The sequence below is a fragment of the Bacteroides cellulolyticus genome, assembly GCF_025567135.1.
Lineage (GTDB): Bacteria > Bacteroidota > Bacteroidia > Bacteroidales > Bacteroidaceae > Phocaeicola > Phocaeicola cellulolyticus.
In genome coordinates, this window is the sequence record NZ_JAOQJJ010000020.1 from 1 (window position 1) to 41,891 (window position 41,891).

29 protein-coding genes are annotated in these 41,891 nt (G+C 39.6%); 16 read left to right on the forward strand and 13 right to left on the reverse strand.

What is annotated here, in order from left to right; all coding sequences use genetic code 11:
* The first annotated feature begins 239 nt into the window (after positions 1-239).
* From OCV82_RS13250 to OCV82_RS13275, 6 genes are all read left to right on the forward strand, one after another.
* Complete coding sequence (locus tag OCV82_RS13250) at positions 240-851, forward strand: TetR/AcrR family transcriptional regulator (protein ID WP_025277673.1); 612 nt, start codon at positions 240-242, stop codon at positions 849-851.
* A 130-nt stretch (positions 852-981) separates the two neighbouring features.
* Entirely contained in the window at positions 982-1,803 is an 822-nt protein-coding gene (locus tag OCV82_RS13255; protein WP_154044841.1) for a class I SAM-dependent methyltransferase, read from the forward strand.
* Positions 1,804-1,813: 10 nt separating this feature from the next.
* Positions 1,814-3,616 (forward strand): ABC transporter ATP-binding protein, encoded by a 1,803-nt coding sequence (locus tag OCV82_RS13260; RefSeq protein ID WP_154044842.1) that lies wholly within the window; start codon positions 1,814-1,816, stop codon positions 3,614-3,616.
* A 7-nt stretch (positions 3,617-3,623) separates the two neighbouring features.
* Positions 3,624-4,244: a class I SAM-dependent methyltransferase gene (locus tag OCV82_RS13265; RefSeq protein ID WP_122120994.1), complete on the forward strand. Its 621-nt coding sequence runs from the start codon at positions 3,624-3,626 to the stop codon at positions 4,242-4,244.
* Positions 4,245-4,252: 8 nt separating this feature from the next.
* On the forward strand, positions 4,253-5,983 hold the full coding sequence (locus tag OCV82_RS13270) for an ABC transporter ATP-binding protein (RefSeq protein ID WP_154044843.1): 1,731 nt from the start codon (positions 4,253-4,255) through the stop codon (positions 5,981-5,983).
* A 456-nt stretch (positions 5,984-6,439) separates the two neighbouring features.
* Positions 6,440-7,930, forward strand: coding sequence for a S41 family peptidase (locus OCV82_RS13275; RefSeq protein WP_154044844.1), 1,491 nt, complete (start codon positions 6,440-6,442; stop codon positions 7,928-7,930).
* Here the strand turns inward: OCV82_RS13275 and OCV82_RS13280 are convergent.
* Positions 7,893-9,071, reverse strand: coding sequence for a hypothetical protein (locus tag OCV82_RS13280; RefSeq protein WP_154044845.1), 1,179 nt, complete (start codon positions 9,069-9,071; stop codon positions 7,893-7,895). The two genes, OCV82_RS13275 and OCV82_RS13280, sit on opposite strands and share 38 nt — an antisense overlap.
* Positions 9,072-9,186: 115 nt before the next feature.
* Between OCV82_RS13280 and OCV82_RS13285 the strand changes: the two genes are divergently transcribed.
* Positions 9,187-10,365 (forward strand): ATP-binding protein, encoded by a 1,179-nt coding sequence (locus OCV82_RS13285; protein WP_154044866.1) that lies wholly within the window; start codon positions 9,187-9,189, stop codon positions 10,363-10,365.
* 48 nt (positions 10,366-10,413) lie between these two features.
* Complete coding sequence (gene nifJ / locus OCV82_RS13290; RefSeq protein WP_154044846.1) at positions 10,414-13,965, forward strand: pyruvate:ferredoxin (flavodoxin) oxidoreductase; 3,552 nt, start codon at positions 10,414-10,416, stop codon at positions 13,963-13,965.
* An 81-nt stretch (positions 13,966-14,046) separates the two neighbouring features.
* Here the strand turns inward: nifJ and OCV82_RS13295 are convergent, their stop codons facing one another.
* Together OCV82_RS13295 and OCV82_RS13300 are read right to left on the reverse strand one after the other, a co-directional pair.
* Positions 14,047-14,808: a LytR/AlgR family response regulator transcription factor gene (locus OCV82_RS13295; RefSeq protein WP_154044847.1), complete on the reverse strand. Its 762-nt coding sequence runs from the start codon at positions 14,806-14,808 to the stop codon at positions 14,047-14,049.
* Positions 14,809-14,810: 2 nt separating this feature from the next.
* Entirely contained in the window at positions 14,811-16,829 is a 2,019-nt protein-coding gene (locus tag OCV82_RS13300; RefSeq protein WP_154044848.1) for a tetratricopeptide repeat-containing sensor histidine kinase, read from the reverse strand.
* A 211-nt stretch (positions 16,830-17,040) separates the two neighbouring features.
* Here OCV82_RS13300 and OCV82_RS13305 point away from each other — a divergent pair, with 211 nt between their 5' ends.
* The 8 genes from OCV82_RS13305 to OCV82_RS13340 all read left to right on the forward strand — a co-directional run bounded on the left by OCV82_RS13305 (position 17,041) and on the right by OCV82_RS13340 (position 25,760).
* The gene (locus OCV82_RS13305; RefSeq protein WP_154044867.1) at positions 17,041-18,336 is read left to right on the forward strand and encodes a bifunctional folylpolyglutamate synthase/dihydrofolate synthase; all 1,296 of its coding nucleotides are present in this window, start codon (positions 17,041-17,043) and stop codon (positions 18,334-18,336) included.
* A gap of 127 nt (positions 18,337-18,463) precedes the next feature.
* A complete protein-coding gene (locus OCV82_RS13310) occupies positions 18,464-19,558 on the forward strand; it encodes an aldose epimerase family protein (protein ID WP_154044849.1) in 1,095 nt (364 codons plus the stop codon).
* Positions 19,559-19,598: 40 nt separating this feature from the next.
* Positions 19,599-20,909 carry an MFS transporter gene (locus OCV82_RS13315; protein ID WP_154044850.1) on the forward strand — a complete coding sequence of 437 codons (1,311 nt, stop codon included), beginning with the start codon at positions 19,599-19,601 and terminating at the stop codon, positions 20,907-20,909.
* Positions 20,910-20,987: 78 nt separating this feature from the next.
* Complete coding sequence (gene galK / locus OCV82_RS13320; RefSeq protein ID WP_154044851.1) at positions 20,988-22,142, forward strand: galactokinase; 1,155 nt, start codon at positions 20,988-20,990, stop codon at positions 22,140-22,142.
* 192 nt (positions 22,143-22,334) lie between these two features.
* Positions 22,335-22,985 (forward strand): hypothetical protein, encoded by a 651-nt coding sequence (locus OCV82_RS13325; protein WP_154044852.1) that lies wholly within the window; start codon positions 22,335-22,337, stop codon positions 22,983-22,985.
* 76 nt (positions 22,986-23,061) lie between these two features.
* Entirely contained in the window at positions 23,062-24,414 is a 1,353-nt protein-coding gene (locus OCV82_RS13330; protein WP_154044853.1) for an MATE family efflux transporter, read from the forward strand.
* Positions 24,415-24,489: 75 nt separating this feature from the next.
* Positions 24,490-25,119: a cytidylate kinase-like family protein gene (locus tag OCV82_RS13335; protein ID WP_154044854.1), complete on the forward strand. Its 630-nt coding sequence runs from the start codon at positions 24,490-24,492 to the stop codon at positions 25,117-25,119.
* A 227-nt stretch (positions 25,120-25,346) separates the two neighbouring features.
* Complete coding sequence (locus tag OCV82_RS13340; protein ID WP_154044855.1) at positions 25,347-25,760, forward strand: hypothetical protein; 414 nt, start codon at positions 25,347-25,349, stop codon at positions 25,758-25,760.
* A gap of 120 nt (positions 25,761-25,880) precedes the next feature.
* Here the strand turns inward: OCV82_RS13340 and OCV82_RS13345 are convergent, their stop codons facing one another.
* The 10 genes from OCV82_RS13345 to OCV82_RS13390 form a co-directional block, all read right to left on the reverse strand.
* Complete coding sequence (locus OCV82_RS13345; protein WP_154044856.1) at positions 25,881-26,669, reverse strand: DUF1961 family protein; 789 nt, start codon at positions 26,667-26,669, stop codon at positions 25,881-25,883.
* A gap of 22 nt (positions 26,670-26,691) precedes the next feature.
* The gene (locus tag OCV82_RS13350; RefSeq protein WP_154044857.1) at positions 26,692-28,044 is read right to left on the reverse strand and encodes a sulfatase family protein; all 1,353 of its coding nucleotides are present in this window, start codon (positions 28,042-28,044) and stop codon (positions 26,692-26,694) included.
* Positions 28,045-28,159: 115 nt separating this feature from the next.
* Positions 28,160-29,029 carry a hypothetical protein gene (locus OCV82_RS13355; protein WP_154044858.1) on the reverse strand — a complete coding sequence of 290 codons (870 nt, stop codon included), beginning with the start codon at positions 29,027-29,029 and terminating at the stop codon, positions 28,160-28,162.
* Positions 29,030-29,141: 112 nt separating this feature from the next.
* On the reverse strand, positions 29,142-30,443 hold the full coding sequence (gene thrC, locus OCV82_RS13360; RefSeq protein WP_154044859.1) for a threonine synthase: 1,302 nt from the start codon (positions 30,441-30,443) through the stop codon (positions 29,142-29,144).
* Between the two features lie 111 nt (positions 30,444-30,554).
* Positions 30,555-31,763 carry a cofactor-independent phosphoglycerate mutase gene (locus OCV82_RS13365; RefSeq protein ID WP_154044860.1) on the reverse strand — a complete coding sequence of 403 codons (1,209 nt, stop codon included), beginning with the start codon at positions 31,761-31,763 and terminating at the stop codon, positions 30,555-30,557.
* Between the two features lie 15 nt (positions 31,764-31,778).
* On the reverse strand, positions 31,779-34,211 hold the full coding sequence (gene thrA / locus OCV82_RS13370; RefSeq protein WP_154044861.1) for a bifunctional aspartate kinase/homoserine dehydrogenase I: 2,433 nt from the start codon (positions 34,209-34,211) through the stop codon (positions 31,779-31,781).
* 431 nt (positions 34,212-34,642) lie between these two features.
* Positions 34,643-34,942 carry a hypothetical protein gene (locus OCV82_RS13375; protein ID WP_154044862.1) on the reverse strand — a complete coding sequence of 100 codons (300 nt, stop codon included), beginning with the start codon at positions 34,940-34,942 and terminating at the stop codon, positions 34,643-34,645.
* Between the two features lie 3 nt (positions 34,943-34,945).
* Complete coding sequence (locus OCV82_RS13380) at positions 34,946-35,758, reverse strand: MBL fold metallo-hydrolase (RefSeq protein WP_154044863.1); 813 nt, start codon at positions 35,756-35,758, stop codon at positions 34,946-34,948.
* A 187-nt stretch (positions 35,759-35,945) separates the two neighbouring features.
* The gene (locus OCV82_RS13385; RefSeq protein ID WP_154044864.1) at positions 35,946-37,715 is read right to left on the reverse strand and encodes a SusD/RagB family nutrient-binding outer membrane lipoprotein; all 1,770 of its coding nucleotides are present in this window, start codon (positions 37,713-37,715) and stop codon (positions 35,946-35,948) included.
* A 12-nt stretch (positions 37,716-37,727) separates the two neighbouring features.
* Positions 37,728-40,778, reverse strand: coding sequence for a SusC/RagA family TonB-linked outer membrane protein (locus OCV82_RS13390; RefSeq protein ID WP_154044865.1), 3,051 nt, complete (start codon positions 40,776-40,778; stop codon positions 37,728-37,730).
* Between the last annotated feature and the right edge of the window lie 1,113 nt (positions 40,779-41,891).

A 41,891-nucleotide genomic window follows, 5' to 3' on the forward strand; every position in this document is an offset into this window, starting at 1 on the left:
TAAGGACTCGCTTTTCTATTGTACAAACAGGGCACTGGCATCTGTAGGTACGAACTTATTTGTGAATTACTCATATGTATAAAATTAATTTTGAATAGTTACTTTCTTATTTACGCTTACATAAAATAAAGTCCAAAGTATATATTGGATATTGTAAAATCCCTAAAAATAGGTATTGCCGGATAAATTTAAGCCCCGTACATTTGCAGAAACAAAATCAGAAACATTGTTCATTATAAATGCAAGTGCTGAAAGAGGACATACGGGGTCGGATATTGACGATTGCCAGGCAGCAATTCGAGAAGAAAGGCTATTCCAAAACTTCCATGCGCGAAATAGCGGAGTTAGCTGGGGTTGGTGTCGGGAATATCTATAACTACTTCACAAGCAAAGATGAATTATTCCATGAAGTGGTCCGTCCTGTTTTGTGCGCTTTGGAAGCCATGCTGCAAGAACACCACGGCATACGGGGCGAAGATATTATGATGATGCGGTCGGAAAAATACCTGAAATCCTGCATTGACGAATATGTTTCGCTTATAGACAAACACCGTTCGCTAATGGAAATACTGTTGTTCCGTGCGCAAGGTTCTTCATTGGAACGCTTCCGTGAGAATTATACCGACCGTTCCACGGAATTGGTTAAGGCGTGGTTCGCGTCCATGCAGCGGAAACATCCCGAAATCAATACGGCTGTGTCCGATTTTATCATTCATTTGCATACGGTATGGATGTTCACGATGTTCGAGGAGCTATTGATGCATTCCGTACCCAGGCAAGAGATGGAGGCTATTTTGCACGATTATATTCTGTTTGAAATCCAAGGTTGGAGGGCTATTATCAAGATATGAGATACAGACAACGTACATACGAACATTCAACCGCATCAGAACGGTTGGTAAGGAGGAAATCTTCACGGAGGTTTCCTCCTTTTTTTATGAACAATTCTGAATATCGTTCACTATTAAACACTCCAAAAATATGAGACAGAAATACAAGTTTAAGAGTATTGTAGCGGAAACATTGCTTATTCCGCTATACATGAGAGCCAAAGAAAGTCGCCGGAATAATCCCATTCTATATGACAAGGCTGCGGAATGGCTGGCGGACAGTTTGGAATACGATTATTCCCAGTTCGACGGGGCAAAGTTGAGCGAAGTGGGATGCGTGGTGCGTGGATGGTATTTTGACTGCGCTGTGCGCCGATTTATTAAAGCACATTCGCATCCGGTCGTGGTCAATGTGGGATGTGGACTGGATACCCGTTTCCAGCGTATCGGAAGTCAGAAAGCAGTCTTTTATGATTTGGATTTGCCTGAGGTCATTGCTCTACGCCGGGAATTGATACCCGAACAGCCGGACAATGTCTATATTGAAGCGTCTTTGTTGGAGACCGACTGGATGGATGACCTGCGCCGGAAGCACCCCGAAGCAGAATTTATCTTCATCGTGGAGGGGGTACTGATGTACTTCTACGAGAAGCAAGTAAAATCCTTCCTGCATCACGTGGCAAACCGTTTCGGGGGAGGTGAATTGTGGTTTGACGTGTGCGGCACGATAATGAGCCGACATGGTGTGAAGCCCGATTCGCTCCGCAAACACGAGGCTCAAATCCGTTCCGGCATAAGCAACGGGTATGTGGTGGAACAATGGGAACCGTCTTTAAAGCTCATTGAACAGGCTAACTATATGAAGTTCTTCCGTTCACGCTGGGGATTCTTCTTCGGGCAGATATTGGGGCGCATCCCTTGGCTCTGCTACAAATTCAGTTCATTGCTCGGATATAAAATCACATCAAAATAGCGTAATAACAATGGAAAAATCAAAAAAGAAAAAAGGTTTGTCCCGTCTGTTCGAGATAGCGGGACAAAGGAAAGGTCTGCTTATATTAGCAGGTCTGCTGTCGGCTGGCAGCGCGGTGTGTATGCTTGTGCCTTATTGGGCAGTTTATGAAATTTTGAAAGAGTTGCTGTCGAATGGCTCCAATCTTTCCGCTTTGGACGGAACGGACATGATGCGTTGGGGATGGATTGCATTTGGAGGGCTTGTTAGCGGATTGATATTGCTCTATGCCGCCCTGATGTCCTCACATGTGGCTGCATTCCGTATCTTGTATGGGTTGCGTGTCCGTCTGTCTGAACATATCGGCAAACTGCCTTTGGGATATTTGAACAATACCTCTACGGGAGCCATCAAGAAAACAATGGACCAGAATATCGAGAAAATAGAGGGCTTCATCGCCCATACCATTCCGGATTTGGTCAATGTAATGGCAACGGTAGTGGTAATGCTGGTCATCTTTTTCTCGCTGGATGTGTGGCTGACAGTCGTGTGCCTGGCCGTTGTGGTGCTTAGCTTATTCCTGCAATTTTCCAATTTCATGGGAAAAAGGGCAAGGGAGTTCATGGCCATCTATTACGATGCGCAGGAAAAGATGAGCGCGTCCGCCGTGCAGTATGTACGGGGAATGCCCGTCGTCAAGATATTCGGGCAAAGCGTCCGTTCGTTCCGTCAGTTCAATGCCGAGATTCAGGCATACAAGACATTCGCCTTGAAATGCTGTGACACCTACCAGAACGGGATGATTGCCTTTACCGTCTTGCTCAATTCGATGGTAACGTTTATTCTTCCTATGGGCATCTTGCTGATGCAAGCCAGTCCGCAATCCTTGTCATTGGCGGTAGTATGGCTGTTCTTCATTATCATGGGACCGGGTATGGCTTCCCCCGTTTATAAACTGACATTCTTGGGAGGTAATACGCGCGACATCGATGAAGGTGTAAACCGTATCGACCGCATACTTGAAAAGAAACCTGTGCCGGAGCCGGTACATCCGCAAGTGCCTGCCGCTTACGATGTGGAATTTCGCCATGTGTCATTCTCCTACGAGAACACAGAACAGGGAACACGGACGGAAGCCCTGCGTGATGTCAGCTTCATTGCACCACAAGGAAAGATAACCGCCCTTGTCGGTCCGTCAGGAAGCGGCAAATCAACGGTTGCCAACCTGATACCTCGGTTCTGGGATGTGGAGCAAGGGAAAATATGTATAGGCGGTGCAGATATACGCCAAATACCTACCGCAAAACTGATGGATATGGTTTCATTCGTCTTTCAAGACACTTTCCTTTTTTACGACACTCTTTATGAGAACATCGCCGTAGGCTCTCCTGATGCCACGAAAGAAAAGGTGATAGCCGCTGCGAAAGCTGCCCAATGCCACGATTTCATAGAGCGTTTGCCGCAAGGCTACGAAACAAGGATAGGCGATAAAGGTGTATTCCTGTCCGGCGGTGAAGCCCAACGGATATGTGTGGCTCGTGCCATATTGAAGAATGCTCCGATACTGGTGTTGGACGAAGCGACTGCTTTCGCTGACCCTGAAAACGAGCATAAAATGCAGATGGCTTTGCAGTCACTGATAAAGGACAAGACGGTCATTGTGATTGCCCATCGCCTTTCTTCCATTATTTCTGCGCATCAGATTGTCGTCATGAAAGAAGGAAGCATTGTGCAATGCGGAAGGCATGAACAATTGTCTGTGACGGAGGGTGTATATAAAAACATGTGGGATGCCTATACGAGCGCATACCATTGGACGTTGAACAAAAACTAAAAGCAATATGAGAAAGAAGAATTTCTTAAACAAGGTCTTGCAAAACACAAGTTGTCCGCAAGGATTTTGGGGACGGATGATTTTGCGAGGAATGAATTGTTTTCATGCATCTTTAGCTAATCGTGGCATGAAGCAAGTGGAATGGCAGCCGAATTGGAATGTTCTTGATATAGGCTGTGGCGGTGGTGCGAATTTGAAACGTTTATTGAATTTATGTCCAAAAGGAAATATCTATGGCATAGACCTGTCAGAAGAAAGTGTTTCATTCGCCCAAAAGTATAACGAAAAAGACTTGAATAAAAGATGTTTCATACAACAAGGGAATGTTTGTTCATTACCTTATGAGGATGGATTCTTTAATGCTATCACGGCTTTTGAAACGGTCTATTTTTGGTCGCCTGTAAACATAGCGTTGTCTGAAGTGGCGCGTGTTCTCCGAGAAGGAGGTTGTTTCCTTATTAGTCTGGAAGCGAGCGACCCCGAACTTGGAAAAATGTGGACGGAACGGATAGACGGTATGGTTGTCTATACTCCGGCAGAATTGGAAGAGCGGTTGCATGAAGTCGGATTTTCATCCATCAGAACAATCCGTAAAAAGGAAGAAATACATATTATAGCATATAAATAAAATAAGATATGAATGCAATAAAGAATATTACAATAGGTCACACGGAAAGACTTTACAAGCCGGTGGGTTACACCATGCTTGCCAACTTAGTGAATATAGTACCGTTTTGTCTTTCTATAGAAGCGATACGTATCATTTTCAGTGCATTTGACGGGAGCGGACAGCCGCTTGACACGACCCGCCTGTGGTGGATATTCGGCATTATGGCTGTTTATATGCTGGTCATGGCTTTGGCAGAACGGGCATCCTACCGAGCCAATTTTAGAGGAGCATACGAAATGAGTGCTTCCGGGCGTTTGTCGCTGGCGGAGCACTTGCGGAAACTATCGTTGGGCTTTTTGTCGAAACGTGATCCGGGTGATTTGTCGTCTATGCTTGTTACGGACTTCATGATGGCAGAAACCGGAATTTCGCACCACCTGCCCCAACTTATGGGTGCCATAGTCATGCCCGTACTGGCTTTTGCTTCGCTTGTATGGATAGATTGGAGGATGGCGGTCAGTATGTTTGCCGCCTTGCCGCTTGCCTTGCTCGTCCTGTGGGCAAGCACAAAGGCACAGCGGAAGTTAAGCGGCAGGCAAATTCAAGCAAAAATAAATGCTGGAAATCGGTTGGAAGAATACTTACAGGGTATTCGTGTAATGAAAGCGTACAATCTGATAGGTGACCGCTTTGTTAGGTTGCGCGATGCTTTTGCGGAACTTCGCCGTGCTTGCATCCGTCAGGAGGCCTTGTTAGGCCCATTCGTCTTGTTGAGCATCACTTTAGTACGTGCCGGGCTGACAATGATGGTGCTATGTGGAACTTACCTTCTGTTGGGAGGGCAACTTTCAATCCTTGTATTCGTGCTATTCCTTGTGGTCGGTTCTCGTGTGTTCGACCCGCTGACTTCCGCCCTGACAAACTTTACCGAGTTCCGCTATTTTTCCATTGCCGGTGGACGCATCCTTTCCTTGATGAACGAGCCGGAGATGAAAGGAGAACGGCAATCCCCGGCAGCGGGCGACATCCGGTTTGAACACGTATCGTTTGCCTATCAAGACAAGGAAGTGTTGCATGATATAAACATTACGCTCCCGAAAAACTCCTTGACGGCTCTTGTCGGACCTTCGGGAAGCGGGAAAAGTACGGTGATGAAGCTTTGCGCCCGTTTCTACGACCCACAGAAAGGATGTATCTTTTTCAATGGTGTTCCGATGAATGAGATAAATCCAGAAAGTCTGATGAGCCACATCTCTATGGTATTTCAGGATGTCTATCTGTTTCAGGACACCATACGCAATAATATCCGCTTTGGTAAAACTGACGCGACGGAAGAAGAAATTATAGCCGCAGCTAAAAAAGCCTGTTGCCATGATTTCATCATGCGGTTGCCCAAAGGATATGACACCTTGGTAGGCGAAGGGGGGTGTACCCTTTCGGGCGGAGAAAAGCAACGCATATCCATAGCCCGTGCCATGCTGAAAGACGCACAAATCATCCTGCTTGATGAAGCGACCGCCTCACTTGACCCCGAAAATGAAGTGGAAGTACAGAAAGCAATCGATTCGTTAATCAAGGGACGTACCGTTATCGCCATTGCCCACAGGCTTAAAGCTATCAAGGATGCTGACCAGATTATTGTCTTGGACAACGGACGGATAAAGGAAGAAGGCACACATGATGACCTTGTCCGAAATGAAGGGCTGTACGCTCATTTATGGAATATTCAAGAAAGCATTTCCGGCTGGAAACTGTAATTGTAAAATGGACTGAAAATGGAATTAATGTTTTAATACTTCCTTTTCAGTCCATCTTATATGTGAATGATTTACTTTTTTAATTGTTCTAATAAGAATTTTTCCAAACTTGTTTTATCTGGCAACTGAAGCATGTAAGTAGAAACAAACAGTTGGTTACTCATTCCGGCTATGGCAAACACTACCTGTTTATATGAAATAATAGATACATTGTTGACATATTGGATTTCTATTCGATTTTATATTCCCTAAAAAACGTGCGCATGTTTTACCTTAAACGTGCGCACGTTTTAAATCGAATGAACGTACGTTTTAAGTTAAATGTGCGCACGTTTAAAAATAGATTTGGAATACTAGAAAATAAACAGTTTTTTTACTGTATAAATTGCACAAAAAACAGTTTTTTTATTTAGATTTGTAATCTATGTAAACTAATAATCTTAAAAAAGAGAAACTATGGACTTAAACAGACTTAAACTCACATTGTCCTGCTTAATAATTTCAGGATATGTTATCACAGGATGTACAAAAGAAGAAGGAAACAGTGACAATTCGGGTGATAAATCAAAAATCACAGAAGAAACCAGGTATGCAAACAGATTCGCAAGAGAAGCATTGGAAATATATTATTACTGGAACGAGGAGATTTCAAAAGATCTTAACCAGCTTGATCCGGAAAAGAATAGTGACCCAATAGCAACTGTAGAAAAAATACGATATCACGACGGAACTGACGAGATTGACAAATGGACTATGCTGACTGACAACATGGACGAGTTTACAAGCAGTGTAGAAGGGGTTACTACTACATACGGATATACTCCCAAAGTTTATTTGTTGAGTGAAAACTCCAACGAAGTTATAGCTGCTGTAGCATTTGTATCGGAAAACAGTCCTGCTGAAAAAGCAGGAATTAAAAGAGGGGATTTGATATATAAAATAGATGGTAAAACACTTACTACAGAAAATTACCTTGATTTGTTTTACTCTTCTCAAATAAAACTTTCAATGGCAAAACTGGTTGGCAATACTATAACACCAACTACCGAATTGTCATTGGAAGCGGTAAAGACGTACGAAAACCCCATTTTGTGCGACTCAGTATATAATTTAGATGGTAAGAAAGTGGGATATCTGGCATACAGCAGCTTTGACTTGAAATCCATCCCTGAACTTATAAACATATGCAAGGAATTCAAGAACGAGGGTATAAAAGAACTGATTCTGGACCTCAGATATAATGGAGGTGGATATGTAATTACCGAAAATGTTTTGGCATCAATGTTCGCCCCACAGGTTAATGTAACAAATAAAGATGTTTTCGAAAAAGAAGATTATAATGAATTCTTTACAAAGTACTATGAACAGGAAGGTATTTCTACCATCACAAGATTCCAAACAGAATATAATTATGAAGATATGGACTTGAATGTAAGCACAAAAGATGCAAACATCGGTCTGGAAAAAATCTATGGTATCATAACAGGCAACAGTGCGTCAGCTTCGGAAGCTCTTCTGTCAGGATTAATGCCATATATGGATATTGAACTTATAGGTGAGCAGTCGCACGGTAAATATTGCACTGGATGGATGCTTGCCGCAGAAGACGCATACGATAAAGTTCCACAGGTTATAAAAGACTGGGGTATTTATGTTATGGTTAGCATATATAAAAATGTAAATGACGAAACACCTTGTATGCCAAACGGGCTTAAACCTAATGTAGAAGCAGAAGTAAAAGACAACCCTTTGGAAACATATCAACTTGGTGACGAAAACGAAGCTATGCTAAGAGTAGCACTTGAAAAAGCCGGAAAAGTATATCCGGCATCAAGAACGCAAGAAACACATACTGCTGATCTGAAGGCAATAGAAACTCCTAAAAAGGCAAACTTCGGAAGAAGAATCATCATTCCTTCACAATCACGTATGCCTGGTATCGAGTAGAAGACAGAACAGGAGTAAGAGTGAGATATCCGCTTTTGATACGACCATCGGAATCGAGAACCAAATGTTGCTCGGACAACATTTTCCGATGAGACTGCAGAGCTTCACCATCTGAATTATAATGTTCTGTAACAAAATAGCCATGTGAGGATGAAGATAGGTATCTGTCATAAATGATGCGTGACACGACACCCATATTCATCCTCATATTTATTTCTACGCATGGATGCAACAACATCTCTTCATCTTGAAAACACAACATCATATCCACTCCAAAATAACCGGTATAAGCCCCTGCTATCATATTATTGAATATATCAATCAGTCGCCTGCGCACTTCACGCAGTGTGTCAAACGAAATATTGTAAGAAAGCAAACGTGTTTCTATCTCATCATCAGACAATAATAAATTCTGCTTATAATTGCCAAACGCATCAGTCTCAAACAATGAATAGCCGGCAAAAGACACACTACCCTCGGGAGAAGAATAGAATTCCATTGCAAAATCGCACACCTTATTATATATAGGTTCTGCCATCACACATCCTTGGGTGCGAAGAATACGTGAAATCCACCCTTCAATATTTTTACTCCATACATCTGGAGATACACGACAAAGACCTCTGCCACTACCCGACCATGGAGATTTAAGTATAAGTTTGCCGTATATCTGAAGATAGTTTTTCACATCTTCCATGCTGTAACAGCAAAAGGCCTTTCCACATGTAGATTCAACAACGGAAAGTTCTGACAATACATCTACACACCTCTGCCTGCCTGACAGGAAACGTATTTTATCCAGCGTCTCATGAGTTGGCAAAAAACAGCTGTCAACCCCGTCTTTAACAAGCGTATGTACTAAAGAAGGACTCCATCCCCAAGGCACAATATCGCATGCAAAACCATTTTCAACAAATCTTGACTTCTCAAATCTTCCGAACTCAGATACTTGGGAAATAAAAGTTTCAGCCGTATCGGTATCGTAAATTCTAATATATGCATCATCAGGAGCATACCATACAGGAAGGAAACACAAATCGCAACTCATGCGAAGTATTTCCGATGATACTTTAAAATATGGAGTGAAATTAGCCAAGGCCATGTCGTGCCAAGGATTGAATATGTACAACTGCTTTTCCATCGTATCTTCACAGAAATTTATCTACAAAGATATACTAAAAAAATAATTTTTGCTATGTCTAGTTTGCAATATTATGAACTATTCGTATATTTGCACCAAAGTAAAGAATATATTCATGGAGGCTTTTTATAGAACACATTCTTATTTGGTTGAGCATACCAATGCTCCCGTACGCAGAGATCTTATGGACGAAATAGACTGGAGCGCACGCTTGATTGGTATCAAAGGTACTAGAGGAGTAGGAAAAACTACTTTCCTTCTGCAATATGCAAAAGAAAAGTTTGGTTTGGACCGTTCTTGCCTTTATGTAAACATGAATAACTTTTACTTCTCGCAGACCAGTCTGGTTGACTTTGCAGCCGATTTCATAAAACGTGGTGGAAAAGTACTTCTCATAGACCAGGTATTCAAATTGCCCGATTGGAGTGTCGCCCTGCGTACATGTTATGAAAAGTTTCCGAACTTGAAAATCGTATTTACTGGTTCGTCGGTAATGAGACTTAAGGAAGAAAATCCAGAACTTAACGGTATAGTGAAATCGTATAACCTCAGAGGATTTTCATTCCGTGAATTCCTAAATCTACAGACTGGCAACAATTTCTCCAAATATACTTTGGAAGAAATACTGAACAACCACGAGCATATAGCAAAAACCATACTTCCGCATGTCAATCCTACACAATATCTGCAGGACTACATACATCATGGATTCTATCCGTTCTTCCTTGAAAAAAGGAATTTCTCAGAAAATCTGCTGAAAACAATGAACATGATGGTGGAAGTGGATATATTATTAATAAAACAAATTGAGCTGAAATATCTCTCGAAAATAAAAAAATTACTATATTTACTGGCGGTTGACGGACCGGGGGCACCCAACGTAAGCCAACTGGCAGAAGAGATACAGACTTCACGCGCAACGGTAATGAACTATATCAAATATCTGGCTGATGCAAGACTGATAAACATGGTTTACCCTAAAGGAGAATCATTCCCGAAGAAACCTGCAAAAATCATGATGCACAACACCAGTCTGATGTATAGCATTTATCCAGTGAAAGTGGAAGAGCAGGATGTATTGGAAACATTCTTTGTTAACTCTCTGTGGAAAGATCACAAGATAAACAAGGGAGACAAGGGAACATCTTTCCTTGTTGACAACGACCTGCATTTCAGAATATGCGCCGAAGGAAGTAAGTTCAAAACTAACCCGAACGTATATTACGCAATGCACAAACTGGAACTGGGACATGGTAACCAGATTCCGTTATGGATGTTCGGATTCTTATATTAAACGAGAATACAAGTTCTTATTAACTAATTATTATAATTTAGTAATTGTATGACTAAACAAAAAAAATTCATCACTTGTGATGGTAACCAGGCTGCAGCACATATCTCGTATATGTTCTCAGAAGTAGCAGCTATCTACCCTATCACTCCATCTTCTACAATGGCTGAATATGTAGATGAATGGGCTGCCGCAGGACGTAAAAACATCTTCGGCGAAACAGTTCTTGTTCAGGAAATGCAGTCAGAAGGCGGTGCAGCAGGTGCTGTACACGGATCTCTTCAGGCTGGTGCCTTGACTACTACTTACACTGCATCTCAGGGTCTTCTTCTTATGATCCCTAACATGTATAAGATTGCAGGTGAATTCCTTCCATGTGTATTCCACGTATCAGCTCGTACACTTGCTTCTCACGCATTGTGTATCTTCGGTGACCATCAGGACGTTATGTCTTGCCGTCAGACTGGTTTCGCTATGCTTTGCGAAGGTTCTGTACAGGAAGTTATGGATTTGGCCGGTGTTGCTCACTTGTCAACTATCAAATCACGCGTTCCATTCTTGAACTTCTTCGATGGTTTCCGTACTTCACACGAAATACAGAAAATCGAAATGTTGGAAAACGAAGACCTCGCTCCACTTATCGACCAGAAAGCTTTGGCTGAATTCCGTGAACGTGCACTAAGCCCTAATAAGCCAGTTGCACGCGGTATGGCTGAAAACCCAGACCACTTCTTCCAGCACAGAGAATCATGCAACCCATTCTATGACGCAGTTCCTGCTATCGTAGAAGAATATATGAACGAAATCAGCAAGATTACAGGACGTAACTACGGCTTGTTCAACTACTATGGTGCTGAAGACGCTGAACGCGTAATCATCGCTATGGGTTCTGTAACAGAAGCTGCTCGCGAAGCTATCGACCACTTGATGGCTAACGGCGAAAAAGTTGGTTTGGTTTCTGTACACTTGTATCGTCCGTTCTCAGCTAAACATTTCTTGGCTGCTGTACCTAAGACTGCTAAACGTATCGCAGTTCTTGACCGTACAAAAGAACCTGGAGCTAACGGCGAACCTCTTTACCTTGACGTTAAAGACTGCTTCTACGGACAGGAAAATGCTCCTGTTATCGTTGGCGGACGCTACGGTCTTGGTTCTAAGGATACAACTCCAGCTCAGATTCTTTCTGTTTACGAAAACTTGGCTTTGCCTACTCCAAAAGACCACTTCACAATCGGTATAGTTGACGACGTTACATTCACTTCTCTTCCTAAGAAAGAAGAAATCGCTCTTGGCGGTGAAGGTATGTTCGAAGCTAAATTCTACGGACTTGGTGCTGATGGTACTGTAGGTGCTAACAAGAACTCTGTAAAAATCATTGGTGACAACACTAACAAATATTGCCAGGCATACTTCTCATACGACTCTAAGAAGTCTGGTGGTTTCACTTGCTCTCACTTGCGTTTCGGTGACCACCCAATCCGCTCTACTTACTTGGTAACTACTCCTAACTTCGTAGCTTGCCACGTACAGGCTTACTTGCACATGTACGATGTAACTCGCGGTTTGCGTAAGAACGGTACTTTCCTTCTTAACACTATCTGGGAAGGTGAAGAACTTGCTAAGAACTTGCCTAACAAGGTTAAGAAATATTTCGCAGAAAATAATATCACTGTTTACTACATCAATGCAACTAAGATTGCTCAGGAAATCGGTCTTGGTAACCGTACTAACACAATCCTTCAGTCTGCATTCTTCCGTATCACAGGCGTTATCCCTGTAGAACTTGCTGTAGAACAGATGAAGAAATTCATCGTTAAGTCTTACGGTAAGAAGGGTGAAGACGTTGTAAACAAGAACTATGCTGCTGTTGACCGCGGTGGTGAATACAAACAGCTTACTGTAGATCCAGCGTGGGCTAGCCTCGAAGTTGAAGGTGCTGCTGCTAACAACGATCCAGCATTCATCAACGAAGTAGTTCGTCCTATCAACGCTCAGGATGGTGACTTGCTTCCAGTTTCTGCATTCAAGGGTATCGAAGACGGTACTTGGCATCAGGGAACAGCTAAATACGAAAAACGTGGTGTAGCTGCTTTCGTTCCAGAATGGAATGCTGAAAACTGTATCCAGTGTAACAAGTGTGCTTACGTTTGTCCTCACGCTGCTATCCGTCCATTCGTTCTTGACGCTAACGAACAGGCTGGTGCTAACTTCACTACATTGAAGGCTGTAGGTAAACAGTTCGACGGTATGACATTCCGTATGCAGGTTGACGTAATGGACTGCTTAGGTTGCGGTAACTGTGCTGACGTATGTCCGGGTAATCCTAAGAAGGGTGGTAAGGCTCTTACTATGAAACCTCTTGAAACTCAGCTTGCTGAAGCTGCTAACTGGACTTACTGCGCTGAAAACGTTAAGAGCAAACAGCACTTGGTTGACATCAAGGCTAACGTTAAGAACTCTCAGTTCGCTACTCCATTGTTCGAGTTCTCTGGAGCTTGCTCTGGTTGTGGTGAAACTCCATACGTTAAATTGATTTCTCAGTTGTTCGGTGACCGTGAAATGGTAGCTAATGCAACAGGATGTTCTTCTATCTATTCTGGTTCAGTTCCTTCAACTCCATATACAACAAACGAAAAGGGTCAGGGTCCAGCATGGGCTAACTCCTTGTTCGAAGACTTCTGCGAATTCGGTCTTGGTATGGAATTGGCTAACAAGAAACTCCGCAACCGTCTGGAAGAAGCAATGAAGGCTGCTATCGCTGCTGAAGGTACTCCAGCTGAATACAAGGAAGCATTCCAGGAATGGATTGACGGCCGCAACGATGCTGACAAGAGCAAAGCTGCTGCTGAAAAGATCATCCCTATGGTAGAAGCTGCTAAAGACAAGTGCTCTTACTGCGCTACTATCGCTGAATTCAAAGACTACCTGGTAAAACGCTCACAGTGGATTATCGGTGGTGACGGTGCTTCTTACGATATAGGTTACGGTGGTCTTGACCACGTTATCGCTTCCGGCGAAGATGTAAACATCCTTGTACTTGATACAGAAGTTTACTCTAACACTGGTGGTCAGTCATCTAAGGCTACTCCTCTTGGTGCTATCGCTAAGTTCGCTGCATCTGGTAAGAGAGTACGTAAGAAAGACCTTGGTATGATAGCTACAACTTACGGATATGTTTACGTTGCACAGATTGCAATGGGTGCTGACCAGGCTCAGACATTGAAGGCTATCCGCGAAGCTGAAGCTTATCCAGGTCCATCATTGGTTATCGCTTACGCTCCATGTATCAACCACGGTTTGAAAGCCGGTATGGGTAAATCTCAGGCTGAAGAGGCTAAGGCTGTAGAATGTGGTTACTGGCACTTGTGGCGCTTCAACCCAGCATTGGAAGAAGAAGGTAAGAACCCATTCTCACTTGACTCTAAAGAACCAAACTGGGAAGGATTCCAGGATTACTTGAAGGGCGAAGTTCGTTTCGCTTCTGTAATGAAACAGTATCCTACTGAAGCTGCTGACTTGTTCGCTGCTTGCGAAGACATGGCTAAGAAACGTTATGCTTCTTACAAGCGTATGGCTGCAATGGACTGGAGCGAAGAAAAATAATCTAGTCACAGATTAATATAACAGAAGACGGCTGAATACTATAAAAAGTTTTCAGCCGTCTTATTTTTTGTTTATAATAAATCAAAAGATACAGAATTGCTCCATCAAACCCTTTTTATATTTTCTGGAAACAACCACTTCGGTGCAATCCTCAAAAGGCGGACATAACACACAATTACTATCGTGTATCATGACCAGGAAATCCATATTCACAATATATGACTTATGAACTTGTATAAACTTCTTGTCAAACGCACACAAAAACTCTGCCGACACATTTCTTCTCAAAGAAACATTCTCCCCTGTGGTAAGAACAGCCTCCCATATCTTTCTATCGGAAGCATATCTGAAGAAACCTACATCAGCAGTCTTTATCATTCTCATTTCACCGGTTGGCAATAATACCATAAATGATGAGTCTTTATGTATATTTACAATATCTTCTCTTTCAAAAAGAGCTGGTTTGGTTTCATAATCTACAAGAAATCTTGATATAACTATCTCAAATTCTTTTCTGTCAATCGGCTTTAATAGAAAATCAAAAGCACTGTTCCTCAATGCGTTGATCATATATTTGTCGTGAGCTGTATAGAATACTACACGCATATTCCATTTTATGTCGTTCTTGATCTCTCCCAAAAGTTCCATTCCATACATTTCGGGCAACTCAACATCCAAGAAAAGCAAGTCAGGCTGAACACGTTTTATCATACTGATTCCTGATGTTGCATCGTGAGCTACACCATCTACATGAAATCTTGGAAAAGTCTTCAACTGCTCGATTAAAGCTCTTGCCGATTCCGGTTCGTCGTCTATTATCGCTACTTTAAAAAATGCAGACATAATTATTTTCTGATTTTATAAGAGTAACCCATTGGCAGTGAATATCTGATTTGACAACCTGTTTCCGAGTTCTCTAATTGTACATTTATAATTCTCATAGTAATTGGTTCCTTATTATACATATTAAGCAACTGGATGCTCTGTGTAACGACTTTAAGCCCTGTACCTGTTCCACGGTTACTACTGTCAGGCTTAAAGCCACCACCATTATCAGTAATGCTTATATTAATATTGTTATTCTCCTTCTCGACTTTTATCCAGAGATTCTTCACTCCTTCCTTGGTTTTCAAAGCATGTTTCAAGGCGTTCTCAACAGGAATCTGAATTAACATTGAAGGAATTTGTATTTCTTTAAGAGGAACGTCATCGCCTACGTTTATATAATAATGAAAATCATTACCCATAGCCTGTTTCTGTAATGAAATATATGTCTTCACAAAATCAAGCTCGTCATTCAGACTTATACATAGATTACCTGTCAGTTCAAGATTTTTTCGTATCAATTTTGAAAGATTTACCAGGCTGTTTTTGTCCTCTTCGTTATTAAATTTCACTACTTCCCTGTTCAATACATTAAAAATAAAGTGAGGTGATATCCTGTTTCTTATATTTTCAAGCCTTAATGAACTTATATCTTTTTGCATATTCCAAATTCTTTTGTCAGTTCTACGCTTTCTATGTATAATAAATATACCGGACAATGAAACAATGAGAAGAGAGCCCAACACCAGAACGTAAATCCATTGGTGTAACATAGTAACCTGACTTTCTTTTTCCTTGATGAAAAACTCTTTCTTCATCAATGTACTGTCCTGTTTATATTTCAAGCTAATTTCAGCGGAACGCATTTTAATTCTTTCATTTCTGATAGAATCATCCATATGAGTATTATTCATCTGATATTTGTAAGCATTCTTATAGTCCCCTTTCTTCTCATAATAATGTTGAAGATACTTATTACGTATAAGCAGCATATTAGGTTCTATAAAATCAGGCTGTACAGCACCAGATATAATTTTAGAAGCCAAATCTACCTTTCCTTTCTTTAATGCCAATTCTATCAACTGAGTCTCAATATAATATAAGGCAGATACATGATTTATTGATTTGAAAAAAGAATAACAGTCTTCAAGATATAGTGTAGCAGAATCTGTCTGATTCATAAACATAAACACTTCACCCATGTTCACTTTAGTGAAATTACGCTCGAACTCCATGCCCGGATAAGAATTTGCCAAAGCCAGAGACTTACGGAAATATTCCATAGACTTTTCATAGTCTCCACGATAATAATATGAATTTCCCCTATTGTTCAGATATATGTGTTTCTCATAGGGCAACATAATATCGTAATACTTTCCAGCCTTATCATAATAATAATCGCACTGGCTATAATCACGCAAATCCATATAAACCTGAGCAAGTCCATAATATGAAGGGAACCTATTATTTTCAGGAATCTGAAGAGAATCAGAAAGCAATAATGACTTACGGTACCAATATGCACCTAAATCAAATTTACCACAACGTACGTATGAGTCTGCCAGATTTATTGAAATATCAATCAAATCATGAGATAATCCCAATCTTGATGAATTCTTATATGCTTTATCAAAATAAATAACTGCCGAATCCATTACAGTCCTTCTGGCATATAAATTACCGCGCATGTTGTTTACATTCGACAGAATCTTATACATTTTCTTCTCATCACGGTATCTTGCATAATAGTCTGATATGCTATCCAATAATATTTGGACAGAATCATATTCGGACATGAACAGTTTGGCTTTCGATTTTAATAATAACAGAGAATAACGCTCTTCATTAAAACGGGAAACAGCAATTGCACTATCCAATTTTTTGACTACAATATCCGGATAGGTTCCCAATAAGGTATCACATTGAAGAATGAAATCATCATTATTAGTATCAATCCCCTTTTCTTGTCCTGAGGTACAGGCTGTATATAATGTAAATGAAGTTGCCAGACAAAATATGATTATAAAAATTCTACTCATAATTTAATATTTGTTTTACTTACAAAGAAATAAAAAAACATATTAGAAAACAAAAGTTATAATTGATTATTTATGTTTACAAGTAAACAAATTTTTAATTTTTGTATAATCATAAAAAAGCAATGATTTCATGGGTAAAAAAATAGAAGTTTCGATTACAATCAAACCAAAAAAATTGATGATATTTGCAGTGAAAATAAGCAACAAAGACATGAACTATAAAGAAACAATTGAATATTTATATAACGTTACGCCTTTATTCCAGAATATAGGCAAAGACGCGTACAAGGAAGGTCTGGACAATACTATCAAACTGGACAATTATTTTAATCATCCGCACAAGAATTTCAAGACAATACATATTGCCGGTACCAACGGCAAAGGCTCATGCTCGCATACTATAGCAGCCATACTGCAATCTGCCGGATATAAGACTGGATTATATACTTCACCACATCTGGTTGATTTCAGCGAGCGCATAAGAGTAAACGGTGAACCTATCGAGGAAGAATTTGTGATAAATTTTGTAAAAGACCACAAGAGTTTCTTCGAGCCATTGCATCCTTCTTTTTTTGAATTGACAACTGCAATGGCCTTTCTATATTTTTCGCAAAAGAAAGTAGATGTAGCCGTTATAGAAGTCGGTTTAGGCGGACGCCTCGACTGTACAAACATCATTACTCCGGATCTGAGTATAATTACAAACATTAGTCTGGATCACACACAGTTTTTAGGTAACACACTCGAGAAAATAGCCGGAGAAAAAGCCGGTATCATAAAGCACAATATTCCGGTAATTATAGGAGAATATACCCCTGAAACTAAAGAAGTTTTTTCTAACAAAGCAAAAACTGTAGGTACGGAAATCACGTTTGCACAAGATAACAAACTTATTAAAAGCACATCTACAGACGATAATGGACATTTTATCTATCATACAAATGAGATAGAAAACCTTTATGGAGAACTGAACGGCTATTGCCAATTAAAAAACACCAATACTATCCTTAACGCAATAAATAAACTAAAAGAAATAGGATATAACATCAACGTAAAGGACATCGAGAACGGATTTAAGAATGTATGCAAACTTACCGGTCTCATGGGAAGATGGCAAAAGCTTGAAGAAAAACCGACCTTAATATGTGACACCGGACATAACACAGGTGGAATGCAGTATATTGTGGATCAGTTATCATACATGAAGTATGAACACTTACATTTCATAATAGGGATGGTAAATGATAAAGATATAAACGGAGTCATTTCAATGTTGCCTAAAAACGCTATATATTATTTCACACAGGCATCTGTAAAAAGAGCTTTACCAGCAAACGAAATAAAAGCCATAGGTAACAGACATGGATTGCATGGAAATGCATACAATAGCGTAAAAGAAGCACTCGAAGCTGCCCAAAAGAACGCAAGTGAAAATGACATGATATTTGTTGGTGGAAGCACTTTTATTGTATCTGACCTTATGGTATTATACAAAAATCATAATTAAACAAAATAACAACATTTATAAAGATAAATACGACTTCTTTTAGCAAAAATGTTTGGGTATTTTAAATAAAATCTTTTTATTTGCACAACAAAATAAATTATGTGTAAATAGAAAGATTTTTTAATATATGGACAACACATTTTACCATGAAAACAATTTAAGCGGTCTTAAAAGAGAAGACTTCCAAAAAACAATTGATGGAAAACATACAGACCTCTTTATTTTATCAAATGAAAAAGGTGCAGAAATTGCAGTAACAAACTATGGAGGTGCCATACTGACAATTATGGTACCAGACAAAAACGGTAAAATAGAAAATGTTATACAAGGACACGACAGTATAGATGGCGTAATAAACAGTCCGGAACCTTTTTTAAGTACCCTTATCGGAAGATACGGAAACAGAATAGCGAAAGGTAAATTCAAATTAGACGGAAAAGAATATAATCTTACTATAAATAACGGTCCTAATTCATTACATGGAGGTCCAACTGGATATCATGCCCGCGTATGGGATGCTGAACAAACAAGCAAACAGAGCGTAACATTACATTATTTATCCAAAGACGGAGAAGAGGGATTCCCTGGTAATTTGGATATAACTGTTATATATACCCTATCTGACAATAACGAACTAATCATAACATATACAGCCATTACAGATAAAAAGACTTTGATAAACCTAACACATCATGCTTTCTTTAGTCTTTCAGGAGTTAAAAATCCTACTCCATCTGTAGAGAACAATATTCTTACTATTAACGCCGACTTCTATACTCCGATAGACGAGGTTTCAATACCTACCGGAGAAATCAGCAAAGTAGAAGGAACACCAATGGACTTCAGAACTCCACAAACTGTTGGTAGCAGAATTAATGACAAATTCCAACAGCTGATATACGGTGCAGGATACGACCACTGCTATGTTCTGAATAAAGAAGAACAAGGAGCCTTGACATTTGCAGCAAAATGTGTTGAACCGATAAGCGGAAGAAGTATGGAGGTTTATACTACTGAGCCTGGAGTACAACTATATACAGCCAACTGGCATAGTGGTTTCAGCGGTTATCATGGTGCAACATTCCCTGCCAGAAGTGCAATATGTTTCGAAGCACAACGTTTCCCTGACACACCCAATAAAGGTCACTTCCCATCGGCAGTACTAACACCGGGAGAAACTTATCATCAAGTAACTATATACAAATTCGGAATAGAAAAATAAATAAACCTAATAATTAATCATTTTATCTTTTAAACAAATTATGAACCAACAAAAACAAAATGGCAATTTCATTGCAATCATTACCATGATTTTCCTTTTCGGTATGATTGCTTTCGTAACCAACCTTGCCGCCCCTATGGGTATCGTATTGAAAAACCAGTTCTCGGTATCAAATGCCCTCGGAATGTTAGGCAACCTTGGTAACTTTATCGCTTATGCCGTAATGGGTATCCCAAGCGGAATATTATTAACAAAAGTAGGATATAAAAAGACTGCACTTATAGCTGTTGCTGTAGGTTTTATAGGTGTTGGAGTTCAATATCTTTCAGGACATGCATCGCCATCGTCTGCATTTGCCGTTTACTTGGTAGGAGCTTTCATTTCAGGTTTCTCTATGTGTCTGCTCAACACTGTTGTAAACCCTATGCTTAATAAACTTGGAGGTGAAGGCAACAAAGGAAATCAGCTTATCCAGATTGGAGGATCATTCAACTCTGTTATGGCTACCATTACACCGATGTTTGTTGGTATCCTTATAGCTGGTTCTGTAGAGAAAGCTACTATTTCACAGATCTTCCCTGTTATGTACACTGCAATGGCAGTATTTGCACTGGCATTCATAGTATTGCTCTTTGTTAATATACCTGAACCTGCTGCTGCTAAAACAAGCGAACCGATTGGTAGCTTGATGAAAGGCGTACTTCGTTTCCGCCATTTCGTATTGGGAGCAATTGCAATATTCGTATATGTTGGTATTGAAGTAGGTGTTCCTGGAACTTTAAATCTATTCCTTACAGAAGAAACTGCTAAAGGTGGAGCGGGAATAAACACTACAATAGCCGGTTTCGTTGTAGGTACATATTGGTTACTGATGCTTTTAGGACGTTTGGCTGGTGCATCATTAGGAGCAAAAGTTTCAAGCCGTGCAATGATGATATTCACATCAGGTCTTGGATTAATCCTGGTATTGCTTGCAATCTTCTCTTCTACACAGACAATGGTTGACCTTCCTGTTCTTCAACAAAGCGCTACAGGCAGCTTGTCTTTCGGACTGGCTAAAGTTCCTGTAAATGCTATGTATCTAGTTCTAGTTGGTATATGTACTTCTATCATGTGGGGTAGTATCTTTAACCTTGCAGTAGAAGGTTTAGGAAAATATATAGCTGCTGCTTCCGGCTTATTTATGGTACTTGTTTGCGGTGGGGGTATTCTCCCTCTTATCCAAGGTTGGGTAGCAGATGTTGCCGGATTTATGAACAGCTATTGGGTAATCGTACTTGCTCTTGCTTACCTTCTCTTCTACGGTCTCGTAGGTTGCAAGAATGTAAACAAAGATATTCCTGTTGAATAACTAACGAAAATCATGGTAGTATTATTATAAATAGTACTATCATGATTTTATTATATTAACCTTTTAATATTTATAATCATGGACATAGAATTTGTAAGAAGCCGCTTTATCAAGCATTTTGACGGTACTACTGGCTCAATATATGCCTCACCAGGACGTATCAACCTTATCGGTGAACATACAGACTATAATGGTGGATTCGTTTTCCCTGGTGCAGTTGACAAAGGTATGATGGCAGAAATCAAACCTAACGGAACAGACAAAGTTTGTGCCTACTCAATCGACCTTAAAGATTATGTAGAATTCGGATTGAATGAAGAAGATGCTCCATCAGCAAGCTGGGCCAGATATATATTCGGTGTATGCCGTGAAATGATCAAACGCGGTGTTGATGTAAAAGGATTCAATACAGCTTTTGCAGGTGATGTTCCTCTGGGTGCTGGTATGTCTTCATCAGCAGCATTGGAATCAACATATGCCTTTGCTTTGAACGACTTGTTTGGCGAAAATAAAATAGACAAATTCGAATTGGCAAAAGTTGGTCAGGCTACAGAACACAACTACTGTGGTGTGAAATGTGGTATCATGGACCAGTTCGCTTCTGTATTCGGTAAAGAAGGAAGCCTTATCCGTTTGGATTGCCGTTCTCTGGAATATCAATACTTCCCATTCAAACCGGAAGGCTACAGACTGGTGCTTGTTGATTCAGTAGTTAAACACGAATTGGCTTCATCAGCATACAATAAACGTCGTCAAAGCTGTGAAAACGTTGTTGCAGCGATAAAGAAAACACATCCTAATGTAGAATTCCTTCGCGACTGTACAATGGATATGCTGAATGCTGTAAAGAACGAAGTAACTGAAGAAGATTACAAACGTGCAGAATATGTTATTGAAGAAATACAGAGAGTTCTTGACGTTTGCGATGCTCTTGAGAAAGGCGATTATGAAACTGTAGGACAAAAAATGTATGAAACTCATCATGGTATGAGCAAACTGTACGAAGTAAGCTGCGAAGAACTTGATTTCCTGAACGATATTGCATTCGACTGCGGAGTTACAGGTTCACGAGTTATGGGTGGAGGCTTCGGCGGTTGTACAATCAACCTTGTTAAGAATGAATTGTACGAAACATTCATAACTACAGCCAAAGAACGTTTCAAAGAAAAATTCGGTCGTAGCCCTAAAGTTTACGACGTAGTTATTGGAGATGGTTCACGTAAAATATGCTAAGCCATAAAAATTAAATAACTGTCTAAAAGAAGAGTCTGCAAAAACAGGCTCTTCTTTTTTTACCAACAGATATATATTTAAAATCATTTTAAAGTCTAAAAAAGCACTTTATTTTTCATAAAAAACTTACTGGGTTACAACATAGTGAACATATATTTTCTATCTTTGGAAATAACAATAAATTCCATCAAAATGAATCGTGTATATTACATAATATTATTCGCTTTGTTTCCCATATATGTTCTGTCGCAAAATACAGAGAATATATCAGTTAAAGACTCCGTAGTCAATGCAGACAACATAATAAATTCTGAGTTCCCAAAAGATTCACTTGACACAAAGCTCTTTGCTCCTATCACCCCGGTTGGCATGTCCACGCCGTTCGGTATGTACGGAATTACTCCATTCTCGTATAATTACGCAAATTGGGAACTCCATAAAGGATTTAACGCTTCCTTAGGTATGCATGTCACATTCAGCCCATCCAAATACGCACCTTCAGGAGTAGGATTCGGACAGGACGCGGCTTTCATGTATGCTGTTCCCATCAATAACAGATTAAGTGTTGCCGGTGGACTATATGCCACAAACATGGATTGGGGATTTATCAATTACAAAAACGTAGGAATAGCAGGCGTGGCAGCTTTCAAACTTAACGACAAGATTACACTATATGGGTATGGAAACAAATCATTGATGCCTCAACGTTCTCCTTTATATTACCCTCTTCCTAATTTTTCACCCGATAAGCTAGGTGGAATGATAAACTTCAAAATAGGCGAAAGTTCTTCTATCAGCTTCGGTGTAGAAGGAATAAAAGGTTACGGACCATATTACTGGTAATCAAATAGACTACATTCAGATACATTATAGGATAAAAAATCCTAACTTTGCAAGCTGAAAGAAATATCGTAAATATATGTCACAAAAAGTAACTGCAACTGAACTTGGAACCGAACCTATAGGAAAACTTCTTATGCAATATGCTGTTCCGGCAATCATTGCCATGACAGCATCGTCACTTTACAACATGGTGGACAGTATATTCATCGGTCATGGAGTCGGTCCGATGGCTATATCCGGACTTGCCATAACATTCCCACTGATGAATCTGGCAGCTGCGTTTGGCTCGCTTGTAGGTGTCGGAGCCTCAACACTTGTTTCCGTAAAGCTGGGACAAAAAGATTATTCTTCGGCACAACACATTCTAGGTAATGTAGTCTCGCTAAATGTAATTATGGGTATATTGTTTACAATAATCACACTCATATTCCTCGACCCGATACTATATTTCTTCGGAGCAAGTGAAGCTACCATTCCTTATGCGCGAGATTATATGGTTATCATATTGTTGGGAAATGCCATAACACATTTATATCTTGGTCTGAACTCAGTTCTACGCTCTGCCGGACATCCACAGAAAGCTATGGTAGCTACAATACTGACAGTGGTAATAAATACCATACTTGACCCTCTTTTTATCTACGGTTTCCATATGGGAATAAAAGGAGCTGCCGTTGCGACCATACTGGCACAGATTATATCACTCATATGGTTAATAAAAATATTCTGCAATAAAAATGAACTGCTGCATTTCAGAAGAGGCATATACAGACTTCACGGCAATCTGGTATCAAACATTATAGGCATAGGTATGGCGCCATTCCTCATGAATCTGGCATCATGCTTTATAGTCATTCTCATAAACAAAGGATTAAAATTATATGACGGTGACCTTGCTATAGGTGCATTCGGAATAGTAAACAGGATTGTCTTCCTGTTTGTCATGATAGTAATGGGCCTGAACCAAGGTATGCAGCCTATAGCAGGATATAATTTCGGGGCAAAGCAATACCATCGTGTTAACCATGTTATGAAACTTACTGTTATAGCAGCCACGATAATAACCACTTCAGGATTTATAGTAGGTGAATTCATTCCAAGACTTGCAGTATCTGCATTTACCACAGACGAGACACTTGTAAATCTATCTGCCAATGGCCTTAGAATTGTAGTAATGTTCTTCCCTATAATAGGTTTCCAGATGGTTACGTCTAACTTCTTCCAGAGTATCGGTATGGCACGTAAGGCAATCATACTGTCCCTAAGCCGTCAGGTACTTATACTGATACCATGTCTTTTCATACTGCCACTGTTCTTCGGATCGCACGGAGTATGGATAAGTATGCCTATATCCGACCTTGCAGCAAGCGTACTGGCAGCAATTATGTTATACAGACAGTTCGACAAGTTCAGGAAGCATAGTGCTTAAGTTCTCACATATACATTTTGATTTTTAATTCATAAGAATTATATTTGTAGAAAGACATATTAAAAACTTACAACCATGAAAGATAATTTTGTAATAAACCTCGGACGTCAGCTCGGTAGTGGCGGAAGAGAAATAGGCGAAAAACTTGCAAAAGAACTAAATATAGCTTTCTACGATAAGGAACTTATAAACCTGGCATCAAAAGAAAGCGGACTCTGCCGCGAATTCTTTGAACAGGCAGACGAGAAAGCATCAAAAACCATCCTTGGAGGGTTATTCGGTTCAAGATTTCCTTTCCTTACTGAAGGAGCCTATCCTTATAATTCATATCTCAGCAATGATTCTCTATTCAAGATACAGAGCGATGTAATCAGAGAACTAGCTGAAAAGCAATCATGTCTTTTCGTAGGAAGATGTGCAGACTATATACTTCGCGACCATCCAAGATGCGCCAATGTATTTATATCATCATCTCCCGAAGCACGAATAGAACGCCTTATGGCTACACTGGAAATATCTGCTGAAGAAGCTGAGGAACTTATGGAAAAAGCAGACAAGAAACGTTCTTCATATTATAACTACTATAGTTACAAAACCTGGGGGGCAGCAGCTACATATCACCTTTGCGTTGACTCTTCAGTACTTGGTATAGACGGAACTGTAGAGTTCGTAAAAGAATTCGTCACAAAAAAGTTAGATCTTTAATATAAACTCAGGAACAATACACGGATAATTTTTAAATATACATTCACTGTCAGCCATAAAGCGTATTTATTGCTCTATGGCTGATTTTTTATTGTCCGTTACTCCTTTCTCATACAGACTTGGCGAAGTTCCGGTAATTTGCTTAAATACTCGGTTGAAATTATTAGGCGTACTGAACCCTGTCTCATAGGGCAGGAAGTATTTCATGCTTACAGGCTCAGACACGGATGCTGACACTGGACGAAGTCTTCAGGCTGGCAGATGAAAACAGTAAAAGTATCAACATCCATTCATTGATGACAGACGAGGCGGAAAAAGCCATAGAGATAGCTAAGAACGACCTTCTGCCATCTGTAGGAGCAAAAGCTACAGCACAGTATATCAGCGATTGCGTTACGTTCGACCGTGATTTCGGAAACTGGGAAAGTGGAGAGATGATAGTTGAAAAGGAATATGCCGAAGAAGAGTTGCAGAACTCAGTACATGAGGCATGTATAGGACTTGATCCAATATGGAGAGGATATGATGTTTTAATGATGGTATATCCGGCATCTTGGATACTTACCGGGATATTAGTATGCACTGCATATTATATAACTTTCCGCACTGAAAAGTTTATTACAGACAAATCAAAGAAATAAAATTTAAGGACACTATATCACGTATCTGACAAGCAAATCAAGTATTACCAAAAACGCCCTGCTATTCCGATTGAAATGGCAAGGCGTTTTGAGATACAAGTAAAAAAATCTTTTCTCTCTTTATTTTATACTGTACACTTTGAAATTGGCATATCTCGAATTACGGGTAAACATCTGTCTGAGCCCTATTCTACCTTTCGTTATAGCCGGAGCTGAGGAACCGTCAAAATAGAAAGTCTCATTCTTTCCGTCACCAGTGACATTCATATACAGCTGATCGCCATATTTTATCACCTTGATATGATAAGTCACTCCTATCTTGAACAAACCTGTATTGTAATATTCCAGTTTCAGATCCGTACCGTTAAGATTATTTCCAGGCATATATCTGCGTCCTCTGATATACTCGTCTTTATTCTCCGATGGTACACCGGTCACGGCATAACTGATGTGATAGGTATTCATATTCCTGAAATATGTGCTCATGGCCGGAACTTTTCTCAAATTGTTCCATTTCGAAATATCCTCGGCATACTCACCTTCACCGGAACCTGTTGCCTGAATATAAAGGATATTAACAAAATAATACTTTGATGAATCCAATCTTGTAAAATCGTATTCTATCATAATATTACCTTCAAACTCTTTCTTTGTCCACAAAACAGTGTGATGCGCATCATTATAAGCCTCATCACCGGCATAGACTTCAAGTCCACCGTTGCGGTGTACCACTTTGGCTATATCACCGTCCTTAAACCATTGCTTCTGCCAATCCTTTTTGAAAGAGTCTTCAAATACCAACTTCATATCTTTAGAAGCCAGTTTCTGAAATTCACCATAATATTTTTCAGACTGGGCAAAAGTTCCTATCTGAAGAAGTAATCCTATCAATAAAAAAAATACTCTCATATAAATTACACTTAGTTGTTAATTAAAATCCAGGAATAATATTCAAGCCGGCACGTATCTGCTTCGTTTTATGCAGCTTCATCCATTCATCAAGCAAAGCCCTGTGCCGCTTAAGCTCTGTTTCATATCTTTTCTCTATAGCAAGATTTCTCATTTCACCACGGTCTGTATTCATATCAAACAACTGTTCGCGATAATGTCCTTTATCATAAATCACATATTTGAAATCTTTTGTTCTCAAAGCCCAACCACGGGTGTTCCCACCTTTATCAAACATAGTTTCGGTAACTACGAAATCCTGATGTCCGGCATTTATATCACAATTTTCAACCAGTTTCCTATAAGAACGTCCAGGCAATCCTTCAGGCATTTTCACTTCAGCCCAGTCGCATACTGACGCAAAGAAATCCACACCATTGTTTACCAATTGAGGCAATTCCTTTCCGGCATTCTTTTTTCCAGGAAGAACTACTATCATAGGAACATTGATCACCTCTTCATAAAGAGCAGACTTCTGATTCCACTGATGTGCCCCCATTCCGTCGCCATGATCGCTGGTAAAAATAATAACCGTATTTTGCCATAATCCGTTACGGTCTATGGCATCAACCAGCTTGCCAATCTCCGCATCCACATGCTCCACAAGTCTGAAATACGCATTTCTGTATCTACGCCAATCGTCAGGAGTATAGTTTGAAGTGGGATAAGCACTATAATTCAAGCTCTTCTCATACCTTATCACATCGGCATCATACGGATTACGTTCATAATTCAACGGCAATCCAGGACACTCGGCAATGTCAGCCTGAGGAGTATCCGCATAAGGAAGATTTTGCTGACGTGCAAATTCGCATATGTTATGAGGATTATCAAACGAAGCTACAAGGAAAAAAGGTGATTTATGCTTTGAGTCAAGATAATTTATGCACGATTCTGCCAGACCGAAATCATTATGGTCGTGTATGTTTCTGAACCCAAATTCCTTATCAGGAATAGAAGCCGTATGTACATGCCATTTTCCGGCATAAACACAATCATATCCGGCATTACTCATCAGTACACCAAGGCTTTGGCTCTTCAGATTTTCCGGCATAGGATCGCCATTACTCGGCATACCTATCTCATGGGCAAAATGTCCTGTAAACATAGATGCCCTTGAAGGTCCGCTTAGAGGTGTAGAACAATAAGCATTGCGAAACATTACTCCTGCCTCTGCCAAACGGTCCATGTTGGGGGTATGCAAGTCTTTGTTTCCCATACAACTCATGGCTGTTGCCGTCTGCTGGTCGGTCATAATATAAATAATATTAGGCTTTTCTGCCGACTGAACAAAAGCAGGAAGAACCATCCCTCCTACTATCAAGAATTTTTTCATAATAGATTTAATTAAGTTATTAAGTTATACAAGGCAAAATTATAAAATAATACAGCAAATAACTTATACTACAGAATAAAAACTTTCAATATTATATATTTTTACAATAAAGACTTTAAAAAGGACGTTCACCCTGAATAGTTCTTACAAGTTCCAATACTTTATTGACTTCCGTTTCATTACCCGATATTACCAATGACACCCCGCCTTCTCTTCCTGATATTCCTCCTACACCGTATGGAAATACCTTCACATCGGCGAACTGGCGTATTGCTTCTATCTCGGTAAACACCGTACCTGTCCTGAACATATAAAGCTTTGGAACGGAATTCAGTCTTTCGTTACCGGCATTCAATGTATTCTCTAGTATCTCAAGATTTGCCGTGGTCTCTTTCTCCAGACCTATCGGGATTATAAGTTCCGCCTTACCTTCGCCTACATAAGAAAGAAGTTTATATGTAGTACCACCATTGGGAGCACCTATACAAACAGCTGCCTGCTTCATGGAATAGTTCAGAAGGTTGCCTCCTTTCATCACTATATCACCGGGTTCAAGCATTTTCAAAGCCTCGTCATATGTTACATCCAACACCTTTCCATCCTTTATAACCACTTCCTGCATCTGCCTCTTATCCGCATTCACCGGAGACTGACCTTCGGGAGCAAAATGACCTATAACGAAACTACCATGTTCAATACTCTTATTCAGCAAATCTTCGGCTATATAAGTATTTGTAGTTCCTTTAGTGACAATAATCATCCCTTTTTCAAGTTTTTCTTTCACCGAAGGCATTGCCATTATTCCTTTGGCTATAAGACGTTTACCTTCACTCACTGTCAGATTAACTCCGGCAAATACATCATTCTCCGAAGCCATTACTTCCGGAGCTGTTTTTACTACTTCTTTCTCTGTTTTTTGTGTACAAGATACCATAAATGTTCCTGATAAAAATAAACCAAATACTATTAAACTTACTCTATTCATGATAGATATATTTCAAAACGGAATGCAAGTTACAAACAAACAGAGATATTAAAAAAAGGTTGCCTAAGAAAAAATCTTAAACAACCTTACAAAATTATTTACAATTCAATTATTACTGTTTCATCAAATACTCCTTGAAAGAAGCAAAATCCTTGCTCATAGGCACACTGAGTTTCTTTCCGCGCATGAACTCCTGAAGCTTCTCAGGAATCTTTACATCAGCACCTATAATGTTCTGAACAGTCTGAAGGAACTTGGCTGGATGAGCAGTTTCAAGGAATACTCCTGTTTCACCAGGCTGCAATTCTTCTGCCAAAGCACGATATCCGCATGCTCCGTGAGGATCGAGCAGATAACCGGTTTCTTCATATACCTTCTGTACAGTTTCGCTTATCTGTTCATCCGTGTAAGTTTCGCCTGAGATTTCAGCCGCAATCTTATCATGGCTTCCACCGTAAAGATCAATTATACGTGCAAAGTTACTTGGGTCGCCAACATCCATGGCATTGGCAATAGTAGCTATAGACGGACGCGGATTATACTCGCCTGTCTTCAGATATTGATAGAAGATGTCATTACGGTTGTTAGCTGCTATGAAGCGTTTGATAGGCAATCCCATCTTCTTTCCGAACAGCCCGGCTGTGATGTTACCGAAGTTACCGCTTGGCACACAAACCACCAGATTGTCAGCCAATCCCTGTTTCTTCATCTGTGCGTATGCATAGAAATAATAGAATGACTGTGGAAGGAAGCGTGCCACATTGATGGAGTTGGCAGAAGTGAGCTGCATATGAGCATTAAGTTCCTTATCCATGAATGCGTTCTTGACCAAAGCCTGACAGTCATCGAATGTGCCGTCCACCTCTATTGCCGTAATGTTCTTTCCGAGGGTAGTGAACTGTTTTTCCTGAATTTCACTCACCTTACCTTTTGGGTAAAGTACATAAACATGAATACCTTCTACTCCAAGGAAACCGTTTGCAACAGCACTACCTGTATCACCAGATGTAGCAACAAGCACGTTCACCTCCTTCTTGCCTTCCTTACGGATGAAATATCCCAAAAGTCGTGCCATGAAACGTCCGCCAACATCCTTGAATGCCAAAGTAGGGCCATGGAAAAGCTCCAGTGAATAAATATTGTCTTTAACCTTTACGGCAGGGACATCAAAGTTCAGTGTATCATAGACAATGTGTTTCAAAGTTTCTGCAGGAACATCCTCACCGAAGAAAGCGTCAGCCACACGGTAGGCTATTTCCTGAAATGAAAGGTTTTCTATCTCGTCAAAGAATGATTTTGGCAAAGGCTTTATCTCGTAAGGCATATACAGACCTTTGTCCGATGCCAGACCTTTTACCACAGCTTCTTCAAGCGATGCATCCGAAGCTTGTTTGTTTGTACTGTAATATTTCATAGGTTTCTTATTATAGTTGACAAGGCAACAGTTACAAGTTGACAAGGTTATAATAATATGGGAAAAACCTATCTATTAACTTGTCAACAAGTCAACTCGTTACCTAAAATATTATTTCATAAATTCATTCATAAACTCGTCCCTTTCCATTGTACCATACACTCCGGATTTGCATGAAATCTCATCGTAAGTCTGTACGCTGTCAGGCTCAATTCCCGGATAATAAATCAGGAATGGAACAGGCTCATTGGTATGAGTACGATGTTCGCATGGTGTAGGATGGTCAGGAAGTACGGCAATAGCGACAGGCTCATCCCAGTCTTTTACAGCCTCATATATCGGACCTACCGCACGTTTATCCAGGTTTTCTATGGTCTGAAGTTTTAAATTCACATCACCTTCATGTCCGGCTTCGTCGCTTGCCTCAATATGCAGATAAACGAAGTCATCCGTTTTCAGGGCTTCAATAGCAGCTGCTGCCTTTCCTTCATAATTTGTATTATAAAGCCCTGTAGCACCTTCCACATCTATACATCTCAATCCGGCATAACGTCCGATACCACGGATAAGATCTACAGCAGTTATCACAGAGCCCTTCTTTATCTGAGGGTACTTCTGCGACAATGGTTCCATCTTAGGTCTGTAGCCAGGACTCCATGGCCATATACTGTTGGCAGGATCCTTACCCTCAGCCACACGTTTCAAGTTTACAGGATGCGATGCCAGCAGTTCCTGAGATTTAAGAATAAGGGCATTCAGCAAATCGGCAGTTTCCTGAGCCTCCGGACATTCAGCCTTTATCATATTAGGGCGGAACGGCTGCAAAGGAATGTCATGAGGCGGAACGCAATGAAGATGCTTGTTACCGCCTTTTATTACCAACAGATGACGGTACTGAACCCCTGTATAGAAATGTATCCTGTCAGTACCAAGTCGTTCTTCAAGGAATTTAATAAGTTCGTCAGCCTCTTCCGTCGTGATATGTCCTGCCGAATGATTTTTAAGAGTTTCTCCTTCAACACATATAATATTGCAACGCATAGCCATATCTCCCGGCTCAAGGTCAACACCGATGCTTGCAGCTTCAAGCACTCCGCGTCCCTCATACACCGTAGGCAAGTCATATCCCATTACCGACATGTTTGCAACCTCGCTGCCTGGATGAAAACCGTCGGCTACTGTCTTCAGCATACCTGTACGTCCCATAGCTGCAAGCTTATCCATATATGGAGTCTTTGCGTATTGCAATAAAGTCTTATCCCCAAGGGCAGGTACTGGCCAGTCCGCCATACCGTCGCCCAGAATTATAATGTGTTTCATATCTGTTAGTTGTATTTATATATTCGCTATACTCATGATGTCGGCAAATACACCCGCTGCCGTAACACTTGCTCCGGCACCATATCCCTGAATGAGCATAGGATATTCATTATATCGTTCAGTAGTAATAAGTATTATATTATTTGTTCCCTCAAGGTTATAGAAAGGATGATTAGCACCAACCTCCTGAAGAGAAACACTACCCTTTCCGTTTTCAAGTTTGGCAACAAATCTCCATCTCTTGTTGTTAGCCTCAAGTTCTTTTCGTTTAGCTTCAAAATCGGCATCAAGCTTACTGATGTTCTTCCAGAAATCATCAATAGAACCTTCAAAGAACTCATCAGGTATGAAAAGGTTCTTCTCCACATCTTCCTGATTGAGTCTGTATCCCGCTTCGCGGGCAAGAATGACAAGTTTTCTGATAACATCCTTTCCGCTAAGGTCTATTCTTGGGTCTGGTTCAGAGTATCCGCCTTCCTTGGCCAGACGTATAGTCTCGCTCAAAGGAACATCACTGCTCAGCTTGTTGAAAATGAAATTCAATGTACCGCTCACAACAGCCTCAATTCTCAAAATCTTGTCACCACTGTTGATCAGGTCATTGATGGTATTGATTACCGGAAGACCGGCACCTACATTTGTCTCGAACAGGAATTTTACTCCACGCTGACGTGCTATCTGTTTCAGTTCTTCATATATTTCATATTCCGAAGATGCCGCAATCTTATTGGCAGCCACAACCGAAATATTATGACTCAGGAAATCCTTATAAAGACCGGCTATCACTGGACTTGCAGTACAATCTACGAACACAGAGTTAAATATATTCATGCCGATAATCTCATCGTGAAGGACCTGTGGAGACGAAGGGATACCTTTTTCTTCAAGTTCCTTACGGTAATTTTCCAGATCAATTCCTCGACGTGTGAAATATGCCTGATGTCCGTTTGCTATACCTACTACTCTCAGACGCAAACCACGTTCCTTCATCAGTTTTTCCTGCTGACTGTGAATCTGCTCAATCAGACTGTTTCCTACCGTACCAATACCGCATATGAAAAGATTCAGTACCTGGTACTCAGACAAGAAAAAAGAATCATGGATTACGTTAAGCGTCTTACGCAATGACTCAGCCTCTACAACAAAAGATATATTGGTTTCCGAAGCACCCTGAGCACAAGCTATCACGTTGATACCGTTACGTCCCAGAGTACCGAATAGCTTACCGGCGATACCAGGAGTATGTTTCATGTTCTCACCGACAATAGCAACTGTCGCCAGATTGCCTTCTGCCATCATAGGCGAAATCTCACCCATTTCTATTTCCTTTGCAAACTCGGCATTAAGCACTTCGCAAGCCAATGCAGCATCCTCGTTTCGTACACCAATTGAAGTAGAGTTTTCAGACGATGCCTGTGACACAAGGAACACACTGATACCGTTTTCGGCCAAAGTCTTGAATATACGGTGGTTAACACCAATCACGCCCACCATACCAAGACCTGTCATTGTGATAAGACAAGTATCATTGATTGACGAAATACCCTTGATAGGTTTGGATGAATGGTCAGAGTCCTGTTTGATAATAGTTCCCGGAGCTTCAGGATTGAAAGTATTCTTGATAAGAACCGGAATGTTTTTATGGCATACAGGATATATTGTAGGAGGATAAACCACCTTAGCACCGAAGTTACAAAGCTCCATTGCCTCAACATAACTCAGTTCGTTTATAGGATATGCCGTACTGATTACACGTGGATCGGCAGTCATGAATCCGTCAACATCTGTCCATATTTCCAGAATATCGGCATCAAGCGCAGCAGCGATAATGGCAGCTGTATAATCCGAGCCACCGCGTCCCAGGTTAGTAACTTCACCTGTATTCTTATCTGTAGAAATAAATCCCGGAACAAGTGAGACTTTCGGAAGTTCTACAAAAGCTTCCCTTACCAAAGTATTTGTAAGTTCTGAATCAAGAATATGTTTGTTATGCTTTTTCTCTGTCTTGATAAATGTACGTGAATCGAACCATACGGCACCCTCTATCAGAGTAGCAACTATTATGGATGACAAACGCTCGCCATAGCTGACTATTGTGGCCGAAGTTTTTGGCGACAAGTCGCGAATAAGGAAAATACCCTGGAATATATCTTTCAGTTCGCTCAACAGTTCATTCACCCTGTCAAGGAGAACTTCTCTGTCTTTTCCTGCAGGAATAACAGTATAAACCATTTCAATATGACGGTTCACTATTTCCTTCATTTCCTTTTCATATGCCGAATCGCCCTCCGATGCCATTTTTGAAGTCTTTATCAGCTTGTCGGTTATACCTCCTAATGCTGATACCACAACTATTACTTTATCATCTATAGCTTCGACAATCTTTTTTACACTTACCATGCTATTGACAGAACCTACAGATGTTCCGCCGAATTTCAACACTTTCATACCTTTGAGATTATTGAATACGTTTCATTGTACGCCAAAGCAGTACAAAAAATAAAATGATTAAAACTTGAATAAAAAAGAAGAAAATGCTTACGTCCGTAAGCGTGTATCACGTAGAAACACATTATATATATACTCAACCCCGAGGGGTCATCCCAGTACCACATAATGTGACGAACGTACGCCCCATTCCATAAGTTGTGATATTGTTATAATGTGCAGTCATTTAGATTGAAATGTTTGTTAAAAGTTTTATCGTTGGCAAATATAAGAACATTTTTCTACAATCAAACACAAAAAAGGATTTTTTTGCAGTCAAACTTGTTTTTTTTGTGACAAAACAGACACATTACAATCGTTTATAAACAAATAAAGGAAGATGTATCAATCTATTTGTACACCTTCCTTTATCATATTACTTAGTATTTTTATTATTCAGCAGAACCAAAAAGGATATCATCTCCCTGTATAAATCTAATATCACGAGGAATTCCTGCGCCGTTAATTTTATCAAGATCAGCCTGAAGAGCCGGAGTTATACCGCCGTTTTCTGTTCTAAACTTAGTTGCAAACTCAATATCAATGTAGAAGCTACCACAGCAATTCCTAACATTGATGCCGATAAATTTAGAAGTTTCTTTTTCATAATTTATATATAATGAATTGTTTATTCCTTTGGCCAGCGAAGATAGTAAAAAGATTTTGATTAGAAATAAATCACTTAAATCCAAGAACTATAATTCCACCTCTTTTATACAACCTGTGTGATTATAGAACACTTTATTTCCCCACAAAGAATAAAACAAAGCATACTTATCAACTCCCGAACAATGACATACACCCAGTTCGTCCGGCAATGAGTTTTTCAATCCTTTTACTATTACATCATCCTTATCTGACGAAGCATTATGTATATGGAAACCACCTATAATCATTTTTAAATGGTTTTCATTAAAAAACGAAGACACACTGCGTAAAATATTGGTTATCCCACGATGTGAACATGCACTAAGCAATATCATACTTTCTTCCCCTTTCAACACTAAAGCCAACTCATCTTCGAATCGGTCAGGTATCAACTCCCCGTCACGCTTTACAATAAACTGTTCAAAATGAGTATCATATTCATTGATTACAGGCAAATCAGGAAATATCCATATTCCTGGAAGTATCTCCGTAGTTTTATCCACAAATATAAAACGCGACATATCCATACGTACAGCATTTCTGATACCATTTTCGCGGTCTCCCTTAAACTTAGGATCCAGAGCCTCACGTTTACAGAGTACTTTCGCTTTCTTGTTTATTTCAAGAAACGCTTCAAGCCCTCCAGAATGGTCACTATGTCCGTGCGACAATACAAGATAATCCACGCGCTGCAAATCGCAATGCAACAAACGTGCATTACGTATAAATAAATCAGACGCACCTGTATCAAAAAGTACTACATTACCTCCCGCCTCAACATATAATGACAAGCCATGTTCAGCCTGCAGCTTACGACCATAAACACAGTTTTCTACTAATGTTGTTATTCTACATTTCATATTTTTATATACAGAGAATTAAAACTATCAAATGCAATTATAGTAAAAAAAATTCTACAATAACATTATAAATACTGGTATTATAAAAGTGTAATGCAAATAAAAACATTTCAAGAACAATATAAATGCCCGACCTGCTTCTTTCCGTCAGGCCGGGCACATAATTAAATATCAAATACAAATATTATCAGAAATTACCTTTGTTCGCATTATCCCACCAAACATGAGTACCACCTTTATCACCGGAGAATCCCAATTTACTTGTATTTTCTTCATTCAGGAGTTTTATTCCTGATTTCTCAAGTTCTTCTCCATTTGTATTATATTCATTTTCTGCATATATTACACGGCGAATACCTTCAGTAGAGTCAATAGCATTGTTGCTTTCGTTCACGAAAGCAGGGAACAGTATTGGATATCCAGTTCTTCGCTGTTCTGCCCAAGCTTCTGTTGATAACGGGAACAGTGCAAAATACTTCTGAGTAATGATTCTTGCAAGTTTATCTTCTTGACTTGCTCCTTCATCCCATTTAACACACAGCTTGTTCAATGCTTCTATATCCAATTTAGGCCAAATAGGATCTTTAAAATCTTCCTGTGTTGATGTTCCTTTGATATAATCCTCTACAGCACCATCAGGATAAGCTTTTATTCCTGCATAATTTCCACGATATTTGAGTTCGTTTTCCATTGATTTACGGATACCGTCCTCATATAACTGCTGTACGCTTTCATTACCTATATTCCAACGAAGTTTAGCTTCAGCAAGCAGGAAGTAAGATTCCGCTTGTTTAAATATAGGAAGAGGTGCAGTAAATATACCTATTTCATTCTTATAGTCAACCCATGAAGAGAAAGAAGCCCAATTATTAGGTTTGTTAGGCAAACCGCTGGCAAATCGTATTCCTAAATACTGTTTATTCTCTTCAACTGCAACTGCTTCTGACTTGTCAACCTGTTTATCACCTTTCCAATAAGTAACTACGCCATCTTCATCTTTCTTTTTAGAATATCCTTCATATAATACATCTTCAATATTCTTTGTCATATATAATGGCTGACGTGGATCCTTCATTCCTGACATTAACGTTACGAGATTAGCGTTAAATCCGCAGTCACCCCAGTTAAACATCAACCACATATAGTTTTCAAGACCTTTCTCTATAAGTATATCCTTACCACCGTTAGCAAGAGTATTCTTTGCTGCATCTGTAGCTATCTGTTTTACGTCTATTCCTACCTGATTCATTTCATCCACACGTTTTGACAGACGCAGAGCCATACGCAATCTCATGGTGTTAGCTATTTTTACCCACATTTCTGTATCGCCATTACACCATACATCGGCACTCTTCAATTTTGCCTTTTCATTTTCTGTCATCGATTCAATAGCAGTGATAGCATCTCCCAAATCGGTCAACATTATTTTATAAAGCTGCTGCTGACTATCGAAATAATACGATGTGGTATATTCATCAGCTTCAAGGATTGAAGTATAAGCCAAAGGACCATATGCATCTGTAGTCATCAGTGTTCCATAAGCTTGAACTATACTCATAACAGCAGCAAGACCATTTTCTCCGTCAGCCTTACATGCTGCAATAATACGTCTTGTATTATTGAATATATGAAGATAGAAGTTTTCATGCATACCACCGCTATGACCACGGTTTTCACCCAAGTCACCATTAGTGAATCCACCGTTAGGAGTCATGAAATAACCACTATATAGGTCAATAGTAAGGTTTGTCCAAAACTGGAACATATTCTGCTGTGGAGGATAACAATAAGTCATAGGTTCCAACCACTGAGCTGAAGTTGGCAAATCATTTGGATCAACCTGAACATTACTAGTATTAATACTTTCAAAATCATCTATACAAGAGGTAATCATATTCCCTCCCAATATAGGAAGCGCCATAATCAAAGCGCATTTCAATATTTGTTTACGTTTCATAGTTGACATATATTAGAAGTTAAGTTTAAGGTTCAAACCGAAACTGCGTGAAGTAGGCAAACCAAACATATCCACTCCCTGGATACCATTGCCAGTACCTGCAGAAATATCCGGATCCATAGGCGCATCCTTATAGAAGAAGAACAAGTTACGTCCGATAACCGCTGCTGTAAGATTCTTTCCTGCTCCAAACAGATTGCGGAAAGTATATCCGAAGCTTAATTCACGCAGACGTACATTAGTTGCATCATATACATAATTTTCATTGGCATAAGGAGTATTGAAGTTTGAGCTACCTGTTGTAGTGTACCATGCTCTCGGATCAAATTCAACTCCGTCAACAACTACCTTTCCTGCATCACGCGCATCACCTGTACGTTTGGAAACGCCCCAACCGTCAAGTGTAGCCTCAGTCATTGACAATACCTTACCGCCAAAGCGTGCATCAATCAAGAATGAAAGAGAGAAGTCTTTGTAATAGAAAGTATTGGTCCATCCTGCAAATACCTTCGAATTCATATTTCCCGCATATTCAAGTTCGTTAGGTCCGTCACCGCTAATAACAGGTTTTCCTTCATCATTCTTTATAGGCTTGCCGTTTTCATCACGCATGATATGACGAACGTACAAATCTCCATACTGTCCACCTTCTTTCAGGATAATCTTGGCACCACCAAAGTCTGTAAGAGTCAAACCATTAGGAAGTTCATCTACAAGTTCCTTTATAATATTCTCATTATACGAGATATTGAAATCAGTACTCCAGCTGAAATTGTCATTAAACTGCTGATACCAGCCTGCTGTAAATTCAAATCCCTGGTTCTGAACGTCACCGGCATTTACATAGCGGTTTCTCAATCCTGACTGATAAGGAGCAGATACAGAGAAGAACTGGTTCTTGGTATTAGTCTTATAGTAAGTAAGAGCCATTGTCAAACGGTTCTGGAAGAATGTACCTTCAAAACCAAATTCCATAGAATGTGTCTTCTCTGGTTTCAAAGTACGGAAAGGAGCATTTTCAGGAGCACCGATAGCACCATTACCGTCTTTTACGAAGTGATAAAGGAGATTTGTTACGTAAACAGGAACGTCATTACCTACTATAGAGTAGCTTCCGCGTAACTTTAACAGATTAACATTCTTACCCATATCTACAAATCTGTCCAAAAGCAAGCTGGCACCTACTGAAGGATAGAAGAATGAGCAGCTTTCTGTATAAGCAAGTGCAGATGACCAGTCGTTACGTGCAGAAAGATCCAGGAACAATCCGTCTCTCCATCCCACCTGAGCTGTAGCAAATACAGCATTCAATCGTTTTTCTGTATTCCAGAAGTCTTCATTACCAAGAACGAAAAGATTCTTATAATAGTTGTTTGGAGCAAAAATATTAGGATAAAATACATTACCTGTTCCAGGAGAAACAAACTTTTCACCTTCTGCCAACATATCCACATGCGATGTCTTGCTCTTTGTGAAACTTGAACCTGCAGTTACAGACAACATAAAATCATTGAATGTATGATTATAGTTCAAAAGGACATCACCGTAAAGCTGGTCACTGAAGTATCTGTTATCTTTGAAACGTCCCATTGTATATTTATCACCGCTACTTGATGCGTAAAGATTATTAGTCCAATGTTCTTCACCACGTTCGTAACGCATACGTCCCTGTATATTAAAATCCGGTGTAATATCCCATTTAACGCTACCACCAAATTCATATCTGTTACGATCAACGATAGAAGCCTGACGGTTCAATACCCAATATGGATTACTGAACTGTTCCTGTTTAACGTTTGTCCAGTTCTGTACGTTAATACCTCTTTCCGGATCAAACACTTCAAAATTTTCCTTATATCCGTCCCAATTCTCACCTCTTGGGAACAAATAAGCTCCAGTCAAAGGATTGAACAGATAACCTGCAGCAGCCTGGTTCTTGATATACTGATTTACAAATTTAGCATTGAAATCTACATGAATATTTTTCAGTACATTAAAGCCAACCTTAGAGCTCAAGTTGTGGCTACGATAATCATTCGTAGGAGTTATACCCTGAGAATATACATTTCCATATGAGAAATAAGACTGTATGTTTTCATTACCACCTGCAAGAGATATAGAATTGTTGGTAGTGAAACCTGTACGGTAAAATTTCTTCAGATAATTTGGAGCAGGAGAATCCAGTTTGTTACCCCAACTGTAAGTACCGCTGTCGCTCATACCGTAATTGTTTTGGAATTCAGGCAAAAGCATCGGAGTTTCCATAGTAGTATTGCTGGAAACATTTACAGACACTTTACCAGACTGAGCAGACTTGGTTGTAATCATGATAGCACCGTTCGCAGCCACAGCTCCGTACAAGGCAGCAGCAGAAGCACCTTTCAGCAAGGTGATTGAAGCAATATCATCAGGATTTATTGTTGACATGACGTCACCACCGTCTCGCTGTCCACCCCAGTTGCTGTCAACCTGTTCAGTTGAAACAGTAGTCATCACCGGAACACCGTCAACAACGATAAGCGGCTGGTTACTACCGCTGATAGATTTACTTCCTCTGAACTGGATTTTAGAAGAACCACCGGCACCTGTAGAGTTAGGAGTAATCTGTAAACCTGCACTCTTTCCTTGCAGTGCGTTAATCATATTGACACTCTTCACATCATTTACGTCCTTACCTCCTACAGTCTGGGCCGAATAGGTCAGTGTTTCCGATTGACGCTGAATACCCATAGCAGTCACCACCACTTCACCCAAACTCTGGGCATCAGATTCCATCACTACATTAATTATCTTACGATTACCAACTGTTTCTTCAACACTTTTCATACTTACATATGAAAACACAAGAATGTCATCAGGAGAAGCTTCAATAGAATAATTACCGGAGAAATCGGTAACAGTACCAGTCGTTGTACCCTTTATAAGTACATTTACACCAATTAATGGTTCATTCATTTCCTTGTCTGTCACAGTACCTTGAACGATTTGAGCCTGTGCATACAACGAAGTTAGAAACATCCCTACCAGGAATGTCACTACAGAAAGAGAAAATCGCTTCTGCATAGTATTAAATTTAAAAATAAAACAATGTTGCTATATATTCTAAAATAAAGCAGTTTAGTTTTTTTCGGTTCAATAAAGATTTAATGCTAACATCGCAAATATAAAAATATTTTTTCAAATAAATAAATAAAATGAAATAAAAATACTCGGAAAGAGACTCCATTTATAAAAAAAACGAGGCATATACAGAGATAACTATTTAACTTTCAAGATATTAACAAAGGTGATATTTTAGAACTTCATATAAAATAAATAATTATACAGTAGAAACAAATGAAAATAATCCCACATTATAATAATGGGAAATAGCGGAAAAAGAATTCATAAAAGTCAAAGGACCGGTTTTATGTGCAGTATTTGAACAGAAAGGAGATAAAATTCAAGCACCAACCAAAACTAACATATTGAGTAACATTTCAGCAATATAGCTTCTTTTTATCACAAGAAATGACAAAACAAATAACAACTATATTTATTATTTATTGCCATCTAGAAAGCAAAAGTTAATCAAGCCCACAATATAACCAACAGAAATAACATCTAAACAGTCCAAGATGTTAAATACCCACTTAGAATTAACAATCGCCCAAACGAAATACTTCAATAAAACAACAAAGAATTCCAATTAAAACGACAAAGAATATCTTTCAAAATGACCTGTCGTTTTTATAAAACGCTTGAGTCCGGCTAAAAACATTGAAAAAAGCAACGTTTTTTCTCTATTTTGGAAATAAAAACAGCGTAAATTAAAATATCAATAATGCAAAAATATAAACGCATACAAGACATATTTAAAGCATATATTCATAATATGCTACATATAAAAATCTACATATATAACTACCTAACTTTTTACTATTATCATAACCTACCAGAAATCATTTATTACCATCAAACAATAAATCGTCTGCAAAATTCAGACTCTCAGCTTAACCAATTATCATTTTGTCAAATTGTCATTAACAAAAACATATATAGCCTATACATAAACCAATGAATATTATAAATTGAAATTCCCATGAGATAAAAAAATCACGCCAAAGAGAATGTAAATAGTCAAGCTGAAGTTACCTTTGTATAGTGTAACCCTAAATGTATCAGTTATGGCAGAAG

Excerpts from the sequence above, each read along its gene's own strand:
- OCV82_RS13250 (WP_025277673.1), top strand. The coding sequence starts at position 240 with ATGCAAGTGCTGAAAGAGGACATACGGGGTCGGATATTGACGATTGCC.
- OCV82_RS13255 (WP_154044841.1), top strand. The coding sequence starts at position 982 with ATGAGACAGAAATACAAGTTTAAGAGTATTGTAGCGGAAACATTGCTT.
- OCV82_RS13260 (WP_154044842.1), top strand. The coding sequence starts at position 1,814 with ATGGAAAAATCAAAAAAGAAAAAAGGTTTGTCCCGTCTGTTCGAGATA.
- OCV82_RS13265 (WP_122120994.1), top strand. The coding sequence starts at position 3,624 with ATGAGAAAGAAGAATTTCTTAAACAAGGTCTTGCAAAACACAAGTTGT.
- OCV82_RS13270 (WP_154044843.1), top strand. The coding sequence starts at position 4,253 with ATGAATGCAATAAAGAATATTACAATAGGTCACACGGAAAGACTTTAC.
- OCV82_RS13275 (WP_154044844.1), top strand. The coding sequence starts at position 6,440 with ATGGACTTAAACAGACTTAAACTCACATTGTCCTGCTTAATAATTTCA.
- OCV82_RS13280 (WP_154044845.1), bottom strand. The coding sequence starts at position 9,071 with ATGGAAAAGCAGTTGTACATATTCAATCCTTGGCACGACATGGCCTTG.
- OCV82_RS13285 (WP_154044866.1), top strand. The coding sequence starts at position 9,187 with ATGGAGGCTTTTTATAGAACACATTCTTATTTGGTTGAGCATACCAAT.
- nifJ (WP_154044846.1), top strand. The coding sequence starts at position 10,414 with ATGACTAAACAAAAAAAATTCATCACTTGTGATGGTAACCAGGCTGCA.
- OCV82_RS13295 (WP_154044847.1), bottom strand. The coding sequence starts at position 14,808 with ATGTCTGCATTTTTTAAAGTAGCGATAATAGACGACGAACCGGAATCG.
- OCV82_RS13300 (WP_154044848.1), bottom strand. The coding sequence starts at position 16,829 with ATGAGTAGAATTTTTATAATCATATTTTGTCTGGCAACTTCATTTACA.
- OCV82_RS13305 (WP_154044867.1), top strand. The coding sequence starts at position 17,041 with ATGAACTATAAAGAAACAATTGAATATTTATATAACGTTACGCCTTTA.
- OCV82_RS13310 (WP_154044849.1), top strand. The coding sequence starts at position 18,464 with ATGGACAACACATTTTACCATGAAAACAATTTAAGCGGTCTTAAAAGA.
- OCV82_RS13315 (WP_154044850.1), top strand. The coding sequence starts at position 19,599 with ATGAACCAACAAAAACAAAATGGCAATTTCATTGCAATCATTACCATG.
- galK (WP_154044851.1), top strand. The coding sequence starts at position 20,988 with ATGGACATAGAATTTGTAAGAAGCCGCTTTATCAAGCATTTTGACGGT.
- OCV82_RS13325 (WP_154044852.1), top strand. The coding sequence starts at position 22,335 with ATGAATCGTGTATATTACATAATATTATTCGCTTTGTTTCCCATATAT.
- OCV82_RS13330 (WP_154044853.1), top strand. The coding sequence starts at position 23,062 with ATGTCACAAAAAGTAACTGCAACTGAACTTGGAACCGAACCTATAGGA.
- OCV82_RS13335 (WP_154044854.1), top strand. The coding sequence starts at position 24,490 with ATGAAAGATAATTTTGTAATAAACCTCGGACGTCAGCTCGGTAGTGGC.
- OCV82_RS13340 (WP_154044855.1), top strand. The coding sequence starts at position 25,347 with ATGCTGACACTGGACGAAGTCTTCAGGCTGGCAGATGAAAACAGTAAA.
- OCV82_RS13345 (WP_154044856.1), bottom strand. The coding sequence starts at position 26,669 with ATGAGAGTATTTTTTTTATTGATAGGATTACTTCTTCAGATAGGAACT.
- OCV82_RS13350 (WP_154044857.1), bottom strand. The coding sequence starts at position 28,044 with ATGAAAAAATTCTTGATAGTAGGAGGGATGGTTCTTCCTGCTTTTGTT.
- OCV82_RS13355 (WP_154044858.1), bottom strand. The coding sequence starts at position 29,029 with ATGAATAGAGTAAGTTTAATAGTATTTGGTTTATTTTTATCAGGAACA.
- thrC (WP_154044859.1), bottom strand. The coding sequence starts at position 30,443 with ATGAAATATTACAGTACAAACAAACAAGCTTCGGATGCATCGCTTGAA.
- OCV82_RS13365 (WP_154044860.1), bottom strand. The coding sequence starts at position 31,763 with ATGAAACACATTATAATTCTGGGCGACGGTATGGCGGACTGGCCAGTA.
- thrA (WP_154044861.1), bottom strand. The coding sequence starts at position 34,211 with ATGAAAGTGTTGAAATTCGGCGGAACATCTGTAGGTTCTGTCAATAGC.
- OCV82_RS13380 (WP_154044863.1), bottom strand. The coding sequence starts at position 35,758 with ATGAAATGTAGAATAACAACATTAGTAGAAAACTGTGTTTATGGTCGT.
- OCV82_RS13385 (WP_154044864.1), bottom strand. The coding sequence starts at position 37,715 with ATGAAACGTAAACAAATATTGAAATGCGCTTTGATTATGGCGCTTCCT.
- OCV82_RS13390 (WP_154044865.1), bottom strand. The coding sequence starts at position 40,778 with ATGCAGAAGCGATTTTCTCTTTCTGTAGTGACATTCCTGGTAGGGATG.